This is a genomic window from Nocardioides dilutus (assembly GCF_054779555.1).
This window is the reverse complement of sequence record NZ_BAAGYA010000001.1, coordinates 672,569-727,730: the sequence shown is the minus strand read 5'-3', so window position 1 is coordinate 727,730 and position 55,162 is coordinate 672,569. Positions and strand designations below refer to the sequence as shown.

The following is a 55,162-nucleotide window of genomic DNA, read 5'->3' as shown; positions in this document are numbered from 1 at the left end:
ACCTCGATGCCGTGCGCGCGGCGGTGGTGTCCGGCGATGGCCTCGCGGAGCTCGCGGATCCCGACCGCCGGGGTGTAGCCGAGCGGGTCGCCACTCTGCAGCAGCCGGACCGCCTCGGCGTTGACCGGTGCGGGAGCGCCGGTCATCGGCTGGCCCGCGAGCAGGTTGACCAGGTCGCCGTGGGTGCGTTGCCGTTCGGCCGAGGCCGCCAGCAGGTCCATGACGTGGAACGGCGGCACGTTGGCGCGGGAGGCCACGTGCCAGCGGTTGTTCACGATCTCGAGGCTAGAGCAGCGTGCCTTCCGGATCTGCGCCCGAAGAACGAGCCCTCGCCGAGCTGGGTGCCCGAGCAGTAGCCGGCGCCGTCCTGGGCGAGGTTGCTGGCGCACGCCCCGGCGGCATACAGCCCGCGGATGACCGAGCCGTCGGGCCGCTGCGCCTGGCCGTCGACGGTGACCCGGATGCCGCCGAGGGTGAAGCCGGCGTAGAGCGCCTTGCCGAGCGTGAGGTCGTAGGCGCCCCAGGGACCGGTGTCCTGCGGCGCCAGCCAGTCCGGGTGCTTGTGGAAGTCCGGGTCCTCACCCTTCGCGGCGTACTCGTTGTAGCGGTCCAGGGTCTTGGCCAGCGAGCCGGTGGGCAGGCCGAGGCCCTCCTCCATCTCGGCGACCGTCTCCCAGCCGTCGATGAACGGGCACAGCGGCATCGTCGGGTGCTCGATGTGCTCGCTGTCGACGATGAGGTAGGCGGCCTGGTCGGGCTGCTTCATCGTGTAGTAGGACGTCCGCGCGTGATAGCTGTCCTCGGCCACGAACCGCTCGCCGAGCTTGTTGACCACGATGCCCTTGACCAGCACGGAGGGCGGGTAGAACGGCGCGGTGATGAACGGTTCGTCCATGTGCTTGAGCTCGGCGCCGACGGAGGCACCGAGCCGGATGCCCAGCCCGTCGTCGTACGTCGAGCCCAGCGTGAAGAGCTTGGAACCCAGGGCCGGGGTGTGGGCGGCGACCATGTCGGGGTTCATGACGAACCCGCCCGCCGCCAGCACCACCGCGCCTGCGCGGAGGTAGCCGGTCTCCTCGAACGAGCGCCAGGCCACCCCCACCACTGCGCCGGAATCGTCGACCACCAGGTGTGAGGCGCCGGTCTCGTAGCGGACCTCGACGCCGGCCTCCTCGACCTTGCCCCGCAGCAGGTCCATGACCACCCGGGTGCCCTCGGTGTCGCCGGGCACCGGCACCTTGTGGCCGCGCGGCGCCGGCACCGCTTGGTCGCGGTAGGGCCAGACCTTCTCGTTGCCGGTGAACATCAGCCCCTGGGTGCCGGGCTGGATGACGGCCTTCTCCGGGTAGTAGGACCGCTCGAACTCGAAGCCGAGGTCCTCGAGCCAGTCCAGGTGCTCGGCGGCACCCTCGCAGTAGGCCCGGATCTTGTCCGGCTCCGGCTCCTTGGCGGTCGCGGTGAGGTACTTGACCATCTCCTCGACGTCGTCGTCGTGGCCGGTCGCCTTCTGCACGGCGGTCCCACCGCCGAGGTAGAAGTGGCCGCCGGACATGCTCGAGGTGCCGCCGTGCACCGCGGCGCGCTCCAGCAGAAGCACCCGGGCCCCGCTGCGCGCCGCCTCCAGCGCCGCACAGCCACCGGCGATGCCGAAGCCGACCACCACCACGTCGTACGCCGGCGCGTCGGCCGGCAGGTCCGCGGCGGATCGGACGTCGGGAAGGTCGGTGCCTGAGGCCATGTCGGCAAATCTAGAACACGTTCCACTTCTGGGCGATCCCCTGGACCACCCGGTCCAGCCATTCCGTTCGGGGGCGCACGTGAATACGGTGCCGCCATGGCGACTCCGAGCATGAGCATGAACAAGGTCATCCACTGCGCCGTGCGCCGTGACCTCAAGCGGTTCCGGGCGGCTCTGGACTCCTTCCAGGACGGCGACCGGGCCAGGGCGGGCGCGCTCCACCGGGCCTGGGAGAACTTCGACCAGCAGCTGACCCACCACCACGAGGGCGAGCACGAGATCGCCTGGCCGGCCCTGCTGGCCGTCGGGATCACGCAGGAGGCCATCGACCAGTTCGACGACGAGCACGACGCGATGGCCGCGGCGCTGGCCGAGAGCCGCGACAAGATGGGCCGGCTCGCCTCGTCCGCCTCCCGGGCCGACGCCGACGCCGCCGCGTCCTCGATGGCCAAGCTCGAGGAGGTGACGGTCGCCCACCTCGACGCCGAGGAGCGGGTCAGCGAGCCGCTCTACGCCGACCACCACGACCACCCGGCGATCAAGGAGATGGGCAAGAAGTTCAGCAAGCAGCCGATCGGCGTCGCCGGCACCTTCTTCGCCTGGGTCCAGGACGGCGCCGGACCCGAGGAGATGACGGCGCTCAGGGCCGAGGTGCCCGCGCCCGTGGCCGCGCTGCTCCCGCTGCTGTTCGGACGCCGCTACCGCAAGGAGGTCGCGCCCGTCTGGGCGACATCCGGCTCCCATTGACCCGCGACGGCGGCCGCCGGCCTCGCGCTCGGTAGGGTGAGATCCCGCCACCCGCACGAGCTGAGGTGACAGTGAACCTCGACGTCCACCAGCTCGACCAGTTCGTGCTGTGGGGGTCAGCGGTCACCCTGCTTGCCATTCTCGCGGTGCGCATCAGCTCGCGTGCCGGGCTTCCGAGCCTGCTGCTCTACCTCCTCATCGGTGTCGCCCTCGGTGAGGATGGGCTCGGCATCAGGTTCGACGACGCCCAGGTCGCGCACGCCCTGGGTTTCGCGGCGCTCATCGTCATCCTCTCCGAAGGCGGTCTCACGACGTCGTGGCACGAGGTCAGACCGTCGATGCGACTCGGGGCCGCCTTGGCCACGCTCGGTATCGCCGTCTCGGTCGGCGTCATGACGCTGGCCGGCCACTACCTCCTCGGAATGTCCTGGGAGCTCGCCGTCCTGCTCGGCGCAGTCACCTCGCCCACGGATGCGGCCGCCGTGTTCTCGGTGCTCCGCGTCGTCCCGCTACCGAAGCGGCTCCAGGGTGCCCTCGAGGCCGAGTCAGGGCTCAACGACGCGCCCACCGTGGTGCTGGTGACGCTGGTGTCCACGGGCGCGTTCACCGACCACGGCCCGCTGGGTGCCTCGGCACTGATCGCCTATGAGCTCGTCGCCGGTGTCGCGATCGGTCTGGCCGTCGGCTTCGGCGGCGCCTGGGTGATGCGCCGGGCGGCCCTCCCCGCGTCCGGTCTCTACCCGCTGTCCGTGCTCACGTTGTGCTTCCTCGCCTACGGCGGCGCGGCGGGCCTGCACGCCTCCGGCTTCGCCGCGGTCTACGTCGCAGCGCTGACGTTGGGCAACCAGGAGCTCCCGCACCGGGCAGCGACCCGGTCGTTCGCCGAGGGCTCCGCCTGGCTCGCGCAGATCGGTCTGTTCGTGATGCTCGGGCTGTTGCTGTCCCCGGGCAGGATCACCCTCGCCCACGTCGGCTCGGCCGTCCTCGCGGGGCTGGTGCTCACGTTCGTGGCCCGACCGCTGTGCGTGTTGGCCAGCTCAGTGGTGGACCGGATGTCGTGGCGCGAGCTCTCCTTCCTCTCGTGGGCCGGGCTGCGCGGGGCGGTGCCCATCGTCTTCGCCACGATCCCCTTGAGTGAGGGCGTGGACGGCTCGAGGCGGCTCTTCGACATCGTCTTCGTCCTGGTGGTGGTCTACACCCTGCTGACCGGGCCGACGCTGCCCACCGTCGCCAAGGTGCTCAAGGTGACCCGGCGCTCGGAGCCGCGGGGTCTCGACATCGAGGCCGCGCCCCTGGAGCGGGTCGCGGCCGACCTCCTGCAGATCAGCATCAGCCCGGTCTCGAAGATGCACGGCGTCGAGGTCGGCGAGCTGCGGCTGCCGCCGGGATCCTCCGTGACCATGGTGATCCGGCAGGGACAGACACTGGTGCCGGAGCGACGCACGGTTCTCAAGAGCGGCGACGACCTGCTCGTGGTGACGCCACGCCGGCTGAGGGAGGCCACCGAGGAGCGGCTGCGCCAGGTCAGCGCACACGGCCGCCTCGCGCAGTGGCTGGGCGACCCCCGGGCCAAGGGTGGGTCCTGACGACGGCTACAGCGCCGGGCCGCAGACCACGATGTCGACGTCGGTGACGATCGAGGGCCGGCCCTCGAAGGTCTCCTCGAACTCGTCGCCCACGACCACGACGATGCCCGCCGCGCCCGGGTCGGCCTTCTCCAGGACCTCGGCCTGCCCCAGCCGCGAGCGCACCAGCAGGACGGCCGGGTTGTCCGCATCGGTCGTCCAGATCTCCACCCGGGCGACCCGGGTCTTGTCGGGGGCGTTGCGGGTCTGTCCCTCGGCGAACCCGTCGGAGACGAGCTCGGCCATCGTGCGGCCCGCCAGCCCTTCGCGCTTGCTCGCGTTGAGCACACTGACCGTGACGTCCTGCGGATAGATCCGCTCGCCGGCCGGGAAGCTCGTGTCCACGCAGATCGGCGCATCGACCTTGCCCGGGAACGGCTTGGTCACCTGTGCGAACCCCCAGCTCACGCCGAGGACGAGCAGCAGCGCCAGCACGACCAGGGTCAGCGCCGACTTCATGCTCGGGACCAGGTTCATGGAGACCTACGCGACCTTGTGGACCCGGGCGTGCAGGACGTTGCGCTGCTGGAGCGCGGCGCGCAGGGCCCGGTGCAGGCCGTCCTCGAGGTAGTACTCGCCGCGCCATTCGACGACGTGCGCGAACAGGTCGCCGTAGAAGGTGGAGTCCTCGTCCAGCAACGCCACGAGCTGCAGGGTGTCCTTTGTCGTGACGAGCTCGTCGAGGCGCACCTGACGCGGTGCGACTGCGGCCCATCCCGTGGCGGTGAGTCCGTGCTCCGGGTAGGGACGGCCCTCCCCCACGCGCTTGAAGATCACGCCCGCGAGCATAACTGCGGCCCGCATAGGCTCCGGCCATGACGGAGACCGCCGAGCCAGCTGCTCACGCCGACCACCCCATCGTCGCGGCCGTCGCACCCGGCTACGCCTTCACGGAGACCTCGCTGGAGCTCGGTGGACTGATGCTCGACGCCGAGACCCTGAGCGACACCCGCATCCGGATCCCGTTGGCGATGCTCAACCGCCACGGGCTGGTCGCCGGCGCGACGGGCACCGGCAAGACGAAGACGCTGCAGCTGCTGGCCGAGCAGCTGAGCGCCAACGGCGTCCCCGTCTTCGCCGCCGACGTCAAGGGCGACCTGTCCGGGCTCGCCACGCCCGGCGAGCCCAGCGACAAGATCACCCAACGCACCCGGTCCGTGGGCCAGACGTGGACGGCCACCGGTTTCCCGGTCGAGTTCTACGCCCTCGGCGGCCAGGGGGTCGGCATCCCGCTGCGGGTCACCATGTCGTCGTTCGGCCCGATCCTGCTGTCGAAGGTCCTCGGCCTCAACGCGACCCAGGAGTCGAGCCTGGGCCTGGTGTTCCACTACGCCGACCAGGCCGGCCTCCCCCTGCTCGACCTGGCCGACCTGCGCGCCGTGGTCAGCCACCTCACCAGCGACGAGGGCAAGCCGGAGCTCAAGGCGCTCGGTGGCCTGTCGGCGGCCACGGCGGGCGTGATCCTGCGCGAGCTGGTCAACTTCTCCGACCAGGGCGCCGACGCCTTCTTCGGCGAGCCCGAGTTCGGGTCCGCCGACCTGCTCCAGACCACGCCGGAGGGCAAGGGCCTCATCTCCCTGGTCGAGCTGCCCGACCTCGCCGACCGGCCGGCCGTGTTCTCGACGTTCCTGATGTGGCTGCTGGCCGACCTGTTCAACGACCTGCCCGAGGTCGGCGACATCGACCGGCCCAAGCTCGTCTTCTTCTTCGACGAGGCCCACCTGCTGTTCCGCGACGCGTCCAAGGACTTCCTCGAGCAGATCGCCCAGACGGTGCGCCTGATCCGGTCCAAGGGCGTCGGCGTCTTCTTCGTGACCCAGAGCCCGACCGACGTGCCCGACGAGGTGCTCGCCCAGCTCGGATCCCGGGTCCAGCACGCGCTGCGCGCGCACACCCCGAACGACGCGAAGGCGCTCAAGGCGACCGTCAACACCTATCCCAACGCGGCCTACGAGGACCTCGGCGAGGTCATCACGACCCTGGGCATCGGCGAGGCGGTCATCACCGTGATGGGCGAGCGGGGCGCGCCCACACCGGTCGCCTGGACTCGGCTCCGCGCACCGGAGTCGCTGATGGCGCCGACCGCCGCGGAGGCCATGCAGGCCACCGTCGCCGCCAGTCCACGATTAGCGAAGTACGCCGCGGTGGTCGACCGCGAGTCCGCGCGCGAGCTGCTGGCCAAGAAGCTCGAGGAGGGCGCGGCCAAGGCGGCCGCGGAGAAGCAGGCCGCCGCGGAGGCCGCGGAGCGTGCCAAGACGGACTCGAAGTCCTCGAGCAAGCCGCCGGCAGGCTCGACCGGCTCGTCGCGCCGACGCACCAAGCAGGAGGACGGCGTCGTCGAGCAGGTCGTGAAGTCCGGCGCGTTCAAGCAGTTCATGCGGACCGCGGCCGCCGAGATCGCCCGCGGCATGTTCGGCACCGGCCGCCGCTGACCGGCCGCCCGAGCGGCACGCGTCAGCGGTGGGTCACGTCGACCGGGTCACGTGGACCGGGTCAGGCGGACCAGCGGAGGGACTCCGCGATCTGGTCGGCCAGCGGGTGCACCCCGTGCAGGTCCTCGCGCTCGCTCATCAGCTCGTGCAGGGCGAGCGAGTGGCGTGACCGGATGTTGTTGCGCAGCGTGCGCAGCCGCTCCTGCTCGAGGTCGATCTCGACCTCCAGGCTCTGCTGCTCCGCGTCGAGCGAGGTGGGATCGGCCATCTCGTCCTCCATGGGTTCGGGCCGGCGTCCCGGGTGGGGAACGCCCGCGTGTGGTGGGTGGTTGAATCCTGGACCGGCAACTTCGCCGCGAGGTTGACGCGGGGTTACGACCAGGTTCCGCTTACTCCACAACATATACACAGGTTGTGGACTATCGAGGCTCCTTGGGGAGCGGCCGGAGATCAGACCGTCGGCTCGGACCAGGCCATCTGGACGACCTCGACGCCCCGGTCCCGGGTGACGAGCCGGCCGCGGCCGGGAGGGGCGAGGCTGGGTCGCTGGTTGCCGAGCAGCGGGCCCTCGTCGGGGTTGCCCGACAGCATCAGGCCGGGCATCGCCAGGTCCCGCAGCGACTGCATGACCGGCTCGTAGAGCGCGCGGGACGCGCCACCGGACCGGCGCGCCACGACGAGGTGCAGGCCGACGTCGCGGGCCTGCGCCAGCAGCGGCTGCAGAGCCGCGACGGGTGAGCTCTGCTGGGTGGCGACCAGGTCGTAGTCGTCGACGAGGACGAACAGCTCGGCACCGGACCACCAGGACCGCTCGCGCAGCTGCTCGGGCGTGACGGTCGGTCCAGGGATGCGGCCCTCGAGGTAGGTCGCGATCTCGCGCAAGGCCGGGGTGGCCTGGGCGGCGGACGTGACGTAGTTGAGGAGGTAGTCCTCGGGCACCTCGCCAAGCAGAGCGCGACGGTAGTCGACCAGCAGGATCTGGGCCTGCGCCGGGGTTCGCGTGCGCATGATCTCCTGCGCCAGCGTGCGCAGGATCCCGCTCTTGCCGGAGCCGCTGTCGCCCAGCACGAGGAGGTGCGGCTCGTGGGCCGGGTCAAGCATGACGGGGGCGAGGTCCTTCTCGTCGATGCCGACGACGAACCGGTCGGCTGGCGGTCCGGCCTGCTCGCGGACCTCGGCCAGGTCGACGCGCGCCGGCAACAGCCGCAGCTTGGGCCCGGCCGGCCCGGTCCACGCCGCCCGCACCCTCGCGACCAGGTCGTCGACGCCGTCGCCGAGGCCCCCCGCGTCCGCGACGCCGTCGATCCGCGGCAGGGCGCCCAGGAAGTGCAGCTTGCTGCCCACCAGGCCCCGGCCCGGCCGGCCGGCGGGCACCTGAGCGGCTATCCGCCGGTCGATCTCGGAGTCGACCGGGTCGCCGAGCCGCAGCTCCAGCCGGGTGCCGAACATGTCGCGCATCGCGGCCCGGAAGTCCGACCAGCGCGAGGCCGCCGCCACGATGTGCAGGCCGAAGGTGAGCCCACGCGTGGACAGCTGCTGGATGGCGATCTCGAGGTCGTCGAAGTCCGACCTCAGGGTGCCCCAGCCGTCGATCACCAGGAACACGTCGCCGTAGCCGTCATCGGCGCGGCCCTGGTCCTCGGCCCGCGCCCGGCGCAGCCGGTAGGTCTCGATGGAGTCGATGCCCATCCGCCGGAAGTAGGCCTCGCGCCGGTCGACGATGCCCTGCACCTCAGCCACGATCCGGCTGACGACGTCCCGCTCCGACCTGGTCGCGACGCCGGAGACGTGCGGGAGCCCGGCCAGGGGCGCGAACGTCCCGCCCCCGAAGTCGAGCACGTAGAACTGCGTCTCCTGCGGTGTGGAGGTCAGGGCCATGCTCGTGACGACCGAGCGCAGCAGCGTGCTCTTGCCGCTGCGCGGACCACCCACGACCGCGACGTGGCCGGCCGACCCGGACAGGTCGACGCTGAGGGTGTCGCGCCGCTGCTCGCGCGGCCTGTCGACGGTGCCCAGCGGCACGGTGAGCGCGCCCAGGCGTCGCCACTCCTGCGATACCAGTCCGAGCCGCGGGTCCACGGCGAGGTCGGGCATGAGCCGGTCGAGGGTGTCGGGCGCATCGAGCGGCGGGAGCCACACCTGGTGGGCGGCCGGGCCCTTGCCGACCATCCTCGCGACCGCGATGTCGAGCAGGGAGTCCTGCTCGCCGGGATCGACCGGCGGCGGGGACGGCTCGTCCTCGGCCACCTCGACTTCGAGCTTGAGCACCTCCGAGATCGTGAAGGGGAGGATGCCCTGCAGCTTGCCGCCCTCGTCGCGGCGTACCCGCACCCGGCCCGTCGGTGGCCCGGAGACGTACGCCGCCTTGAAGCGCACCAGCGTCGTCGGGTCCGGCTTCAGGTAGCCCAGCCCCGGCACCGCGGGGAGCTCGTAGGCATCAGGGACGCCGAGCACGGTGCGGGACTCCTGCGCGCTGAAGGTGCGCAGGCCGACCCGGTAGGACAGGTGCGACTCCAGCCCGCGCAGCCGTCCCTCCTCGAGCCGCTGGGAGGCGAGAAGCAGGTGAAGGCCCAGCGACCGGCCCAGCCGGCCGATGGCGACGAAGAGGTCGATGAACTCCGGCTTGGCCGAGAGCATCTCGGAGAACTCGTCGACCACGATGAACAGCGACGGCAGCGGCTCGAGCTCCCGCCCGTCGACCACACCGGCCACCCGGGCCTTCTCGTAGTCGCGGACCGAGGCGAAGTTGCCGGCCTCGCGGAGCAGCTCCTGGCGCCGCACCATCTCACCGGACAGCGCGTCCTGCATCCGGTCGACCAGCGTGAGCTCCTGGGCCAGGTTGGTGATCACCGCCGAGACATGAGGGAGACCCGACATGCCCGCGAACGTGGCGCCGCCCTTGAAGTCGACCAGCACCAGGTTGAGCTGCTCGGGCGAGTGCGTCATCGCCAGGCCGAGGACCAGGGTGCGCAGGAACTCCGACTTGCCGGAGCCCGTCGCCCCGATGACCAGGCCGTGCGGGCCCATGCCCTGCTGGGCGGACTCCTTGATGTCGAGGTTGACCACGGCACCGGCGTCGGAGGTGCCGATCGGGACGCGCAGCCGGTCGCGCGAGGGTCGTGACCTCCAGGCCTCGTCGGCGTCGAAACCGTGGACGTCGCCCAGCCCCAGCAGCTCCATGAAGTCGACGTCGCCCAGAGCCTCCGGTGTGCTCTCGAGCGGCCCACCGGCGGCGACCGCGCGCAGGGGCGTGAGCCGGCGCGCGAACGCCTCTGCCAGCGGCAGCGGGCACTGGTCGACCTTGGCCCGCACGGTCTCCTCGCGGAGCCGAAGCGCGCGTACGCCGTATCGGCCGTCGGCGAGCGGCTCGCCCTCGAGCTGCAGCCGGAGCCGGGTGGAGTCCTGGAGCTCGTCCCACCGCACGGGCAGGTCGAGGACGGTCACGCCGTGGACGCCGTCGTTGGGGACGACGTGGTTGCCCGGAGGCAGCTCCACGCCGTCCAGAACCAGGAGGATGTGCGGGGCAGCGGGGCGCTCGTCGGCGCCGAAGCGGGGGCGCTCGCCCAGGTCGGCCGGCAGCAGGGTGGCGAGCTCGTCCAGCGAGGTCGAGACCATGCGCATCGGGCCGACGGCGTCGGAGCGCCGGGTGCTCTGCCCGTGTGGCAGCCACTTGAGCCAGTCCCAGTGAGCGAGATGCTGGTCGGCGGCGAGGACAGCGACGACGAGCTGCTCCGGCGACTGGAACGCGGCCGCCGAGCAGATCATCGCGCGGGCGAGCGCGCGGGCGGGCTCCTCCGGCCCGCAGACCTCGATCCGGTCGAAGGCCCGCAGGTCGACCGAGGCGGGCAGGTCGGGCTGGAGCCGGTGGACGACCAGGAGCCGGTGCAGCGCCGAGGCGGCAGCCGGGTCGACCTGGTCCACGGGTGCGCTCTCTGGCGGCACCAGCTCCAGGGCGAGGGGCTGGTGGCACAGGCCGTAGCGGACGTGCAGGAAGCTCGGGTCGGCGCTGCCGTGCTCCCACAGCCGCGAGCCCTCCTCGGCCAGCGCGGGCAGCGCGGCCGGGTCGGGATGGTGCCAGGTCAGCGCCTTGCGCTGCTGGTCGGCCGCCTCGCGGGCCACCTGGCGGACGTTGCCGAGATAGCGGAGGTACTCGGTCCGCGTGCCGGTCACCTGCTGCACGCGCTGCTTCCGCTGCCGGTCGAGCTGGACGACGATGAAGCCGAGCGTCGCGAACAGGAACATGCCGGCGGCGATGTAGTGACGTCCGCCGGTGTTGGTGCCGGCCATCGTCGCCACCAGCACGATGGAGCCGAGGCTGCCGAGCATGGGGATGGCGTTCATCAGCACGCCACTGGCGCCCTCGGCCTGCTCGATCCGCGGCGGCGGCTGCAGCTCGAGCCGGCCGACCGGCAGCTCGGGCTCGTCGAGGCGCCCTCCGCGCAAGGTGGTCGGCGCTGTCTGCGCCGCCGAGACCTGTGTCACCGCGTCGGACGTGACCGTCACTGGCGCCTCCTGCCTCCCGAGCCGGCTGTGCGTTGACAGGGTAATGACGTACCCCCGGCGCGGACTATCGTGCGTCAACACCGCTCTCCACCCCTTCTCGGGAGGCACCGTGGTCGACGCCGTCGGGAGGCGACGCTCCGTCGCCGTCTCGGGCACGCTCGCGATCACCGTCCACGGTCAGGGCGGGGTCGTCGACCTGCTGGTGCCCACCGGCGCCTCGGCCGACGACGTCGCACGGGAGTACGCCGCCCAGTGCCGGCTGACGTTCGTCCCCGCCCTCCACACCCGCGACGGGCGCGGGCTCGCGCCCGAGGCGTCGTTGGCGGAGGCCGGCCTGCCCAGCGGGGCGGTGCTGGTCGCCGCCGGCCACCCGCGTGCCGGGCGCGCGCCTGGGGAGCACGACCCGGATCGCGGCCGCTGGTGGCGGACCGACGTGCCCGGCCGGTTCTCCCTCACCTGGTGCACCGTCGCCGTCGGGGCGGCCGCCCTGGCCGGCTGGTTCGCTGCTCACACCGAGGGCCGCGAGCACGACGTGGCGGTGCTCCTGCTGGCCGGCACCGCCGTGCTCGGCGTCCTCCCGGTCGGGGTCCACGGCCCACACCGGGTGGCGGCCGCGCCGGCGTTCGGGGCCGCGGCGGCGTTCGCGACCATGTGGTCACCCGAGCCGGAGAAGCTGCCGGCGATCGTCGGTGTCTCGGCCCTGGTCGCTGCGGTGACGGCCGGCTTCGCAAGGGCGCTCGACCGCCGGTCCGAGGAGGTGCTGCGGGTCTGGGTCGTCGCCGGCGTCGCGCTCTTCGTGCTGACGGGCGCTGGCGTGCTGGTGGGTGTCGCCCCCGAGGTGGTGTGGGGCGCGCTGCTGGTCCTGGCGATGCTCGCGGCGCGGTTCGTGCCGGGTCTGGCCGTCGACGTACCGGACCAGTTCCTCATCGACATCGAGCGGCTCGCCGTCACCGCCTGGTCGGCGCGGGACCGGCCGCGTGGTCGCCGGGGTCGCACGGTCGTCCGGCCCGAGGACGTCGCGGTCGTGGCGGCCCGTGCCTCCCGCACCGTGACCGCCGCGGCCTGCGCCATCTGGGCCGTCGCGGCGATCTCCGCACCGCTGCTGCTGGTGACCGCCAGCCTCCCGGTCGACCGGGTCGGCGCGCGGGTGCTGGTGGGTCTGGCCGGTGCGGCGCTGCTGCTGACCGCGCGCAGCTATCGCCACCGCGGGGCGCGAGCGATGCTGCGCGCGGCCGGCCTCACCTGCTGGGCGGCCCTGCTCGCCGTGCTGCTCGGCCTGATGGGCGACGAGCGCCGCTTCACGCTGGCGGTGACCGCGATCGTCCTGGCGGCGTTGCTCGTCGTGGTCTCGGTGGCCAACGGCCGCGGCTGGCGCTCGGCCTGGTGGTCGCGCCGCGCCGAGGTGGCCGAGGGTCTCGCCGGGGCCGGCGCGATCGCCGCCCTGGTCGTCGCGTCCGGACTGTTCCGGACCCTGTGGGAAATCAAGTTCCGGGTTTAGCAGCAGTGGCCAGGGGTAGGTCCGGGTTGTCCGGCGACCAGCCGGCTTCGGTTCACTCGGGTGGCTCGTGCCGCCGCAGAGAAAGGAACGGCAGATGAGCTCCTCACCCCACCAGACCAGCGCCGCTGACCAGGCTCTCACCCGCGCCGCCGCCATGGTGGCCACCGCCAAGGTCGACTTCGACCGGCGGGCCGCCGCCCTCAACGACCAGATCGCCGGCATGGCCGCCCGCTGGCAGGGCTCGGGCGGTCTGGCCTTCCAGAACCTCCAGCGGGCCTGGCAGGAGAAGCAGGCCACGATCACCCGCGCGCTCAACGACTTCGAGCAGTCCCTGGTCGTCACCGACCGCGACTTCACCTCCACCGACGACACGCAGGCCCAGGTCTCCACCAACAACCTCGGCCGCCTCGACGGCGTCCCCACGTCCCTCTGATCCACCTCAACCAAGCCTCAGACACTCAAGAGCAGGAGACAGACCATGGCAGGATTCGACGGACTCCTCGTGGACCACGCGGCGCTCGACCAGGCGGCCCAGGACCTCTCCAACGCGGTGCGCGACATCGACGCGCGGATGAACCAGCTCGAGGACGAGCTGCGTCCGCTGCAGAGCGACTGGACCGGTCGGGCCAAGGACCAGTACGGCATCTCCAAGCAGCGCTGGAACACCGCGATCTACGAGATGCTGACCGTGCTCGGCCAGACCAGCACCAGCGTCACCCAGTCCAACGCGGACTACATCTCGGCGGACCAGCGCGGTGCGCAGTCCTTCACGTACTGACAGCTCGGGGTGAAGGGGCCGGCGCAGGTGCGCCGGTCCCTTCCCGCGTCCCGGCGCGGCGCTTCTAGCGTTAGCATCCCGAGGCGGACTCGGACACCACTCGGGAGGCACGATGACGCAGACGCCATTGGGCCCGTCGGTCGGCGCGTCCGGTCTGGTGCGCGTCTCGGTGTCGTCCGGAGCCCGTCGCGTCGACCTGGTCCTCCCCGGCTCGGTGCCCGTCGCCGAGCTGGTGCCCGAGCTGGCTCGCAGCGTCGGCCTGCTCAACGCCGCCACCGTCCACGGCGGCTACCGGGTGGTCACGGCCTCGGGACGCGAGCTCTCCGGTGAGAGCGGCCTGATCGTCCAGGGCGTCGAGGACGGCGGCCTCCTCACCGTGACGGCGGGCGTCGACCAGCCGCCACCACGGATCTACGACGACATCGTCGAGGCGATGACCGACGTCGTCGAGCGCGACCTCGAGCCGTGGTCGCCGGCCTCCGGGCGGCGTACGGCGTTGAGCGCGGCCGGGCTGCTGATGGCTCTCGGTGGTGTGGCTCTGTTCATCCAGCACGACTCGCTGCTCGCCGGCATCGCCGCCGGCGTGGTCGCGGTGGTCCTCGTCGCGGGCGCCGTCGTCCTCTCCCGCGCCCAGGGTGAGCCGGAGGCCGCGGTCGCCGTCGCCTGGATGGGGGCCGGCTACGCCGCCCTCGGCCCGCTCATGCTCGCGCTTCGCGACGACCAGCCCTTCTTCGGCGCGGCCCTCGGGTCCGCCGGCGCGGGCGCCCTCGTCGCGGGCCTCGTGTGCGTGGTCGGGCTGGGTGAGGGCCGCGTGCTCACGATCCCCCCTGCCGTGGTCGGCGCGACCGCCCTGGCCGCCGGGCTCGTCCTGCGCGGTCTCGACGTCGACGCCGCGGTGCTGCTGACCACCACCCTGGTCCTGGTGGTGCTGGCCGGCAGCGTCTTCCCCTGGCTCGCGCTCGGCGTCACCGGGACCAACGTCGACCAGCTCTTCACCCAGGCCGACATCACCGCCGACCCCGGCGAGATCGACCCGGCCCGGGTCGGCACCGACGCCCGGATCGCCCACCAGATCCTGGTCGCCACCTCGGCCACGGTGGGGATCCTGCTGGTCCTGGTCGCCCCGCTCGCGGTCAGCCTCGGGCTCTCCGGGACGCTCCTGGCCGTCGACGCGTGCCTGGTCGTGATGCTGCGGACCAGGCAGTACCGCACCGGCACCGAGGTCCTGGTCGGGCTGGCCTCGGGCATCCTCGGCCTGGCGTCCGTCGCCGTCTCCCTGCTGTGGCTGCACCCCGACTGGCGGCCGACCGCGGCCGTCGCACTCGCGGCCACGGGCGCCGTGCTGCTCGCCGTCACGCTGCTCCCCGGCGTCCCCTCGTTGCGCCGGGGCCGGCTCGGGGACCTCGCCGAGACCGCCTGCCTGCTGGGGCTGCTGCCGCTGCTGGTGCTGGCGACCGGCGTCTACTCCTCCATCCGGTCCTAGGCCCAGTTGCCGATGGCCACCAAGAAGGACCTCGTCGAGGCCCACGCGTTCAGCCGGCGCCGCCTGGTGACCGCGTTCCTCTCCGGCGCTCCCGGGGGCCGCGAGGTGGAGCCCGCGCGTCCGGGCCGCACGATCGTCGGCGGGCTCGCGCTGGCCGTGCTCCTGGTCGCCGCGGCCGCCATCGCCTCGGTGCTCGCGTCGAAGACCGAGGAGGACTGGAACAAGGTCGGCCTGGTCGTGAGCCGCGAGGAGGCGGCGCCCTACGTCATCCTCGAGGACGAGGACGACCCCGAGCTGATCCCCATCCTCAACATCACCTCGGCCCAGCTCATCCTCGGCGCCGACGTCGAGCCCACCTACGTCGAGCAGGACGTCATCGAGCAGCAGACGCCGGGCGAGACGATCGGGATCTTCGGGGCACCGCAGACTCTGCCCCGCCCGGACCGCTTCATCGAGAACGGCTGGACGGCGTGCACGGGCGACGGGCGCGGGATCATGCTCGGGCTCCGGACGGCACCCGACGTCGACGCCGTCGACCGGGGCGGCCTGGTCGTGACCAACCAGGGCCGCGACTACGTCGTCGCCCGGGCCGGTGACCTCGCGGACGTCCAGCGGGCGATGCTCTACCCGCTGCCGGCCGCCGGCACCGGGACCGACTCCGTGGACGCGATGCTCAACGAGCTCGGGCTGCGCGAGCGCGCCGAGGCGGTGGAGGTGCCCGAGGACTGGCTGCAGCTGTTCCCGGCCGGCGGCGAGCTCACCTGGGCGTCGTTCCAGATCACCGGGGCCGGCAAGCCACCGCTCGACCCGGCCCCCTACCCGCCCGGGGCGGAGGTGGGTGACTACTGGGTGGACGGCGACGAGGGGCTCGTCCTCACCGAGACCGGGCCGATGCGGCTGTCCGCGTTCGCGCTGCAGGTCTACCGCTACAGCCCCGTCCCGGCCTCGGAGCCGGGCCGGCCCGGCCGGCTCCCGCGGCTGCTCGAGGGGGAGCCGCCGCTGCTCAGCGAGGAGACCCGCACCTACCTGGAGGCGAGCTGGCCCGACGAGCCGCTCGAGCAGCTGACCGGCAACCCGTGCGCGCTGCTGGTCACCGACCCCGACGGCGTTCCCGGCGTCGAGCTGGTGCACAACCCCGGCGACGAGCTGTCGGCCGCGGGCCTCGACGACCCGCTCCTGATCGACTACTCCATCGAGGACGGCCGCGGCGCCTACGTGCAGTCGGGCGACTGGGACGACACCAGCGGTCTGCGGTCCTACGTCGTCGACCCGCGCGGCACGGCCTACTCGCTGCTCGACGCGCAGACGGTGGAGAAGCTGGGCTACGACCAGGTCCCGGTGCCGCTGGTGCCCGACAGCTGGGTCGAGCTGTTCGGCACGGGCGTCGACCTGTCGACCGCCGAGGCCCTGTGCCCACCGTCCCCGGAGGCCGCTGCTGACCGCGAGTGCCGGGAGCTCACCGGTTGATCCGCCCCCGCGCCTTCCTGGCCGCAGCGCTCGTGGCTGGCGGCCTGGTCGTGACGACCTCGGCTGCGCACGCCGTCGAGGACGCGGAGTGCGAGCAGGGGACCCTCGAGGACACGTTCTCGACCGGCCGGGAGAGCGCAGCCCTCGCCGAGCTGGACGTCGACCGTGCCCACGAGTGGCTCAGCCGCCGCGGTGAGGGACTCGGCGAGGGCGTGGTCGTCGCAGTGGTCGACTCCGGCGTCGGGGCCTCCCCCGGCGTCGAGGTGGCCGAACGCCCCGTCGTTGTGCCCGGCCTGCAGCCGGACCACTACCACGGGTCCGCGGTGGCCGGCCTGGTCGCCGGAGCCGGCCGCAGCGAGGAGGCCGGCGGTGCGGTGGGGATCGCGCCGGACGCAGAGATCCTCGACCTGCAGGTCTACGACGACCCCACCGGCGACAACGGCACCCCGATCCTCACGACCAACGTGGTGCGCGCCCTCGATGTCGTGCTCGCCCGGCGCGCGGCCGGCATGAACGTCCGGGTCGTCAACATCTCCCTCAACGTCGCGCCCGACGAGGCACTGGCCGAGCGGGTCCAGCAGCTCTGGGACGCCGGAGTGGTGACGGTGGCCCCGACCGGCAACCGGCCTCGCAACGACCCCGGCGACAGCGGCGCCGCCCTCGTGCCCGAGGAGCAGTTCGCCGAGTTCCGGCCCGGCGAGAACGCGCGTGACGTCGTGCACCCCGCGGCGTACGACCTGGTCCTCGGCGTCAACGCCTCGATGGCCGGCACCGGCGGCGCCGACCCGCACGAGTTCGTCCTCGAGAACTCCGCCACCGACCTCGCCGCCCCGACCGCCGGCGCAGTGTCCTACACCGTCAACGGGGGCACCTGCCTGCTGAGCACCCCGGCCACCTCCTGGGCCGCCGCCGAGGTGAGCGGCGTGCTGGCCCTGTTGTTCGCGCACTTCCCCGAAGACACGCCGGCGATGGCGGTCAACCGGCTGCTGCTCACCGCGGACGGGCGCCCGGACATCCCCGACTGGCTCGCCGGCGCCGGCGACGTCCAGGTTTACGACACACTCACCCGCCCGCTGGCCATGGACGAGCAGGGAATCGCCCAGCAGACCTCACCGGAGCCCGACACCCAGGTCTACGCGGCCCCCCAGCCCGAGCCGGACGTCCTCGCCTCGGCCCGGCGAGAAGCGGTCTGGTGGGGGCTGCTCGGCGGCGGTGCCTTGCTGCTCGCGCTGGTGCTGCGGCCGGTGCTCGCGCGGCGGCGTACGCGCTGACCGATCGCCGGTCGGGTCCTGAGGTCGTTCACTGCGGCTTGCGGGCAACGACGCTGGCATAGGCGATGTGCCCGAAGAACGATCCCGCCGCCGCTCGCCGACGTGCCTCGGCGCGCAGCGCTGCGCCCAGCTCCTCACCGATGTCCTCCGCAGCCAGCATCAAGGCGACCCCTCGATCGATCACCGAGGTCATGTAGCCGTCCCCAGCGATGTCCACGAACCCATGGCTTCGGAACGACTCGATCTCGAACCCGTGATCGCTCAACATTGCTGGGAGCCGCCTCACGAGCCAGCGATCGGTCACCGAGCTGGCCATCATCGCGTCCGCACACCGCTGCAGCGGATCGTCGTCGCTCAGCGCGACGGTGGTTGTCGCGTAGTCGCCCTCGAACGCGGCGCAGACACCCGTCGGCCGGAGGACCCGGGACACCTCGGCCACGGCGCGCTCGGGGCCCGGCACGTGAACGAGCACGGAGTCCATCACGACCACGTCGAACGACTGGTCCTCGAACGGCAGGTCCCTGGCGTCGGCCACCCGGAAGGAGAGGTGCTCGAGGTCACCAGCCGCATCTGAAGCACGGGCGACGAGCGAGGGCGCCAGATCGGTGCCGATGACACTTGCCACGCCCTCGCGTCGTGCCAGCACTCGGGTCAACACTCCCGTCCCGCAGCCGACCTCCAGCACCCGGGCATCAGGCGGGAAGGGGATGTCTGCCAGGAACTCGGCGCGCATCGAGCGCTGCTGCTCATCGGCACCCCGGGTCTCGAGAACCTCGGCGAGACTCCCCTGAGTCGCCTCGTCGAGCTCGGCGACCCGCGCCCACACGTCTGCCATCGGCACGTCCTTCCGCCCTGCGCCACTCCAGACGATGGCAGCACGGCGGCCCCGCCTCCACAACCCGTCAGTTGCTTACGCAGTTGTGACGTCGTCGGGCATCGACGCAGGCTGGTGCGTGGCCGGCAAGTCTTTGCGTCACCGAAGCGGAACGGAACTGGCGGAGGATAGGGGATTCGAACCCCTGAGGGCTGTTAACCCAACCCGCTTTCCAAGCGAGCGCCATAGGCCACTAGGCGAATCCTCCGCGGAGGAGGTTACCGGCCACCCGAGCGCTCGTCCCAATCGCCTAGAGTTGGCCGCAACCCCCCGCGTGGCGGCACCTCGCCCAATCCCCCAGGGTCGGAAGACAGCAAGGGTCAGTGAGCTCTGCCGGGTGCGCGGGGGGCCTCTTCTTGCTGGGACTGCGCCGGGACGCCCCTGTGCCGTGTCGGCACCGACAACTAGGGTTGCCGGGACATGGACGCCCCGCTCGCGCTCTACCGCCGCTACCGGCCCGAGACCTTCGCCGAGGTCATCGGGCAGGAGCATGTCACCGAGCCCCTGCGCGCCGCCCTGGCCAACAACCGGGTCAACCACGCCTATCTGTTCTCGGGGCCACGCGGGTGCGGCAAGACCACGAGCGCCCGGATCCTGGCGCGGGCGCTCAACTGCGAGAAGGCCCCGGTCGCCGACCCGTGTGGTGAGTGTGAGAGCTGCGTCGACCTCGGCCGCGGCGGCCGCGGCTCGATCGACGTGATCGAGATCGACGCCGCCTCCCACGGTGGTGTCGATGACGCCCGTGACCTGCGGGAGAAGGCGTTCTTCGCGCCGGTCCGCAGCAAATACAAGGTCTACATCATCGACGAGGCCCACATGGTCTCCACCCAGGGCTTCAACGCCCTGCTCAAGCTGGTCGAGGAGCCGCCGGAGCACCTCCGCTTCATCTTCGCCACCACCGAGCCCGAGAAGGTCATCCCGACGATCCGCTCGCGCACCCACCACTACCCGTTCCGGCTCATCCCGCCCCGCCTGCTGTCGTCCTACCTGACCGACCTCTGCCAGCAGGAGGGCGTCCAGATCGAGCAGGCCGCCCTGCCGCTCGTGGTCCGCGCCGGGGCCGGCTCGGCCCGCGACACGCTCTCGGTGCTCGACCAGCTGATGGGCGGTGCCGGCGAGGCCGGGGTCACTCACGACCTCGCGGCCGACCTGCTCGGCTACACACCGGACACGCTGCTGGACGAGGTGATCGACGCGTTCGCGGCTGCCGACGGCGCCGCGGTCTTCGGGGTCGTCGACAAGGTCATCGAGACCGGGCAGGACCCGCGGAGGTTCACCGAGGACCTGCTCCGCCGGCTGCGTGACCTGGTGATCGTCGACGCCGTCCCCGAGGCCACCGCGACCGGCCTCATCGACGTCTCCGAGGACCAGGGCGAGCGCCTGGTGGCCCAGGCCGCCCGGTTCGGCAGCACCGACCTGAGCCGGGCCGCCGACATCCTGGCGACCGGGCTCACCGAGATGCGCGGGGCCACCGCGCCCCGGCTGCTCCTCGAGCTCATCTGCGCGCGGGTGCTGCTGCCCGGCGCCGACCACACGACGATGGGCCTCGGTGCCCGGCTCGACCGGCTGGAACGCCGCCTGGACATCAGCGGCCCACCGCCCGCCGCGCCCGCCCCGCCCGCCCCGGCTCCGCTGCCCGCCCAGGACCGCCCGGCGGCCCAGCCCGCCCTCGGCAACCCGGTGCAGACCGACGCCGAGCCGTCCGCCACCGAGGAGGTGGCGGTGTCTCCGACGATGCCGCCGACCGCCGACCCCCGGCCCGAGGACACCGCGCCGCCCCCTCCGGCACCCGCGCCCACGCCGGTCGCCGAGGCACCGCCCGCGGCCGAGGCCCCCGCCCCGTCGGGCTCGCTCAGCCTGGTCGACGTACGCCGTCTCTGGCCCGACATCGTCGAGGCGACGAAGGTCCGGCGGCGGATGGCCTGGATCCACCTCAGCCAGAACTGCCAGGTGGTCGGCCTCGACGGCACGACCCTCACGCTCGGCTTCACCAACGCCGGCGCCCGCGACAGCTTCGTCAGCAGCGGCTGTCCCGACGTGGTCCGCGAGGCCGCCATCGACGTCGTCGGAGCCGACTGGCAGATCGACACGATCGTCGACCCGGGTGCCCAGCCCGGTGCCGTCGCAGACGCCCCGGTCACCGTGCGCGGGGCCGTGCAGCCCGAGCCCGACCCGGCGCCGGAACCCGACCCCGCTCCCCAGCGGCCGCCCGCCAGCTCAGCGGCCCGCAACGCCGCCCGGGACGCGATCCAAGACACCCGTGCCGCCGGCGCGGAGGTGCCCAAGTCCGACGACCTCCGAGCGGCGGACGCCGATGCCGACCGGGACGACCTCGTCATCGACGAGGCCACGCTCGGTTCCGAAGACCTGCTGGCCCGCGAGCTCGGGGCCCAGATGATCGAGGAGATCCCCCATCAATGAAGGCACAGCCATGACCAACAACCCCTTCGAGGCGCTCGGCGCCGGTGGCTTCGACATGAACGCCCTGCTCCAGCAGGCCCAGCAGATGCAGGAGCAGCTCGCCTCGGCGCAGGAGCGGCTCGCGGACGCCACGGCCGACGGCACCGTCGCCGGCGGCGCGGTCACCGTGACCGTCAACGGCGTGGGCGAGGTGGTCAAGGTGGCCATCAAGGCCGGGCAGTTCGACGGCGCGGACCCCGACGACCTCTCCGACCTCGGCGACATGATCGTCGCGGCCTACCGCGACGCGAAGGCCCAGGCCGACGCGATGGCCTCCGAGGCCCTCGGCCCGCTGGCCGGCGGACTGGGCGGCCTAGGTGGTGGAGCGGGCGGCGCGGCGGAGCCACCGCCGGGCCAGATCGGGTTTCAGTAGGTCCGATGTATGAGGGCGTGGTCCAGGACCTGATCGACGAGCTCGGCCGGCTGCCGGGCGTGGGGCCCAAGGGGGCCCAGCGGATCGCGTTCCACCTGCTCCAGGCCGACGCCGCCGACGTACGCCGGCTGGCCGAGGTCCTCGTGGAGGTCAAGGCGAAGGCGCGGTTCTGCTCGGTCTGCTTCAACGTGTCCGAGGACGAGCAGTGCCGCATCTGCCGAGACCCGCGCCGCGACCCGGCGCTGCTGTGCGTGGTCGAGGAATACAAGGACGTCGTGGCCATCGAGCGCACCCGCGAGTTCAAGGGCCGCTACCACGTGCTCGGCGGGGCGATCTCGCCGATCGACGGCATCGGTCCCGACCAGCTGCGCATCCGCGAGCTGATGACCCGGCTCGCCGACGGCACCGTGACCGAGGTGATCCTGGCGACCGATCCCAACCTCGAGGGCGAGGCGACGGCCACCTTCATCACCCGTATGTTGAAGGACCTCGACCTGACGGTCAGCCGGCTCGCCAGCGGGCTGCCGGTGGGGGGAGACCTGGAGTACGCCGACGAGGTGACCCTCGGCCGGGCGTTCGCGGGAAGGCGGAGTGCCCGATGAGGGACACGACGAGGGAGACGACGAGGGAGACACAGTGACCGATGACACCTCGGACGTCGAGGGCGACGTCGCGGTGGGGGCCATGCTCGACTCGGCGACCGAGGACTTCGCCCAGCAGATCGCCAACTCCGTCGAGAGCTTCCTGCTGGCGCTGCGCGCCATCGCCCAGGAGAACGACGTCGGCAGCGCGATCCCGCTGCTGCTGCTCGAGATCACCCAGATCTCCCTCGCCGGGGCCCGGATGGGTGTCCAGACCGACTTCACCCCCCGCGAGGAATACCAGCCCGACGTCGGCCCCGAGGCCGACCTCGAGGGCCTGCGGCTCCGGCTGGCCGAGATGCTCGACCCCATCGACACCTACAGCTATGTCTTCGACGCCTACGCTCCGGAGGTCGTCGAGAGCCAGCTGTCCGACGACATCACCGCGATCGCCAGCGACCTGGAGAACGGGCTTCGCCACTACCGCAGCGGTGACGTGGACGAGGCCCTGTGGTGGTGGCAGTTCTCCTACATCGCCTCGTGGGGCAACCTCGCCGGCGTCGCGCTCAACGCGCTGCTCTCCGTGGTCTCCCACAACCGCCTCGACCAGGACTTCAGCCTCGACGCCGACGACGTCGCGGCCGCCGATGAGATGCTCGGGGAGGCCGGCGCACCACCCACCTAGACTTGTGCGACGTGGGAATCGTTGTCCAGAAGTACGGCGGGTCGTCGGTCGCTGACGCCTCCGCGATCAAGCGCGTCGCGCAGAAGATCGTGGAGACCAAGCGCGCCGGCCACGACGTCGTGGTCGCTGTCTCGGCGATGGGCGACAGCACCGACGAGCTCCTCGACCTCGCGGCCCAGGTCTCCCCGCTTCCCCCGGCCCGTGAGCTGGACATGCTGCTCACCGCCGGCGAGCGCATCTCGATGGCCCTGGTCGCGATGGCGATCTCCGACCTCGGCTTCACGGCCCGCTCGTTCACCGGTTCCCAGGCCGGCGTGATCACCGACTCGGTGCACGGCAAGGCCAAGATCATCGACGTCACCCCGGGACGCATCTCGGCGGCCCTCGACGACGGCCACATCGTGATCGTTGCCGGCTTCCAGGGCGTCAGCCAGGACACCAAGGAGATCACCACCCTGGGCCGGGGCGGCACCGACACCACCGCGGTCGCGCTGGCCGCGGCGCTCGAGGCCGACGTCTGCGAGATCTACACCGACGTCGACGGCGTGTTCACCGCCGACCCCCGGATCGTGCCGACCGCCCGCAAGCTCGACCGCGTCACCTACGAGGAGATGCTCGAGATGGCGGCGTCCGGGGCCAAGATCCTCCACCTGCGGTGCGTCGAGTACGCCCGCCGCTACAACATCCCCATCCACGTCCGTTCGTCGTTCAACAAGCTCGAGGGCACGGTCGTGGAAGGCAGCATCAACGACCCCGCTCCAGACCAGGCCGAGGAGGCCACCATGGAAGCAGCGATCATCGCCGGCGTCGCCCACGACCGGAGCGAGGCCAAGATCACCGTGGTCGGCGTACCGGACAAGGTGGGCGTCGCGGCCCGGGTCTTCGAGGCGCTGGCCGCGGCCCAGATCAACCTCGACATGATCGTCCAGAACGTCTCCGCGGCCGCGACCAACCTCACCGACATCTCGTTCACCCTGCCGCGTACCGACGGCCAGAGCGCGATGGCCGCCCTCGCCGGGCTGCAGAGCGAGGTCGGCTACGAGCGGCTGCTCTACGACGACCAGATCGGCAAGGTGTCGCTCATCGGCGCCGGGATGCGCTCCCACCCGGGCGTCACCGCCAAGTTCTTTTCCGCGCTGGCCGAGTCCGGGGTCAACATCGAGATGATCTCGACCTCGGAGATCCGGATCTCCGTGATCGTCGACGAGGCCGACGTCGACACCGCGGTCGCGGCCACGCACACGGCGTTCGACCTCGACTCCCACGAGGTCGAGGCGGTCGTCTACGGAGGCACCGGCCGATGACCCGTCTTCTGAACGTCGGCATCGTCGGCGCGACCGGGCAGGTCGGCGTGGCGATGCGCCAGATCCTCGAGGAGCGCGAGTTCCCGGTCGGTGAGATCCGGTTCTTCGCCTCGCCCCGCTCCGCCGGGACCGTCCTTCCCTACGCCGGTCGCGAGGTGGTCGTCGAGGACGCCGCCACCGCCGACCCGAGCGGGCTCGACGTCGCGCTCTTCTCGGCGGGCGCGACCACCTCACGCGCGCTCGCGCCGGTCTTCGCCGACGCCGGCGTCATCGTGGTGGACAACTCCAGCGCCTTCCGCAAGGACCCCGCGATCCCGCTGGTGGTCTCCGAGGTCAACCCGGACGCCGCGGCCGCGGTGATCGCGGCCGGGCACGGCATCATCGCCAACCCCAACTGCACGACCATGGCCGCCATGCCGGTGCTCAAGCCGCTGCACGACGAGGCCGGCCTGGTGAGGCTCATCGCCTCGACCTACCAGGCCGTGTCCGGCTCGGGCATCGCCGGCGTCGAGGAGCTCGCCGCCCAGGTGGCCGCGGCGGGCGACAAGGCGCCCGAGCTCGCCTACGACGGCGAGGCGGTCGCCTTCCCCGAGCCGCAGAAGTACGCGCGCACCATCGCCTACAACGTGCTGCCGATGGCCGGCTCGATCGTCGACGACGGCCTCGAGGAGACCGACGAGGAGCAGAAGCTGCGCCACGAGTCGCGCAAGATCCTCGGCCTCCCCGACCTCAAGGTCTCCGGCATCTGCGTGCGGGTGCCGGTCTTCACCGGCCACTCGCTGGCCATCAACGCCGAGTTCGAGCGGGCGATCACCCCGGCCAGGGCCCGGGAGATCCTCGCCGGTGCGCCCGGCGTCGAGCTGTCCGACATCCCCACCCCCCTCCAGGCAGCCGGCAAGGACCCGTCGTACGTCGGCCGCATCCGTCAGGACCCGGGCGTCGACGGCGACCGCGGGCTCGCGCTGTTCGTCTCGGGCGACAACCTGCGCAAGGGCGCCGCCCTCAACACGATCCAGATCGCCGAGCTGATCGCGTCGGCCTGAGGAACGAAGGCCGTCGCGGTCAGCTCAATGGTGGTCGAGCAGCCCGCGCGGCTGAGCCTGCGAAGCCGCGACCGGGCGTGTCGAGACCTCCGCAGCGAGAGCTGGGACTGAAGTAGTCGCCCAGCGACTCAGTCCCGGGCCGGCTCCACGAACGTCGCCGTCACCCAGTGGGACAGCAGGAACGTCGCCACCGAGACCAGCGGGATGACGATGATCATCCACCACTCGAAGAGCGCGTCGATGAGGAACAGCAGCGCCACCACGCTGGTCAGCCCCACCGCCAGGAAGCTGGTGCTGCCCGGCTCCGGTACCTCACACAGCCGTAGCACCACCGTGCCGAGCACCACCGCCAGGACCAGGATCGCGAGCAGCAGGAAGATCCCTGGACCGCCGCAGCTGTTGGTGCCCTGGATCCGGCTGCACAGCTCGAACGACGCCGAGGTCAGGCCCACGACGAGCCCGCCCACCAGCAGCCCGGTGAGGGCCGCGGCCAGCCGTCCGGGCAGCAGCGGGCCGGTGCGCGGCCGCTTGGGCGGTCGCGGCGGTCGCGGCGGTGCGGCCGGCGCCGTTGGTGACGTCGGCGCCGCCGATGGCGCGTCGAGACTCACGGTCTGGCTGTCCGGAGCCGCTGGTGACGACCATTCCGTGGGTCTCGACGCCGGGGGCGCGGCCGGGGGCGCGGCCGGGGCGGTCGGGGCAGCAGCGATGCCCGTGTCGGTGCCGGTGTCGTCCAGGATCGTCGTCGGGCTGTCGTCGCCGGGCGGTGCAGTCGGTGGGGTCGGTGGAGTCGGGGCGGGCTTGGCCTTCTTGCGCCGGAAGAGCCTCGGCGGCTCCAAGGAGGGCCCGCTCGGCTCGTGCTCGTCAGCCATGCGCGCAGTGTCTCACTCCGAGACGGGCACCATCGTCCGCTCGTCGCCGGTGAAGATCATCCGGCGCCCTCGCATCGAGCCGACGTGCGCCACCGCCGCCCGCCACTCCTCGCTGGCGAGCGCCGAGTCCAGGGCCTCCCGCGAGTCGAAGCTCAGCACGGACATGCCGTCCCAGCCGGCCGACTTCTCGTCGATGCCGTCGACGAGCTCGGTGTGCAGCCAGCGGCGCAGTCCGGGCAGGGGGTAGGTGACCTCGGCGTGCTCACCGCGCCACCACTCGATGAACTGCTCGTGGGTCCAGTCGCCGGGTCGAGCGGCAAGGACGATCAGGTTGTACACCGCGTCAGCCCAGGGCCCGGAGGCACGCGCCGGTGTACATCTCGCGGACCTCGTCGAGCGTCATCGGCCCACCCGGCCGATACCAACGCCACACGCTGACCACGATCGCGAGCACCAGGACCGCCATGGCGTGGGGGTCCCGCTCCGGGAAGTCACCGGCCGCCATCCCGCGGCGGATCAGCCCGGTCCACTCCTCCTCGATCTCCCGGACGAGCACCCGCGCCTTCTGGCGCTCGACCTCCTCCTTCTCCGAGGGTCGCGGGGTCGCGAGCATGTCCATGTGGCTCTGCAGGATGCGCATCTGGAGGACCTCGCGCGGGCTCACGTCGTAGGCCACGGCGATCGCCGCCTCGAGGGCCTTGTCGGCCCGTTCCACATCGGCGGTCGCCTCGCGGACCGCTTCGAGGGACCTGCGGAGCTCGAGGCTCATGATGGTCAGCAGGCAGTGGGCCTTGGACTCGAAGTAGTGGTAGAGCGCGGTCTGTCCGATCCCCACCTGGTCGGCGATCGTGGCCCACTTGGTGTGCTCGTAGCCGTCCTTGCCGAACTTCTCGATGGCGGCGGTGAGGATGAGTGCGCGCTTCGAGCGCGGGCCCTCGGTCTCCGGCATCATCCGCGCCTTCGCCAACGTGGCCACCCCGTCCGAGTCTGCTCTGCGAGCTCTGGGCACTGACTGCTCCAATCGTCGGTGTGATGCTAGCAAGGTGAGATGAACTCAGGTCATTGCGTGCAGGTCCGCCGCGAGCCGGACCGCGTCCGGCCGGGACAGCTTCCCGACCCGGTTCTGCGGAAGGTCGGGCACGTCGAAGACGAACTCGGGCCACTTGGCCTTGGGGAAGCCCTCGGCCGCGAGATGGTGCGTCACGCCGGCCAGCCCGAGCGGGGCGCCGGCGGACACCACGAGGGCGGCCACCCGCTCGCCGAGCATCTCGTCGGGCACGGGGACGACGCAGACCTGGGCCACGCCGGGGATCCTGGCCACCGCGGCCTCGACCTCGTTGATGTCGATGTTGCGGCCGCCGCGGATGATGATCTGCTTCTGGCGCCCCGACACCGTGATCGTCCCGTCGGCGTTGAGGCGCACCAGGTCGCCGGTCGGCAGGAACCCGTCGGGGGTGAGCTCGGGAGGCTGCGGTCGACCACCGCGGGCGTAGCCGACGAAGAGGCTGGGGCCACGCACCTGCGCGGCGCCCACCTCGCCGGCCGGCAGGGTCCTCCCCTCGTCGTCGACCGCGCGCACCACCGTCCCGGGGAACGGCCGGCCGTCGCAGGCCAGCCTCGTCCCGGGGTCCTCGTCGGGCCGCGTGGTCGTGTGGCCCAGGCACTCGGACATGCCGAACACCCGGATCAGCTTCGTGTCGAGGACCTGCTCGGCGCGACCGAGGGCACCGGCGTCCATGGGACCACCGCCCACGGTCATGGCCTTCAGGCAGGAGAGGCGGCCCTGCGCCTCCGGCCGGACCGAGAGCTGCAGGGCCATCGTCGGCACCAGCATCGTCCAGCGGACGTCGCGGGCAGCCATCGCCGCGAGCGCCTCGTCGGGCCGCCACGACTCGATGCACACCATCGGGGCGCCGAGCATCGCGGGCAGGTACATCCCGAAGCAGAACGCCGCCACCGACGAGAGCGGGACGAAGGCGCCGACGGCGTCGCCGGGCCGGAGGCCGATCGCCTCGATGGTCGAGCGGCCGGCGTACCGCAGTGACTCCTCTGACTGCACCACGGACTTGGCGCGGCCCGTCGAGCCGGAGGTCATCGCGATCGCGACACCGCCGGCCCAGCGTGCGACGTCGCTGACGGGACCGCCGGAGGTGACCAGCGCCCAGCCGTCGAGGGCGGCTCGCTTGTCCGGCATCGCCTCGCTCGAGACGCCCCAGTGCTCGAGTACGTCGTCGGACGCGACCACCGCGTCCGGTGCGATGTCCTCCATCGCCAGCTCGAACTCCGCCGCTACGGCGTGACTGCTGAGCACCGCCACCGTGCCGCCGCGCAGCCCGACGGCGAGCGCCGTCGCCAGGGTCCGCCAGGTGTTGTCCGCCTGGACCAGCACCGTGGGGGATCCACCCAGGGCGTCCTCGAGCGCGGTCGCCAGGTCGGCCGCGTGGCGCATGACCTCGCCGACGGTGTGCTCGCCGAGCGGGTCGACCACCGCCAGGTCACCGGGCGCCGATGCGGCGCGCGCGGCGTACTCCTCGGCCAGCAGACGCATCCGTGCTCCTCCTTCTTGGTCCCAGTGTCTACCGAGCGGTCCAGCCGCCGTCGACGACCAACGTGTGGCCGGTCACATAGCTGGAGGCGTCGGACGCGAGGAAGAGGAGTGCGCCGTCGACCTCGCCCGGCTCACCACCCCGGCCGAGCATCGTGTTGCGGCGCACCCAGCCGGCCGACTTGTCGTTGCTGAACAGGCCGTCGGTCATCTCGGTGTCGAACCAGCCGGGGACGATCGCGTTGACCCGGACGCCCCGGCGTCCCCACTGCCCCGCGAGCTCGCGGGTCAGGCCGATCACCCCGGCCTTCGAGGCGGCATAGCTCGCGCCACCGATGGGGGCCGTCGAGACCATGCCGATCACCGACGAGATGTTCACGATCGACAGCGACCCACCGTCCGAAACAGTGGCCGCGACCGCCGCCGCGAGGTGGAAGCCGGCGGCGAGGTTGAGGTCGAGCAGGGCGGCGAAGCCGGCGACGGTCTCGTCCTCGGCATTCGGCACGCCGGGCATGCCGGCGTTGTTGACCAGGACGTCGACGCGTCCGGAGACCCCGGTGGCGACCTCGACGAGCAGCGCGCGGTCCTCCTCGCAGGTCACGTCGCAGCGGACCGGGACGAGACGCCCTTCCCCTGGTGCGCCGGTGTCGACCTCCTTGGCGAGCACCTCGAGCCGGTCGAGACGGCGGGCCCCGGCGACGACCGTGGCTCCCGCGCCGACCAGGGTGCGCGCGAACCCCTCGCCCAGCCCGGACGAGGCGCCGGTCACGATCGCGACCCTCCCGGTCAGGTCGAACAGCGCGGGCACGCGGCCACCGTTGGTCATGTCCTGCGTCTCCGATCAGTAGACGGCGGTCCGGCCGCCGTCGACGGGGATGACCGCTCCGGTGGTGTAGCCCGCGGAGTCGCCGGCCAGGTGCACGACCAGGCCGACCAGCTCGTCGGGACGTCCCAGGCGGCCGGCCGGCAGCCGGTCGACGACCTTGCCGACGAACTCCTCGTCCCAGCCGTCGGCCATGTCGGTCGCGAACGCGCCCGGCATCACGCAGTTGACCCGGACGTGCGGCGCGTACTCCTGGGCGAACGCCATGGTCAGCGCGTTGAGGCCGCTCTTGGACGCGGCGTACATCGCCTCGGGGGGACTGGGCCGGAGCGCGCCGATGCTGGAGATGTTGACGATCGAGCCGCCACCCGCCGCGGCCATGCGTGCGCCCGCGACGGCCATCAACCGGAACGGGCCCTTGAGGTTGACCTCGATCGTCTTGTCGAAGAGTCCCTCGGTGACGGAGTCCAGCGTCGACGAGAGGGGGGCGATGCCGGCGTTGTTGACCAGGATGTCGAGCCGCCCGTGGTCGGCGTACACCCGGTCGACCGCCGGCGCGATGTCGTCCCACCGCCCGACGTGCAGCGCCAGGGGCACGGCCAGGACTCCGGTCTCCTTCGTGATCGCCTCGGCCGCGGCCTCGCAGGCCTCGGCCTTGCGGCTGGAGACCACGACCGTGGCCCCCTCCTTGGCGAGGCCGAGCGCGATCGCGTAGCCGAGCCCCCGCGTGGCTCCGGTGACCAGAGCGACCCTGCCCTCGAGCGACGTCATGGCCGATATCCCGCGAGCTCGAGCTTGCCGATCGTGCGCAGGTGCACCTCGTTGGGCCCGTCGGCGATCTGCAGGGCTCGCGTGATGGCCCAGAGCCGGGCCAGCACCGTGTCGTCGCTGACGCCCGCAGCGCCGAAGGTCTGTACCGCGCGGTTCACGACGTTGTGCGCGACCTCCATCGCGACGACCTTGATCGCGGCCACCTCGGAGCGCGCGGCGGCGTTGCCCTTGGTGTCCATCAGCCACGAGGCGTACAGCGTGAGCAGCCGGGCCTGGTCGATCTCCACCCGGCTCCGCGCGATCCACTCGCGGACCACGCCCTGGTCGGCGAGCGGGCCACCGAACGCCTCGCGGTCGACCGCACGGCGGCACATCATCGACATGGCCCGCTCGGCGAACCCGATGGCCCGCATCGCGTAGTGCATCCGCCCGGGCCCGAGCCGGCCCTGGGCGATCGCGAAGCCGTCGCCCTCGGCGCCGAGCATGTTGGTGGCCGGCACCCGCACGTCGGTGAACTGGACCTCGCCGTGTCCGAGCCGGTCCTCGTAGCCGAACATCGTCAGGTCGCGCAGCACCTCGACGCCCGGGGCGTCCGCCGGGACCAGGATCATGCTCTGCTGGCGGTAGGTCGGACCGTCCGGGTCGGACTTGCCCATGAAGATGATCAGCCGGCAGTCCGGGTCGAGGACGCCCGAGGTGTACCACTTGCGGCCGTTGAGGACGTAGTCGTCACCCTCGCGGCGGATGGTCGCGGTGATGTTGCGGGCGTCGGAGCTGGCCACCGCCGGCTCGGTCATCGCGAACGCCGAGCGGATCCGGCACTCCAGCAGCGGCCTCAGCCACTGCTCCTGCTGCTCGGGGGTGCCGTACATCGCCAGGATCTCCATGTTCCCGGTGTCCGGTGCCGAGCAGTTGAGCGCCTCGGGACCGATGATCGACCGCCCCGCCAGACCCATCAGTGGCGCGTACTCCAGGTTGGTGAGCCCCGCACCCCACGAGCCGTGGGTCATGAAGAGGTTCCACAGGCCCAGCTCGCGCGCCTTCGCCTGGAGGTCCCGCATCACCTGCGGCTGCTCGTGCCGGTTGTCCGCCGCGGCGACCTGGTCGTCGTAGACGGGCTCGGCGGGGTAGACGTGCTCGTCCATGAACACCTGCAGGCGGTCCTGCAGGTCCCGGGTCCGGGCGGAGGGCTCGAAGTCCACGTCGGTCTCTCGTCTCGTCAGGGGGCTGAGGGCAGCGCGGACAGCCCGGTCTCGATCAGCCGCTGGATGGTGTCGGGCAGGCGTTCCTGGTCGGGGTCGTGATGACGGCCCTCGCGGTGGCGGCGCAGGTTGTGCCCCATGATCGCCGCCATCTTGTAGCGGCCCAGCGCGTCGAACCAGGCGAGGTCGTCGACGCGGCGGCCGTCGCCGGCGTACGCCGCGACGAGCTCGTCGGCGGTGGGCAGCCCGGGCACCTCCCGGCCCACGCCGGGGAAGTTGGCGCCGTCGGCGAAGACCAGGAACCAGCCCAGCTCGACGCGCGGGTCGCCGACGCTCCAGATCTCCCAGTCGATGAGCGCGGCCGGCTCGAAGCCGGAGCAGATCAGGTTGCCGAGGCGGTAGTCGCCGTGGACCAGGGTGGGGGCGATCGCGGCGGGCACCGAGTCTGCGAGCCGCTGCCGGAGCCGCTCGGCGTCCGGCACGAGGTCGGGCGGGACGGCCGCCATGGTGCGGGCCCACCGGTCGAGCTCGTCGTGCGGGCTCAACGGGTCCGCGTCGACCGGGACCTTGTCGAGGGGCACGTCGTGCAGGGCCGGCAACGTCTCGGCCGCGCGCAGCATCCGGGCCGCGGCCAGCTGCGACGGCACGGCGGGGTCGTCGAGCACCGGCTCCAGCGACTCGCCCTGGACCAGCTGCATGGCGAACCAGGCCGGCTCGGTCTCGTCGACCGCGACGACGGCCGGCACGGGCACCGCGGTCGGGGCGAGGGCGTCGATGATGCGGGCCTGGCGCAGCATGTCGTGGCGGCCGATCGCCTTCTGGCCCGGCGGCACGGACTTGACCACCAGCGCGCCCGCGCTGGTCTCGACCCGGTAGGTGAGGCCCGAGTGGCCACCGGGCAGCCGGGCGAAGAGTCCCACCTCCACGTCCGACCACTGTCGGCGCAACACAGCGCCGACGCGTTCGCACAGCCCGCGCTCGTAGACCTCGGTGCTCATCTCGATGGCTCCCGAGGCAGGCCGAGGACGCGCTCGGCGATGATGTTGTGCTGGATCTCGTCGGTGCCGCCCGCGATGCGGTATCCCGGGGCTCCGAGCAGGTGCTCGGTCCACGCCCAGGTGCCCCAGCCGCCGTCGTCGGCCGCCAGCCGTGGTCCCAGCAGCAGCCTCACGACCTCGGAGGTCCGGGCCATGGTGTCGGTTGCCAGGAGCTTGCCCACCGACGCCTCGGGGCCCGGGTCACGGCCGGCGACCACGGCCGCGGCCACCCGCATCCCGGTCAACCGCTGCACGTAGCTCCTGGTCACCAGGTCGGCGACCCGGTCGCGCTCGAGCTCGGTGAGCGGTCGGTCGAGATGATGGGCCAGCTCGACCGCGCGGTCGGCGTTGGCCAGCCCCAGGCTGCCGGAGTCGAGCCGCTCGGCCGCGAGCACGGTGAGTGCGACTCTCCAGCCCTGTCCCACCGGACCCAGCCGGAGATCGTCGGACAGCTCGACCCCGTCGAGGTAGACCTCGTTGAAGGAGCTGCCACCCGTCATCTGACGGATGGGCCGCACCGTGACCCCGGGCGCGTCCATCGGCACCAGGAAGACCGTGAGGCCCGCGTGCTTGGGCGCGTCCGGGTCGGTGCGCGTCACCGCGACACCCAGGTCGGCGACCGGCGCCCCGGAGGTCCACACCTTGTGTCCGTCCAGCACCCAGTGCCCGTCGCGCTCGACGGCCCGCGTGCGGACGGCGGCCAGGTCGGAGCCGGCCTCGGTCTCGGAGAAGAGCTGGCAGGCGATCAGGTCGGTGCGCAGCATGCCGCGCACGTAGCGCTCCTGCTGGTCCGGGGTCCCCCACTGGGCGACGGTCGGGGCGACGAGCTGCTGGGTGACCGAGAACATCTCGGTGCGGCGAGGGACGTCGAAGGCGTCCTCCTCCTGCCGGAACCTCAAGGCGTACGACGTCGGCAGGTCGCGCCCGCCGTACTCCGCGGGCCAGGTGAGGGCGCCCCAGCCGGCGTCGTACTTCGCCTGCTCGTAGGCGCGGATCCGGTCGGTCTCGGCCCGCTCCTCCTCGGGGGTCCAGTTCTCGAAGACCGCGACCGAGTCCGGCCCGACGCCCCACTGGGCGGCGGAGCGAGGCTCGGCCATCGAGGACAGCCAGCGCCGGGCGTCGGCGGCGAAGTCGTCGAGGTCGGGCAGCTGCGTGGTCATCGTCATCCCTCAGACCGCCAGCACCGTGCACGCACTGATGCCCGGAGCCCCGTAGACATGGGTGAAGCCGATCCGAGGAGCAGCGACCTGCCGGGCGCCCGCCTCGCCGCGGAGCTGGGTGACGATCTCGTGCACCTGGCGCAGACCGGAGGCGCCGATCGGCTCGCCGTTGGCGATGCAACCGCCGTCGGTGTTGACCGGCAGCCGGCCGGAGATCTCGGTCTCGCCGCCGGCCACCATCGCCTCCTGCTCGCCGTCCTTGCAGAAGCCGCACTCGGCGAGGTGCATGACCTCGGCGCCGCTCTCCGTGTCCTGCAGCTGAGCCACGTCGACCTCGTCGGGGCCGACACCCGCGGCCGCGAAGGCGGCGGCCGCGGCGTCGGCGCTGACGCTCGAGGGACGGCCGGTCCCCTGGATGGAGGGACTGAAGACCTCGAACGAGCCGAAGCGGCGGGTGCGGCTGACCGCGCTGAGGAGGTGCACCGCACGCCCCATGCGCGCGGCCGCGGAGTCGCTGGCGAGCACGATCGCGGCCCCGCCCTCACCCGGTGAGCAGAACATCAGCCGGGTCAGGGGGTCGTTGACCATGTCGGCAGCGGCGATCTCGTCGGCCGGGATCGGCTCGCGACGCCAGGCGTTCGGGTTGAGCGAGCCGTTGCGGTAGGCCTTCTCGGCCACCAGGGCCAGGATCCGCTCGCTGATGTGGTGCTCGCGCAGGTAGCGCGTGATCTTGATGCCGAAGAACTGGGTGGTCACCATCAGGCCGGCCTCGCCGTACGCCGCCGGCAGCCCCCAGTCCTCGGGCCGCGGGTCGAACGCACCCCGCGGGTGCTTGTCGAAGCCGACGGCCAGGGCGATCTCGGCCGCGCCGGACCGGATGGCGTGCACCGCCGACATCAGCGCGCTGCCGCCGGTGGCACAGCCGTTCTTGACGTTGGTGAACGGGATCCCGGTGAGGCCGAGGTCCGCCACGAGGGTGTCCGCCAGGCCCGACCCGTCACTGCCGCCGAACGCCACCTGGACGTCGGTCCACGCGATCCCGGCGTCGCGGAGCGCGGCCTCGATGGCCTGGAGGCCGAGCTCCCGTCCGCTGAGCCCCGGTTGCCGGCCGAACTTGGACAGCCCGGCGCCGACGATGGACACCCCGGTGCTCATCGGGCCGTCCCCGTGGCGAAGCGGGGCACCGGCTCAGCGGCCACCAGGGTGACCTCCGCGTCGCCCTCGAGCTCGGAGAAGTCGGCGCAGTCGAGGACGGCCTCCACCTTGACCCCTTCCGGCAGCTCGACGTAGCCGACGGCGAACGGGACGAACCCGCCTTCCGGGACGACGTACGGCGGCGACTTCGGTGCGAACCGCTGCACCGTGAAGCCCCAGACCGTGCCCCGTGGGCTCAGCTCCACCTGCTCCGTCGAGTGGCCGCAGCTCTGGCAGCCACGGGCCGGGGGGAAGGCGACCGTTCCGCAGCTCGGGCAGCGGCTCCCCGTCAGCGACCGACCCACTTGGGTTCACGCTTCTCGAGGAACGCGTTGACGCCCTCGCGGGCGTCCTCGGACTGCAGCGCGTTGCCGACGGCCAGGTGCTCCATCACCATCAGCGACTGGATGTCCGCGTCCAGCCCGCGGTCGATCGTCATCTTGGTCAGCCGCATCGCGAACGGGCTCTTGTCGATGATCGGGGCGATGAAGTCCTTGACCAGCTGGTCGAGCTCGTCGGCGGGGGCGGAGGCGTTGATGAGGTCGAAGTCGACGGCCTCCTTGCCCGTCAGGAGCTTGCCGGTGAGCATCAGCTCCTTGGTCTTGCGGATGCCGATCATCCGCGGGAGACGGTAGATCGGGCCGGCGCCGCCGAAGAGCGCGCGCCGGATGTGGAAGTCGCCGATGAGGGCGTCGTCGGCCGACACCGCGAAGTCGCAGGAGATCATCAGCTCGAAGCCGCCGGCGGTGACGTGCCCCTCGAGGACGGCCACCGAGGGGGTGTTCATCGAGTACAGCCGGTCGCACACCTTCGCCGACAGGACGGCGACCTCCATCGCCGTCGTCGTCCCGACGTAGTCGGCGAGCAGCTCGTCGAGGTCGAAGCCGGAGCAGAAGGTGCCGTCACGCCCGCGCAGGATCAGCACGCGCAGGTCGGGGTCGCTGTCGACCTCCTTGATGATCTCGTCGAGCCGGTGCAGCAGCTCGACGGTGACGGCGTTCTTCTTGTGCGGGCGGTTGAGCCACACGCGGGCGATCTCGCCGTCCTTCTCGAGCACGACGTGGTCGGTGACAGGCATGGCCGTTTCCTCTCCTAAGTTGAACTGAATCCACTTCAGTCTGGGCCGCCGGGCCCCCGATGTCAAGGCGTGCGACGAAGTCCCTGGATCTGGCTTCGTCAGGGCCCCGTCGCCCGGCGCAGCACGCGCCTGGCGATCGCCCAGCGGTGCGTCTCGGACGAGCCGTCGTAGATGCGGAACGGACGCACCTCCCGCAGGTAGCGCGAGAGGAGCGTGTCCCCGGAGATGCCGAGCGCTCCGCAGATCTGGACGGACCGGTCGACGACCCGACCCACCGCCTCTGCGACGTACGTCTTCGCGATCGAGCTCGACTGCGCGGCACTGCGCCCCTGGTCGAGCTCGGCGCAGGCCTGCCAGATCAGCAGCCGCGACGCCGCGAGGTCGATCTCGGAGTCGGCGATCATCGCCTGCACCATGCCGAGGTCGCCCAGCCTGGAGCCGAAGAGCTCGCGCTCCGCGGCCCGCCGCACCGCGATCTCCTGGGCATGCCGCGCGAGGCCGAGCCAGCGCATGCAGTGGGTCAGCCTCGCCGGTGCGAGCCGCACCTGGGCGTAGTCGAAGCCCTGGTCGACGGCGCCGAGCACGGAGTCCTCGGTGACGTGGACGTCCTCGAGCTCGAGCTCGCAGTGACCGCCGAAGAACCCCTGGTCGAGGGTGTCGATGTGCCGGGTGATCCGCAGGCCGGGCGTGTCGGCGTCGATGAGGAACATCGTCGCGCCGCCGCGGTCGCCCGGGCTCCCCGACGTACGCGCCATGCAGATCGTGTAGGCCGCCCCGTCCGCGCCGGTGATGAACCACTTGCGCCCGTTGACCAGCCACCCTCCGGCCGTGGGCGTCGCCGTCGTCGAGAGGGCGGCCGGGTCGGAGCCGGCGCCCGGGGCGGGCTCGGTCATCGCGAAGGACGAGCGCACCGCGCCCTGGGCGAGGGGGCGCAGGTAGCGCTCCTTCTGCTCGGGGTTGGCGACGGCCTCGAGGAGGTGCATGTTGCCCTCGTCGGGCGCGGCGATGTTGAGGGCGAGGGGTCCGAACAGCGACCAGCCCGCCTCTTCGAAGACCACGGCCCGGCCGCGCATGTCGAGCCCGTGCCCGCCGTACTCCGGCGCGACGTGTGGTGCGAAGACCCCCGCGTCGCGGGCGGCTTGCTGGAGGTGGGTGCGCAGCTCCTCGCCACCCGCGTCGGCCACGCCGGCGAAGCGCTCCTCCTCGGGAGCGACGACGTCCCGGACGAACGCCGCCGTCCGGGCGGCCAGGTCGGCGACGTGCGGTTCGGGGGTCAGGTCGATGGGCATCAGGTAGCTCTCGTCAGGCGTCGAGGGTCTCGGCGAGCGCCAGGGCACGGTCGGCGATACGCACCGCCTGACGGCCGCGCGCGGTCATGCGTTCGTCGGAGGTCTCTCCACGTAGGTGTCGGACGTAGAGCTGCTGCATGATGACGGCCGTCTTCCAGCAGCCGAACGCCTCGTACCAGACGACGTCGGCACGGGTGAGCCGCTGCCGGGTGCGCGCGGCGTAGCGCTGCACGACCTCGTCGCGGCTCGGCAGGCCGAGGTTCTCCGCGCCCGGGACGCCCTCGGCCGGGGTGGCGCCCTCCGGCCAGTAGTTCAGCAGCGTCCCCAGGTCGGTGAGCGGGTCGCCGAGCGTCGCCATGTCCCAGTCGAAGACCGAGGTCACCCGGTCCGGGTCGCCGGGGGTGAACTGGCAGTTGTCGACCTTGAAGTCGTTGTGGACCAGCGTCGCCCGGCCGGACTCGGGCAGGTGCCGGGCCAGGAGCTCGGCGACCCGGTGCATGGTGCCGCGGCGCCCGGTCGCCACCGCGTCCCAGCGACGGGTCCAGCCCCGCACCTGCCGCTCCAGGTAGCCCTCGGGCCGGCCCAGGTAGCCCAGGTCGCACTCGGCCGGCTCGACGAGGTGCAGGTCTGCCAATGCGTCGACCACGGCGAAGCCGATCCGGCGCCCGGGCTCCGGACCGACCGCCAGCTCCTCCGGCACCCGGTCCCACACCACGACCCCGGGTCGGTACTCGGACACGAGGAAGTGCGTCCCGATGACGCCCGTGTCCGCGCAGTAGTGCACACCGAGCGGCACGCGTGGGTACGCCGCGTGCAGCCGCGACAGCACGGTGTACTCCCGGAGCATGTCGTGAGCACCGGTCGCGATCACGCCGAACGGCGGTCGTCGTACCACCAGGGCGTCCTCGCCGAACCGGACGAGGTAGGTCAGGTTGGCCGAGCCGCCCAGGAACTGCCGCACCGAGAACTCACCCTGAAGGCGAGGCAGCGCCTCCCGCAGGTGTCGCTCGAGAGCCGCCCAGTCGAGCTCCTCGCCCGGACGGACGTCCGCGACCTCGGGTCGCGGCGCGGCGTCGACGGTCGCCTCGGTCGTCAGGTCGGTCATCACAGGCCCAGCAGCCCCGCGACGAGCGACCGGTGGGCGCTGCCCGAGCCGAACGTCGCCTCGTCACCCAGGGCCCGGCGCAGGTAGTAGTGGGCGGGGTGCTCCCAGGTGAAGCCGATGCCGCCGTGCAGCTGGACGGCCTCGTGCGCGACCCGGATGACGGCATCACTGCAGACGGCGGCCGCGACCGCCGAGGGCAGCTCGGCCGAGAACGGGTCCTGGTCGAACAGCACCGCCGCGTAGCGCACCGCCGACCGCGCGCGTTCGAGGTCCACGAGCACGTCGGCGAGCCGGTGCTTGATCACCTGGAACGACGCGAGCGGGCGCCCGAACTGGTGACGCACACCCAGGTGGGCGCGGGTCAGGTCGAGCAGTGCGTCGATCATGCCCACGTGCTCGGCGGCCAGCCCGACCCGCTGGAGGATCGCCAGCTCGGTCCTCAGGGCGTCCGTCTCGTCCGTCGGCGCGATCAGGTGGGTCAGGGCGCCGTCGAGATCGAGGCGGGCCTGGCGGCGGGTGAGGTCCAGGACCTCGAGCTCGGTGCGGGTGGCCACGCCCTCCCCGCGAAGGTCGACCAGGTGGATCGACTCGCGTCCCCGGGGTCCGATGCCGACGACCACGAGGTCGGCCGCGCCGCCGACCGGCACGCGGCCGATGCGGCCGCTGGTCGTGGTGGACCCCGGCGCCTGCGACAGCGTCAGGGCTGCGTCGGCCGCCTCCGCCAGCGCCATGGTGACGACCAGCCGGCCCTGCATCACTCCGGTCACCACCTCGTCGGGCACGGCGCCCGCGGGCGCCGCAAGCACGGCCCGCACACCCAGCACGGAGGAGAGCAGGAGCGGCTCGGGCAGCAGCGCCCGTCCGGCCTCCTCGAGCAGGACGGCCAGCACGGCCACCCCGTAGCCCTGACCGTGGCGCTCCTCCGGGACGGCCAGCGACCCGACGTCCATCTCGTCGTTGAGCAGCGACCACAGCTTGGGCGACCAGCCCTCGGGGAGCTCGGCGGCCCGCCGTACCTCGTCGTGGGGAGCGTGGGTCTCGAGAAGGTCGCGCAGCACGGAGCGCAGCTCCTCGTGCTCGGGCACAGGAGCCAGCAGGGCCGAGTCGGCAACAGGCCACGGCTGGGCAGGCACGACTACCTCCAAACTGAACTGACTTGAGTTCAAGTTAGCCCACGGGCGAGGCCTAGAGCAAGGGGCGTCTCGACAACCACGGCGCATTTGAACTAACTTCAGTTTCATGCCCGAGACCACGCTCTCCCGCTACTACGCCACCCTGGACGAGGGCCGCATCGACGACGCGCTTGCGATGCTCGCCCCGGACGTGCGGTTCGTGATGTTCCTGCCCGCCGGCACCCGCCGGGGCCAGGGGCGCGCGGAGATGGGCGCCTACCTGGGCGGCCGCGGGGTGCCCGACCGGGTCCATGTGGTGATGCGCCAGTCGCGCGACGGCGACGTCGAGTTCGTCTACGGCCGCGTGACCGACGGGGGCTCGACAACCGGGCGGTTCCTGTCCGGCGTCCGCCTGGGCGCCGACGGGCTGATCGCCAGCTACGAGGTCACCTTCGACACCGAGCACGTCCTGGTGGAGGGCTGATGAGCGCGACCCCGTTCCTGGAGGCGTGGTTCGAGATCATGGACTCCGACACGCCCGAGCGCGTCCTCGACCGGATCACCGACGACTTCGTGATGTCGATCCAGTTCTCGAAGGGTGACGGGCAGAGCGCGGAGTTCCTCGGGGACCGCGCCGGCCTGGTGGCCTACCTTGAGCAGCGGGAGAAGAGCGTGCTGGTCCACGAGCTCACCCACGGCGCGCGGGTGGAGGACGTCGAGCTGGTCCTCGGTCGGACCACGCGCGACGGCGCCTTCGAGGCGACGTTCAACGCCTCGGCACTCATCGACCCGGCCACCGACAGGTGCCGGCGCCTGCTCATCGGGCGCACCCCGCAGCTCGAGTTCCCCGACTGAGCCCGTCGGAGCTGCCGGAGCTGCCGAGGGCTCAGAACCCGCGGCGGTAGGCCTGGGCGACCGCGATCCTTTCGTGAGCCATCCGCACCGCCGCAGCCCGAGGCTCGAGCGAATCGGCCTGCATCAGGCGCAGCACCTCGAGCACGTTGTCGCGGATCTTGGTCCGGATCGTCGAGAACGCGACGTCGCGGTCACCCCCGCGGTGCTCGACCGCCGCGCAGATGACCCCACCGGCGTTCGCGATGACGTCGGGCACGGTCAGCACGCCGCGTTCGTGCAGCTCGCGCTCGGCCTCCGCCGTCACCGGGATGTTCGCCCCCTGCAGGACCACCTTGGCCCGCAAGGCATCGACGTTCCGCTTGGTGATGACATCTGGCTGCGCGGCCGGCACGAACACGTCGCAGTCCAGGGCCATGAGCTCGTCCCGAGGGACGTCGGTGCCGCCGGGGAACTCGGCGACCGGGCGCTCGTGCTTGAACAGGACGAGCGCCCCGATGTCGAGGCCGCCGGGGTCGTAGACGGCTCCTCGACTGTCAGACACCCCGACCACCAGTGCGCCGCGTTCGGCGAGCTGCAGTGCCGCGTGGCGGCCGACCGCCCCGAAGCCCTGCACGACGACCCGAGCCCCCCGGACCTCGAGAAGCCCAGCCTCCTGCAAGGTGTCGGCGCACACCGCCAGGCCGTACCCGGTCGCACCCAGCTCGTCCAGCGGGATGCCGCCGAGCACCGTGGGCAGCCCGACAGAACGCCCGATCTCGTCGCTCACCCAGGCCATGTCGGTCTCACCCGTGCCCATGTCCGGTCCGGGGATGTACTCCGTCACGTCCCGGATCGCGACCGCGAAGGCGCGCACCACCCGTTCCCGCGTCGCGGGATCCAGGGCCCGCGGAACGGTGATCCCTGCCTTCGCGCCGCCGTGCGGCAGCCCCGCCGCGGCGTTCTTGATGGTCATCGCGCGCGCCAGCCTGGCGACCTCCGCCGCGTCCACGGACGAGGTCATCCGTACGCCGCCGATCGCGGGCCCGAGCGCCACGTTGTCGATCACGACGGTCGCCTGGCAGCCTTCGGGCAGGCGCGCGAACAGCACCTTCTCCGGCCCCAGGTCGCTGACCGGCCACGAGGCGCTCGCCTCCGTCACGACCGCCGACCCTGCGGTGTTGCCTGCGCTCACTGTCGCCACCTCCTCCGTCGGCGTCGGCCGACGTGCCTCACCCCTCACCATGGGACGAGTCGCGGCTCGGGCCAACGGCCCAAGGGCCCGGAGGGTCGGGCCAGCGGTCCCTTGCTCGGGGCGCTCGTCCACCGTTGCCTCGAGGGGGTGACGCCGGCGGGCGCGTGGGTCAGCGCGCGGTGTAGCCCCCGTCGGCGTAGACCTCCGAGCCGGTCATGAACGTCGAGTCGTCGCTCACGAGGAACGCGACGACCGCGGCGATCTCCTCGCCGGTGCCGAGCCTGCCGATGGGGGTGTTCGCGAGCATCGCCTCGTGACGTGGCGTGCCCTCGTAGCGCTCGAGCAGCTGGGCGGTCCCGATGAAGCCCGGGTGCAGGGAGTTGACCCGCACCCCGGAGGTCGCCCAGTGCAGCGCGGCGTTCTTGGTCAGCGTGCGGACCGCCCCCTTCGCCGCGGCGTACGCCGCGCTGTTGCCGAGCCCGCCCACGGTGCCGAGGATGGAGGAGACGTTGACGATCGAGCCGCCGCCGGACGAGGCGATCAACGGACCCAGGTGCTTCAGGCCCAGCCACACCCCGGTGGACCCGATCGACATCACCTGTTCCCAGTTCTCCACGGTCTCGTCCTCCACCGTCGCGAGGCTGCCGATCGCCGCGTTGTTCACCAGGCCGTCGAGGCGGCCGTACCCGCGCTGGATCAGGTCCGCGACCTCGACCCACTGCGCCTCGTCGGCGACGTCGAGCCGGGCGGTCAGGTGACGGCCGGTCCCCGGTAGGTCGCCGGCCAGCTCCTTGCACGCCGGCTCGTCGAGATCGGTGACGACGAGGTGGGCACCTTCCTCGGCGAGCCGGACGGCGGCCGCCCGGCCCAGACCGCCCGTCGCACCGCTGAGGAAGACCACCTTGTCCTTGAGGCGTCGCTCCACCGTCGTCATGTCGTTCCTGTCGTCGGGTCAGCCGATGCTGACGAGTGTCTTTCCGGTCGTGCGGCCCGCGATCATCGCCGCGAGCGCCTGGGGCGCAGCCTCGAGGCCGGCGAAGACGGTCTCGCGGTGCACGAGCTCGCCGCTGCGCAGCCAGCCGGCCAGGGTGCGCTGCATCTCCGCCCTCAGGTGCAGGTTGCTGCTGCCGCGGAAGCCTCGCAGCGTCAGGTCCTTCGAGACGGCGAGGAACAGGTTGCGTGGCCCCGTGGCCGCGGACTCGTATTCCGAGATCGACCCGCACATGGCGATCCGGCCGTTGCGGTTGAGGACGTCGAGGGCGGCCTCGAGATGGTCGCCGCCGACGGAGTCGAAGTAGACGTCGATCCCGTCGGGAGCCAGGTCGCGCAGCTGCCCGACCAGGTCACCGTCGCGGTAGTTGAAGGCCTCGACGCCGAGCTCGTCGCGAAGCCAGGCGACCTTGTCGCCGGATCCTGCGCTGGCGATCACCCGGTTGCCCTTCAGCTTGGCGATCTGCGCGGCCAGGCTTCCGACCGCACCCGCCGCAGCGGAGACCCAGACGGTCTCGCCGCCCTTCATCGCGTCCACGACGTGCAGGCCGGCGTACGCCGTGAGCCCCATCCCGCCGAGCGGCCCGAGGAACAGCGACGGCTCCACACCGTCGGCGTCGAGGCGCGTGAGGGTGCCGATGCCCCCCAGCTGCACCTCGCCGGGACGGACGGCCGCGAACTCCCGCCAGCCTTGGGCGTGCGAGACGAGGTCTCCGGGAGCGAAGCCCGACGCGCGGGACTCGACCACTTGGCCGACGGCCATCACGCCGTCCATGGCACGGCCGAGGGGGAACGCGACGAAGTAGCCGGCGGGCGCGTCCGGCCGCAGCCGCAGCCGGAGCCCCGGGTCGACCGACGTCCACGTGTTGCGCACCAGGACCTGCCCGGGTGCGGGGTCGGGTACGTCGACCTCGACCACCTCGAAGTCGTCGGGCGTGACCGCGCCGACCGGGTAGCGCAGGACCCGGATCTCGCGCCCGACCCGGGTCACGACACGTAGCCCAGGTTGTGCAGGGCCCGCTCGAGCCCGGCGAGCAGGGAGTCGATGTCGGCCTCCGTGTGCGTGGTGCTCAGGAGGAACGAGCCGAAGCTGAAGTGGTAGAAGCCCTCGTTCATCAGGGCGACGCCGAGGTTCGTGATCTTCTCGCTGTCGTCCTGCATGCGGGTCCGGTAATCGACGACCGGCTCCGGCGCCCAGTGCATGGCGAGGATGTGGCCGAAGCCGGTGGCGTGGAGCGGAAGGCCGTAGCGCACGCCGATCGCGTCGATGCCGAGGCGGGCGCGCTCGCCCAGCGCCTGGACCCGCGCGTGGACCTCCGGGGTGAGCATCTCCAGGCAGGCGATCCCCGCTGCCAGTGCCGCCTGGTTGCCCCCGAATGTCGAGGCCGCGGTCACCGGAGCGCGGCCACCGTTCTTGTCGGGGTCGAGGAGGTCCATCAGCTCGGTGCTGCCACCCAGCGCCGCCAGCGGCAGGCCGCCGCCGATCGCCTTGCTCATCGAGGTCAGGTCGGGGCTGACGCCGAAGTGGGCCTGCGCGCCGCCGTAGGCGATGGGGAACGTCACCACCTCGTCGAAGATGAGCACGATGCCGTGGCGCGCCGTCACCTCGCGCAGGCGCTGGAGGAACTCGCGGGTCGCCGGCACCATGCCGGCCGCGCCCATCACCGGCTCGACGATCACCGCGGCCAGCTCGGAAGCAGAGGCCTCGATGACGGCCTCGGCACCATCGGGGTCGTTGAACGGGAACTCGACGACGTCCTGGGCGACTCCCGGGGTGACGCCGGGTGGGATGCGGTCCTTGATGAAGCTGATCGTCGAGCTGCCGACGACCAGCACGTCGGCGATGCCGTGGTAGCTGCCGGTCGCCTTGGCGAGCTTGGTCCGCCCGGTGTGGGCACGAGCCAGTCGCAGGGCCAGCAGGTTGGTCTCGGTGCCGGACACCATGAAGCGCACGCGGTCGACCGACGGCATCCGGTCGACGAGCAGGGAGGCCATCCGGTAGCTGAGGTCCCACTCGGGCGAGCCGTACTGCGACCCCAGCGGGAGCTGACGGGACACCGCCTGGTTGATCTGCTCGTTGGCGTGCCCGTGGATCAGCACCCAGTCGCCGATCCGGAGGTCGAGGTACTCGTTGCCGTCGACGTCCCAGACTCGCGACCCCTTGCCCTTGTTGAGAAGGACCGGGTAGGGCATCTGGTACCACATCCCGCCGGCGTGCCCGGTCGGGATCAGGTCGCGGGTGCGGTTCAGCAGCTCCCAGGACTTCCGGGTGCGGTCCAGGTAGCGCTGGTGCTCGCCGGCGTGGATGGGCACCCCGTAGGCCATCGGCTGGGCATCGGCAGTGACGGTCATACTGAAGTGATATCAGTTTGAGTTCGGATGTGCAATGCTCATCGAGTTATTCCTCATGAGATTTAGCCTAGCGGGAGCGAACCATGAGCCCAGCGCAGCCGGTGTTCACCGGAGCCGACCACCTCGGTGTCGTCACCCGCGACCTGGACGTGGCCGTTCGCACGTGGGCGGATCACTACGGCGTCGGACCGTGGCGTGTCTACGCCTACGACGAGACGACGATCGAGGCGACGTACTGCGGCGTGACCGGGGCGCTCCCCATGCTGGCCGCTCTGTGCACGCTCAATGACACGTTCCGGCTCGAGATCATCCAGCCTCTGACCGACAGCGGCCCCTACCACGACTCGTTGCTCGCCCATGGCGACGCGGACCACCTGCACCACGTCCGGCTCACCGCTGCTGACACGGCGACGGCGCAGGCTGCGCTGGCCGGTCAGGGCAACGACGTCGTCTACGACGCCGCCTTCGCAGGGGCGGGCGCCACGGGCCCTCGCCTGCATGCCCGCTACTACGACACGGTGCTGGAGCTGGGCTTCCTGCTCGAGGTCGTCGAGCGCCCTGCGTCGTTCGCGATGCCCGAGCCCGTGCGTATCTACCCGCCGGTCAGCGGAGCTCGCTGACGAGCTCCTCGAACACCCCCACGTAGGCGGCCACGTCCTCATCGGTGTGTCCCAGGCCGGCCATCCACTGCAACGGCCGTGCGGGGGTGACGAACAACCCGCGGTTCATGAGGTAGAGCCAGGCGAGCCTGCTGAGCTCCGTCGGGTGGGCACGACCCACTTCCGTGTGGTCGCGGGCCGGCGAGGCGGTCAGCGACACGAAGCCACGGGCTCCGACGAACGCGCCGTGCCCCGCCAGGCCGGCGCGGTCCAGGACCGCCCGGCAGCCGTCGACCATCAGCGCGCCGAGCTCACCGAGCTGCTTGTGTGCCTCCGGGGTCAGGACCCGCTCGAGGTTCTCACGAGCCACGGCCATGGCCAGCGCGTTCCCGTTGAACGTGCCGACCTGATAGACACGTCGCGAAGCGACCAGGTCCATGGTCGTCGCCGAAGCCCCGACGGCCGCGACCGGGAGGCCGCCGCCCAGGGCCTTGCCGAGCGTCACCAGGTCCGGCTCCACGCCGCACTCGCCGGTGAAGCCTGCAGGCCCCACGGCGAACCCGGACTTGACCTCGTCGAAGACCAACAGCGCCCCGTGCCTGCGCGTGACGTCGCGGACCGCAGCGAGGTAGCCCGGCTCGGGCATCAGGACGCCCATCTGGAAGACCGGCTCGACGATCACGCAGGCAGCCGGCCGGCCCTCGGCAGCGAGTCCCCCGAGTCGCGCGTCCAGCGCCTCCGCGTCGTTGAACGGCGCGGCGACGGTCAGGGCCACGACGTCCGCCGGGATCCCCTCCCCTGCGGGGGCTGACGGCAGTGAGACCACGTCGGCGCCGCCGTCGTCGTCACCGACCGAGACCAGCACGGCGTCGTGGTGGCCGTGGTAGGCGCCGAACATCTTCACGACGACGTCGCGACCGGTGGCCGCCCGGGCGATCCGGAGCGCGTCCATCGTGGCCTCCGAGCCGGTCGTCGCGAACCGCCAGCTGTCCAGCTTCCAGCGGTCGCGCAGCGCGGTGGCGACCGCGACCGCGTCCTCTCCCGTGGCACCGACGTGGGTTCCCCTCGCCGCCGCGCGCGCGATGGCGTCGGTGATGGCCGGGTGGGCGTGCCCCTGCAGCATCGCGCCGAAACCGTTGTGGAAGTCGCGCCGGGCGTTCCCGTCGACGTCCCACACGGTCGAGGCCAGGGCACGCTCGAGGTAGACCGGCCACGGGTGCTGCAGCTGGAAGGAGGACACCACGCCGCCGGCGAGCACGTCGCGGGCTTCGCCGTAGGTGGTCCGCGACGCGGCGTTCGCGGTGGCGAACCGTCGCTCCTCCCGGTCGGTCAGGCTCTGGACAGTGGCCGCGCCGACCCGCTGCTCCCCGTCGCAGGTGAAGGCGCAGGTGAAGCGGTCACCGCCAGGCGACCACGTCATCGATCCGCCCGCCGGCCCGGGCCTCGAAGTCGCCCCACAGGTGGAGGATGTGCTCCCGCGCCAGGGTCTCGGCCTTGCGGGCGTGACCGTTGACGATCGCGCGCGCCAGCGCTGCGTGGTCGTGCTCGATCTGCGCTCCGGACTCGGTGAGGTCGATCCGCTCCATCATCAGCTCGGTCAGGATGTGGTTGATCGACTGCAGCAGCAAGACGAGCACCCGGTTGCCGCTCAGCCTGCCGATCTCGGAGTGGAACGCCGCCGCACTGTCGAAGACGGCCCGTGGGTCGTGACCGAGCTCGGTCTTGACGAACGGTCGCATGGCTTCCTCGACCTGCTCCCGGTCCTCCTTGCGCGCCACTCGCGCGACCAGGGTGGGCTCCATGTCGAGCCACGCCTCGAAGACCTCCCGGTAGGTCGCCCCGGCGACGTGGAAGTAGAGCGACGCGGAGCGCGCGAGGTAGGCCGCGTTCACCGGCGCGACCCGAGGACCGCCCCCGGGGCCACGCCGGATGGAGATGAGACCCTGCACCTCGAGGAGGCGCAGCCCCTCGCGGAGAGTCTCGCGGCTCACCTCGTAGACCTTGAGCATGTCCGGCTCGGGTGGGAAGCGGTCGCCCACCCGGTAGCCCTGCTGCACGAGGTCGTCGATGATCCGGCGGGCCACCTCGACCGAGGCCTTCTGCGGGCTGGCGGCCTCGCCGGAGTGCCGGTCGAAGTGCGGCCGGTACTCGATCGGGAGCCCGCCCGAGCCGTTGGTCACTGATGCCCCTTCGGGTTGCACGACGCGACGCCGCCGGCCGGTCGAGACGCAAACGCAGGACCTCGGCGCTCCCGCGGAGCCTAGTCGCTCGGTCGGTCACAGGAAGGACGTCCCGGCCCGGGTCTCACGCCAGCCGATCTCCATCCGCTTCTCCCGGATCAGCCACCGGCCGTCCTGGCGGGACAGCCGGTCGTGGTAGCGCGCGACGATCACCGCCGCCTCGTCGGGGCGGTCCCGAGTGATCTGGTATGACGTGTGGTAGGTCAGCGCCGTGGCCTCGTCACCGTCGACGTCGACGTGGTAGACGCTCAGCAGGTGGTGCTGCCAGCCGACGTCGGCTCCCTTGTCGCGGATGAACGCCACCACTGCGTCGGCGCCCTCCAGCCAGTCGCGGGCGCCGTACTTGGCCCGGGCGTCGTCGGCCAGAAGGGTGCGCAGGCGCTCGTGGTCGCCGGCATCGATCGAGGACGCATAGCGGTAGAGGGTCTCCTCGACCTCCTCCCGATCGCTGCGGGTCCGCGGGGTGTGCGCGGTGGCGGACATCAGGTCTGGTTCTCCGAGCGCCCTACCGCGACGTACGCGCCGATGGTGGCGAGCTCGTGGTCGCCCCGCGCCTCGAGGAGGGACCAGACGAGCGAGCGGAGCTGCTCGTCGCCCGCGTGGGACAGGTCTGCCGCACGCGCGAGCGCCTCGCCGGCCAGGGCGTAGTGGCGCTGGACCTCGGAATAGGTGAGGTCGCCCGGCCGCGAGGACCGCAGGGCGTCGAGCGCGTCCTGGACGGGCGCAGGCAACGCGCCCTTCGTCCCCGCCTCGGCCAGCCCCGTTTCGATCGCGTCGGCCTCCTGGAGCATCCAGGCGATCTCGTGGTCGGCCCGCACCGCCGCCATGTCGAGCATCGAGAGCATCATCTCGACCTCGACGAGCAGGGCCGGGTCGCTGAGCTCGGGAAGGACCTTGGCCCGCAGCTCGGCCGACACCGAGCGCACGAGCTGGGATGTCGACGGGCTGGTGATCATCGTCCCGCCTCCTGCCCGGAGCCCGACATGAGCTCGGCGATCGTGCGCAGCCAGGCGTCGTGCATGAACGGGAGAGCGACGGCGACGTACCCGACGTTGGTCGCCTGCGTGCGCCCGTCGGCGTAGGCACCCAGCTGCTCCATGATGTCCTCGAAGCAACCCAGGGACGCGGCGACCGTGAAGTAGCGCAGGATGTCCGGGTTGAGCTGGCTCTCGGCGAGCCCCGTCTCGGCGCGGTACGTGTCGCACACACGGTCGAGGAACAGGCTGACGAACGGGGCCGGGTTGGAGCGCTCGGTGAACAGCCACCAGCCCAGGTCCTCGCGTGGGTCGCCGATGTGGGTCATCTCCCAGTCCACTGCGTAGAACGTCTCCTGGGCGTCGACCAGCACGTTGTTCGGCTGCATGTCCCCGTGGACCAGCGAGAGGGGCACAGGCTCGGGACGGTTGGCCTCGAGCCAGCCGGCGATGTAGCGCAGCAGCGGCACGGGCTCGGGATATGCCCTCTCCACCGCACGCCATCGGTCCTCGCAGCTCGCCATGTAGTCCGACCAGGAGGACGGCCGCTCCACCGACGGCGGGAGGCTGTCGAGCCGCACCCGGGTGTAGGACGCCAGCAGCTTCGCCAGGCCGACGGCGCGCCGCTCCCAGGCGTCCAGGTCGCGGTCGTCGTCGGAGTCGTCCCGCCACAGCTCCAGGGTGTTGCGGCCCGGGACGCGCTCCATGATGATCGCCGGCCGGCCGAGCTCGTCGCCGTGCTGGTCGAGCCATCGCGGGCCCGGGATCCGGACGCTCCCCTCGACCTGCAAGGAGGTCAGGAAGGCCCACTCCTGCAGCCGATCGGTCACCAGCATCGTGGTCAGCTCGGGCGGGTCCATGCGCAGCACGAACGACTCGGTGGCGTCCGCGCCCGTGACGTCGAAGTACCACATCTCGCGGCTGTAGCCACCGATGAGCCGGCGCACGCCGGACACCCGGGCACCCCCGTCGAGAGCGCCCCGGGCCCCGAGGTATCGGGTCAGGCGCTCGGTCATGGCCCCGACCGGGCCGTCGCCGTCGCCGATCTGGTCGGCGACCTTGGTCACCTGCTGCAGAGTCTCGGTCATCGACATTCCTTCCTCTTCATGGCTGTTCACGACAGGTCACGGCCACCCCGCGCCCGGGACGTCGACCTGCTGGACCTCCACCCGCCCGACCCGCGACTGCGCCGGAGGCGCTCCCAGCGCGAACTCCTCGTTCGCGCCGTCGTGTCGCGACGGTGCGAGCACCAGGAAGAGCGACCGGCCGTCGTCGCCGCCGAGCATGCAGGCGATGCATTCCCAGGGGGCGGTGTCGATCACGTGCGTCACCTGTCCTCCGTCGACCACGCGCACACAGGCCTGCGGCTCCGGCTGCGCCGTCCAGACCCCACCTTCGGCGTCCATGCAGATGCCGTCGGGGTGGTCGAAGGCGGCCGGCAGCGCGGCGAAGACCCGCTCGCTGCCGAGAGAGCCGTCGGCAGCGACGTTGTAGGCGGTCAGCCGCGCGCCGTGGCTCTGCGCGACGACGAGCGTGCCGCCGTCGGGAGACACGACCGCGCCGTTGGGGAACATCAGCGTGCCCGGCTGAGCCTCCGCCCGCCCGTCGGGACGGACCAGGACTAGGGACGTCGCGCGACGCACGTCCACCGGCTGGCCGCGGTAGCGGTAGGGATAGCCCGCGTTGCCGACGTACGCGCGGCCCTGGCCGTCGACGACCATGTCGTTGCAGGCGCCGGGGCACAGGTCGCCGAGGTCCGCGTGCTCGACGAGCCCGCCGTCCTCCAGCCGGAGCAGCTTGCGCTCGAGCATCGAGACGACCAGCAGGCGTCCGTCCGGAAGCCAGCCGAGGCCCGACGGGTGGTCGTCGAGGTCGACGACCACCTCGCTGCTCCCGTCGAGGCCGACGGAGAGAACCCGCTTGGCGAACACGTCGGACAGGTAGAGCCTGCCGTCCCGCCAGCGCGGGCTCTCGCCGAACGCCAGGTCCTCGAACACGAGCTCACGCGTCACGTGTCACCCCTCGGTCCCGGGTCTTCGTCGGCGGGACCGACCAGCAGGCGGTCACGGAGCCGTCCCAGGTCATCCCGGGAGACCCCGGCCGGTCCGGCCAGGTAGTCCTCGGCGCCGCCGAAGCGCTCCCGCAGGTCCGCGAGCAGGCCGTGCATCACGGCCGGCTGCGCGTCGAAGAAGGCCCGGACCCGGTCGAGGTCGGCGCCGAGGTCGGCGAAGCGCACCTGGAGGTCCGCCAGGAGCGGCTCGGAGTAGTGCTCCTGCGACAAGGCGTAGTCCTCGGCCACGGTCGCGTCGTCGACGCCGAGGAAGGACAGGAGGAGCGCGACGGCGACACCCGTGCGGTCCTTGCCGGCGGTGCAGTGGACGACGGTCGCCCCCTCACTGCCCGCGACCAGGCGGGTCACCTCGCCGAACTCGGCCGGGTAGTGGGTGAGCAGCGTGGAGTAGATGCCGATCATGTCGTCGGCGTCGAAGTCGGCGATCTCGCCGGCGAGCATCCGGGTCGCGATCGACTTCAGGTGCGCCACCCGCGTCCCGATGGGCAGCTGGGTCACCGTGATCCCGGACGCCGCCAGCCACGGTGGCGTCACCTCGGCCCGCTCGGGCTCACGGCGCAGGTCGGCCACGGTGTCGACCCCGAGCGACCGCAGCACCGGGACGTCGGCCTCGGTGAGCTGGTCGAGAGACCCCGACCGGTAGACCACGCCCCGGCGTACCCGGCCCCCGTCGGAGGTCGGGTAGCCGCCGATGTCACGGAAGTTGGCGCTGCCCTGCAGAGGGATCCGTCTCTCCCTCGTGTCGCAGTCCCGGGTCATCGGAGCGCCCCGCCGGGAGCAGTCGAGCTCTCCGCCGACTCTTCCTGCCGCGCGGGCGGATCGCCGGCCGGCTCGGCGCCGTCGGGCGGGGCCGGTGGGTCCGACCTGCGGCGTTGGGCGCGGCGCAGCCTGACGAGCCCGGTCCGGCTGGCCAAGGTGACCGCGGCGAGGAGGGCGACACCGTTGAACATCGGCGTGATCCAGTAGACACCGCTGGTGAAGGCCAGCTGGAGACCCTTGACGCCGAAGGCCAGCACGTAGACCGCGACGAGGGTGCCCCAGACGTTGGGTCGGCGGGTGAACTGCGTCGCGCCGAAGAAGACCGCCGCGAACGCGGGGAACAGCAACGGCGGGCCGAAGGAGTTGGAGTAGGTCCCGATCTTCATGCCGTAGACCACTCCGCCCAGCCCGGCGATCAACGCGGACACGACGAGTGAGCCCCAGACGAGCCCCTCGGTCTTGACGCCGGAGAGCCGCGCGGCCTCGGGGTTGGACCCGGTGGCGAACATGTTCCGGCCCAGCGGCGTCGCCTGGAGCACGTACCAGACGACGAGGGCGAGCACGATGAGGTAGGCGAACACGATGGGGACGCCGGCGATGTCGCGGCGCCCGAAGCTCAGGAACTGCTCGGAGAACACGCCCGAGATCTGCCGGTTCTCCGAGAGCCACAGGGACGACGCCGCGAGGATCTGGCTCATGCCGAGGGTGGCGATGAACGAGTTGACCTTGAAGCGGACCACCAGAAGTCCGGAGAGGAAGCCGACCACGCCGCACGCCCCGATCGCGAGGAGCGAGGACACCACGGCGTTCAGCTCTGTGTTCGCCTCGAGCCAGGTCAGCACGATCAGCGAGAAGGCCAGCATCGCGCCGACCGACAGGTCGAACGCACCGACGACCAGCGGGACGAGGATCGCGATGGCCAAGATGGCGATCACGACCTGGTCTGCGGCGACGAGGCGGAACGTGACCGAGGTCAGGAAGGTGTCCGGGATCCACAGCCCGAAGAGCACGATGACGAATGCGAACAGGTAGAGGGCGCTGGCGCGCTCGAGGCTCGGCGGGCGCAGTCGCCTCAGCGCCCGGCTTGGGTTGTCTGAGTTGTGGCTCACGATGAGTCCTCCGGCTGGTCGGTGTCGGGACGTACGGCGGCCCGCTGGCCGGTCGTCAGTTGGTGGTGCTCGATCGCTTCGGAGGTGAGGGCATCCCCGACCAGGGTGCGAGCGACCTTGCCCTGGCTCATGACCACGACCCGGGTGGACAGCCGGGCCAGCTCGGTGGTGTCGGTGGAGCAGAGGACCACGGCGGTGCCGGCGGCTGCGATGCGCTCGATCCAGCCGTGCAGGTCGGCCTTCGACCCGATGTCGACACCCTGGGTCGGCTCCTCGAGGACCAGCACGGTCGGCTCGACCCGAAGCCATCGGCCGACGACGACCTTCTGCTGGTTGCCTCCCGAGAGCTCGGTCATCCGGCGCTCAGGGTCCGTCGGCCGCACCTCGAGGCGGTCGACCCAGGTCCCGACGTGGCGGCGCTCGGCGCGGACGTCGAAGCGGCCCTTCCTCCAGAAGTCCCGCAGGCGGCTCAGGGTGAGGTTCTCCCGCAGGGTGCCGTCGGTGATGACCGCGTGGCCCGCGCGGTCGACGGGCACGGTGCAGAGCCCGGACCGGATCGCCGCGCCCGGGTCGGCGGGTGCGATGGTCCGACCTCGCACGCTGACCGCACCGCCCCGATCGGCCCGCCCCGACAGGAGCCCCGCGATCTCGTCACTCCCCGAGCCGACCAACCCGGCCACGCCCAGCACTTCGCCCGCGCTGACGTGCAGGTCGACACCGTCGACGACCACGCCCGTCAGGTTGCTGACGGTGAGGATCGCCTCGCCGTGGGGCTCGGCAGGCACGTCGTGCTCGACGAGCGCGCGGTTGAGCCGGCGCCCGAGCATCAGCTCGACCAGGTGGTCGTGGTCGAGCGCGTCGATCGGCTCCTGACCGACGAGTGCTCCGTCGCGCAGGACCGAGACCCGGTCGGCGATCTGCAGCACCTCGTCGAGGTGGTGGGAGATGTAGAGGATCGCGGTTCCGCGGTCGGTGACACGGCGCATCGCGTCGAACAGCGTCCGCGCGTCCTCACGCGGCAGCGACGAGGTCGGCTCGTCGAGCACCAGGAGCGGGACGTGGGACATGTCGTCGAGGGCGCGGGCGATCGCGACCGCCGTACGTTCCGGCGCCGTGAGGTCGATGACCTTCGCGCTGGGTGACACTCGCTCGAAACCGATCGCGGCGAGAGCCGCGGCCACCCGGGCGCGTTCCTGTCGCGGTCGGAGCCGCCCCACCCCACGGGTGGCCCCGACCATGAAGTTGTCAGCCACCGACATGTCGTCGACCAGGCCGAGGTTCTGGTGGACGAACCGGAGTCCTGCGGCCCTCGCCGCATCGCTCGAGCCGAGCTCGAAGGGCCGTCCCCCCACCTCCGCCGTCGCTCCCGGATCGGGCTCGAAGAACCCGGACAGGATCTTGACGGTGGTCGACTTGCCGGATCCGTTCTGGCCCATCAGCGCGTGGATCTCGCCGCGGCGGATCTCGAGGTCGAGGTCGCGGAGCACGGTGGCGGTCTCGAACGTCTTCGAGACCCTCGAGAGCCGGACCGCGGGGTGCTCGTCCCCCTGGACCCGCTCATGGCCGAGCACTGCGGCAGCCATCAGCGGACCAGCATTCCGGCGTCGATGGGCAGGGCGACCCCGGTGACGTAGCGCGCCTCGTCCGAGGCCAGCCACAGGACGGCGTTGCTGACGTCGACCGCCTCGATCATCGAGACGTCGAGGGCGTGCCGACCGGCCATCAGCTGCTCCATGTCGGCGAGCGTCGGCTCGGCCACGTCGGGCAGGTAGCGACGGAACGCGGCCTCGTTCATCGTCATCGCGGTCCCGACCATCGTCGGGTGCACCGAGTTGACCCGGATGCCGAGCCCGCCGACTTCGGCCGCGAGGCTCTTCATCAGCCCGACGACACCGTGCTTGGAGGCCGCGTAGTGGGAGATGCCGGGCCCGGCCTTCAGCCCGTTGACGGAGTTGACGAAGATGACGGCGCCGCCACGTCCGGACTCGATCATCACCGGGATGCATGCCTTGGCGGTGTGCCAGCTGCCGGTGAGGTTGACGTCGATGACGTCGCGCCAGGCCTCCTCGGTGAGCTCCCAGGACCGGCCGAACGAGGCGATCGCGGCGTTCGCGCAGACGACGTCCAGCCCTCCGAAGTGGTCCGCGGCCAGGGCCGCGGCGGCCTGGAGCGCGGCCAGGTCCCGTACGTCGGCCTCGACCGTCACCACTGACCCGCCGGCCTTCTCGACCAGGAGCGCGGTCTCGGCGAGGTCGGCGTCGGTCGCCAGCCCCGTGCTGGCGTTGTCGATGTCGCGACAGATGTCGAGCGCGACGATGGCCGCACCTTCCTCGGCCAGCCGGATCGCGTGGCTGCGCCCCATGCCGCGCCCCGCGCCGGTGATCAGGGCGACCTTTCCCTCGAGTCGTCTCATCACAGTCCTTCAGGTTCTCGCCGGCCGTCGGCCACGCAGGTCGTTGGTGGGGTCCCAGCCCCAGGGCAGGTTCAGCTCGGGGCTCGGTTCGCGGAGCACGACCGGGTGGTGGGGCCAGACCGCGACGCTGTCTCCCGACCGGCCTCGGTCCGCGTCCTCGGCGAGCAGCTCGACCAGGACCCGGCCGACGTCCCGCGGGTCGAGCCAGGCCCGGGAGAGCTCCGGAGGCAGGTCGTCGTCGGGGGCGAGACCGACGTGCGCGCGCTGCATCGGCGAGTCGGTGGCCCCCATCGACAGGGCGTTGACCCGGACGCCGTGCGGGCGGAGCGTCATCGCCCAGGTGCGGGTGATCCCCCAGAGCGCCCACTTGGAGGCGTCGTAGAGGTCCATCCCGACCCACCCGGGCCGACGCGGCTGTTCTGCCCACGGGCAGTCCGGCGCCTCGGAGTGGTCGATGGGCACGGGCCACCAGCAGGTGTGCACGTGGTCGGTGACCACGTTGACGATGTGGCCGCCGCCGTCGACGACGAGGTGCGGAACAGCAGCGCGCGCGCAGAGCACGGCACTGAGCAGGTTCGCCTC

The 55,162-nt window shown here is 71.9% G+C and carries 55 protein-coding genes, 1 tRNA gene, 1 other RNA gene and 1 pseudogene (2 of these 58 cut by a window edge); 19 read left to right on the top strand and 39 right to left on the bottom strand.

Going from position 1 to position 55,162, the window contains the following annotated elements; translation table 11 throughout:
- Together ACYVC6_RS03565 and ACYVC6_RS03560 are read right to left on the bottom strand one after the other, a co-directional pair.
- A protein-coding gene (locus ACYVC6_RS03565; protein ID WP_460711032.1) for a pyridoxal phosphate-dependent aminotransferase crosses the window boundary here: on the bottom strand, positions 1-275 show its beginning. It extends 910 nt beyond the left edge of the window; the window shows 275 of its 1,185 coding nt (coding positions 1-275); its start codon is at positions 273-275; the stop codon falls past the left edge of the window.
- A complete protein-coding gene (locus ACYVC6_RS03560) occupies positions 272-1,738 on the bottom strand; it encodes an FAD-binding protein (protein ID WP_460711030.1) in 1,467 nt (488 codons plus the stop codon). Before ACYVC6_RS03560 ends, ACYVC6_RS03565 begins: the two co-directional genes overlap by 4 nt.
- 96 nt (positions 1,739-1,834) lie before the next feature.
- Between ACYVC6_RS03560 and ACYVC6_RS03555 the strand changes: the two genes are divergently transcribed.
- Together ACYVC6_RS03555 and ACYVC6_RS03550 are read left to right on the top strand one after the other, a co-directional pair.
- Complete coding sequence (locus tag ACYVC6_RS03555) at positions 1,835-2,485, top strand: hemerythrin domain-containing protein (protein WP_460711028.1); 651 nt, start codon at positions 1,835-1,837, stop codon at positions 2,483-2,485.
- A gap of 65 nt (positions 2,486-2,550) precedes the next feature.
- Positions 2,551-4,071 carry a potassium/proton antiporter gene (locus ACYVC6_RS03550; RefSeq protein WP_460711026.1) on the top strand — a complete coding sequence of 507 codons (1,521 nt, stop codon included), beginning with the start codon at positions 2,551-2,553 and terminating at the stop codon, positions 4,069-4,071.
- 6 nt (positions 4,072-4,077) lie between these two features.
- On the opposite strand, the gene ACYVC6_RS03545 is transcribed toward ACYVC6_RS03550, so the two are convergent.
- Positions 4,078-4,587, bottom strand: coding sequence for a LytR C-terminal domain-containing protein (locus tag ACYVC6_RS03545; protein ID WP_460711024.1), 510 nt, complete (start codon positions 4,585-4,587; stop codon positions 4,078-4,080).
- A 6-nt stretch (positions 4,588-4,593) separates the two neighbouring features.
- Positions 4,594-4,887 carry a type II toxin-antitoxin system VapB family antitoxin gene (locus ACYVC6_RS03540; protein WP_460711022.1) on the bottom strand — a complete coding sequence of 98 codons (294 nt, stop codon included), beginning with the start codon at positions 4,885-4,887 and terminating at the stop codon, positions 4,594-4,596.
- 38 nt (positions 4,888-4,925) lie between these two features.
- Here ACYVC6_RS03540 and ACYVC6_RS03535 point away from each other — a divergent pair, with 38 nt between their 5' ends.
- A complete protein-coding gene (locus tag ACYVC6_RS03535) occupies positions 4,926-6,542 on the top strand; it encodes a helicase HerA-like domain-containing protein (protein ID WP_460711020.1) in 1,617 nt (538 codons plus the stop codon).
- Between the two features lie 61 nt (positions 6,543-6,603).
- Here ACYVC6_RS03535 and ACYVC6_RS03530 read toward each other — a convergent pair whose 3' ends face one another.
- Both ACYVC6_RS03530 and eccCa read right to left on the bottom strand, forming a co-directional pair.
- Positions 6,604-6,810 (bottom strand): hypothetical protein, encoded by a 207-nt coding sequence (locus tag ACYVC6_RS03530; RefSeq protein ID WP_460711018.1) that lies wholly within the window; start codon positions 6,808-6,810, stop codon positions 6,604-6,606.
- A gap of 182 nt (positions 6,811-6,992) precedes the next feature.
- Complete coding sequence (gene eccCa / locus ACYVC6_RS03525) at positions 6,993-11,045, bottom strand: type VII secretion protein EccCa (protein WP_460711016.1); 4,053 nt, start codon at positions 11,043-11,045, stop codon at positions 6,993-6,995.
- 109 nt (positions 11,046-11,154) lie between these two features.
- Between eccCa and ACYVC6_RS03520 the strand changes: the two genes are divergently transcribed.
- The 6 genes from ACYVC6_RS03520 to ACYVC6_RS03495 all read left to right on the top strand — a co-directional run bounded on the left by ACYVC6_RS03520 (position 11,155) and on the right by ACYVC6_RS03495 (position 17,542).
- Positions 11,155-12,543 (top strand): hypothetical protein, encoded by a 1,389-nt coding sequence (locus ACYVC6_RS03520; RefSeq protein WP_460711013.1) that lies wholly within the window; start codon positions 11,155-11,157, stop codon positions 12,541-12,543.
- Between the two features lie 94 nt (positions 12,544-12,637).
- Positions 12,638-12,976 (top strand): WXG100 family type VII secretion target, encoded by a 339-nt coding sequence (locus ACYVC6_RS03515; RefSeq protein WP_460711011.1) that lies wholly within the window; start codon positions 12,638-12,640, stop codon positions 12,974-12,976.
- 45 nt (positions 12,977-13,021) lie between these two features.
- Positions 13,022-13,321, top strand: a complete 300-nt coding sequence (locus tag ACYVC6_RS03510) for a WXG100 family type VII secretion target (RefSeq protein ID WP_460711009.1) — start codon at positions 13,022-13,024, stop codon at positions 13,319-13,321.
- A gap of 112 nt (positions 13,322-13,433) precedes the next feature.
- The gene (gene eccD, locus ACYVC6_RS03505) at positions 13,434-14,804 is read left to right on the top strand and encodes a type VII secretion integral membrane protein EccD (protein WP_460711007.1); all 1,371 of its coding nucleotides are present in this window, start codon (positions 13,434-13,436) and stop codon (positions 14,802-14,804) included.
- Positions 14,805-14,816: 12 nt separating this feature from the next.
- On the top strand, positions 14,817-16,271 hold the full coding sequence (locus tag ACYVC6_RS03500; protein ID WP_460711005.1) for a type VII secretion protein EccB: 1,455 nt from the start codon (positions 14,817-14,819) through the stop codon (positions 16,269-16,271).
- Positions 16,268-17,542 (top strand): S8 family peptidase, encoded by a 1,275-nt coding sequence (locus ACYVC6_RS03495; RefSeq protein ID WP_460711003.1) that lies wholly within the window; start codon positions 16,268-16,270, stop codon positions 17,540-17,542. The genes ACYVC6_RS03500 and ACYVC6_RS03495 overlap by 4 nt, the downstream gene beginning before the upstream one ends.
- Positions 17,543-17,570: 28 nt before the next feature.
- Here the strand turns inward: ACYVC6_RS03495 and ACYVC6_RS03490 are convergent, their stop codons facing one another.
- The gene (locus ACYVC6_RS03490; RefSeq protein ID WP_460711001.1) at positions 17,571-18,377 is read right to left on the bottom strand and encodes a methyltransferase domain-containing protein; all 807 of its coding nucleotides are present in this window, start codon (positions 18,375-18,377) and stop codon (positions 17,571-17,573) included.
- A 158-nt stretch (positions 18,378-18,535) separates the two neighbouring features.
- Positions 18,536-18,624: transfer RNA gene (locus ACYVC6_RS03485), tRNA-Ser, on the bottom strand.
- Positions 18,625-18,680: 56 nt separating this feature from the next.
- Here ACYVC6_RS03485 and ffs point away from each other — a divergent pair.
- The 7 genes from ffs to ACYVC6_RS03450 all read left to right on the top strand — a co-directional run bounded on the left by ffs (position 18,681) and on the right by ACYVC6_RS03450 (position 24,862).
- Positions 18,681-18,770: signal recognition particle sRNA small type (gene ffs, locus ACYVC6_RS03480), an RNA gene on the top strand.
- Positions 18,771-18,836: 66 nt separating this feature from the next.
- On the top strand, positions 18,837-20,837 hold the full coding sequence (locus ACYVC6_RS03475) for a DNA polymerase III subunit gamma and tau (protein ID WP_460710999.1): 2,001 nt from the start codon (positions 18,837-18,839) through the stop codon (positions 20,835-20,837).
- A 10-nt stretch (positions 20,838-20,847) separates the two neighbouring features.
- Entirely contained in the window at positions 20,848-21,249 is a 402-nt protein-coding gene (locus tag ACYVC6_RS03470) for a YbaB/EbfC family nucleoid-associated protein (protein WP_460710997.1), read from the top strand.
- A 5-nt stretch (positions 21,250-21,254) separates the two neighbouring features.
- Positions 21,255-21,851, top strand: coding sequence for a recombination mediator RecR (gene recR / locus ACYVC6_RS03465; protein ID WP_460710995.1), 597 nt, complete (start codon positions 21,255-21,257; stop codon positions 21,849-21,851).
- 34 nt (positions 21,852-21,885) lie between these two features.
- A complete protein-coding gene (locus ACYVC6_RS03460; protein ID WP_460710993.1) occupies positions 21,886-22,515 on the top strand; it encodes a DUF5063 domain-containing protein in 630 nt (209 codons plus the stop codon).
- Positions 22,516-22,526: 11 nt separating this feature from the next.
- Positions 22,527-23,819, top strand: a complete 1,293-nt coding sequence (locus tag ACYVC6_RS03455) for an aspartate kinase (protein WP_460710991.1) — start codon at positions 22,527-22,529, stop codon at positions 23,817-23,819.
- Positions 23,816-24,862: an aspartate-semialdehyde dehydrogenase gene (locus ACYVC6_RS03450; RefSeq protein ID WP_460710988.1), complete on the top strand. Its 1,047-nt coding sequence runs from the start codon at positions 23,816-23,818 to the stop codon at positions 24,860-24,862. Before ACYVC6_RS03455 ends, ACYVC6_RS03450 begins: the two co-directional genes overlap by 4 nt.
- Before the next feature lie 128 nt (positions 24,863-24,990).
- Here the strand turns inward: ACYVC6_RS03450 and ACYVC6_RS03445 are convergent, their stop codons facing one another.
- The 16 genes and pseudogenes from ACYVC6_RS03445 to ACYVC6_RS03370 form a co-directional block, all read right to left on the bottom strand.
- Positions 24,991-25,731 (bottom strand): hypothetical protein, encoded by a 741-nt coding sequence (locus ACYVC6_RS03445; protein WP_460710986.1) that lies wholly within the window; start codon positions 25,729-25,731, stop codon positions 24,991-24,993.
- A gap of 12 nt (positions 25,732-25,743) precedes the next feature.
- Positions 25,744-26,070 carry an EthD family reductase gene (locus tag ACYVC6_RS03440; RefSeq protein ID WP_460710984.1) on the bottom strand — a complete coding sequence of 109 codons (327 nt, stop codon included), beginning with the start codon at positions 26,068-26,070 and terminating at the stop codon, positions 25,744-25,746.
- A 4-nt stretch (positions 26,071-26,074) separates the two neighbouring features.
- Positions 26,075-26,707 carry a TetR family transcriptional regulator gene (locus ACYVC6_RS03435; protein WP_460710982.1) on the bottom strand — a complete coding sequence of 211 codons (633 nt, stop codon included), beginning with the start codon at positions 26,705-26,707 and terminating at the stop codon, positions 26,075-26,077.
- A gap of 78 nt (positions 26,708-26,785) precedes the next feature.
- On the bottom strand, positions 26,786-28,279 hold the full coding sequence (locus ACYVC6_RS03430; protein ID WP_460710980.1) for a class I adenylate-forming enzyme family protein: 1,494 nt from the start codon (positions 28,277-28,279) through the stop codon (positions 26,786-26,788).
- A gap of 28 nt (positions 28,280-28,307) precedes the next feature.
- The gene (locus ACYVC6_RS03425) at positions 28,308-29,102 is read right to left on the bottom strand and encodes an SDR family NAD(P)-dependent oxidoreductase (protein WP_460710978.1); all 795 of its coding nucleotides are present in this window, start codon (positions 29,100-29,102) and stop codon (positions 28,308-28,310) included.
- A gap of 15 nt (positions 29,103-29,117) precedes the next feature.
- Entirely contained in the window at positions 29,118-29,870 is a 753-nt protein-coding gene (locus ACYVC6_RS03420) for an SDR family NAD(P)-dependent oxidoreductase (RefSeq protein ID WP_460710976.1), read from the bottom strand.
- A complete protein-coding gene (locus tag ACYVC6_RS03415; protein ID WP_460710974.1) occupies positions 29,867-31,072 on the bottom strand; it encodes an acyl-CoA dehydrogenase family protein in 1,206 nt (401 codons plus the stop codon). The genes ACYVC6_RS03420 and ACYVC6_RS03415 overlap by 4 nt, the downstream gene beginning before the upstream one ends.
- A 17-nt stretch (positions 31,073-31,089) precedes the next feature.
- Positions 31,090-32,070, bottom strand: a complete 981-nt coding sequence (locus tag ACYVC6_RS03410; protein ID WP_460710972.1) for a phosphotransferase family protein — start codon at positions 32,068-32,070, stop codon at positions 31,090-31,092.
- Positions 32,067-33,269, bottom strand: coding sequence for an acyl-CoA dehydrogenase family protein (locus tag ACYVC6_RS03405; protein WP_460710970.1), 1,203 nt, complete (start codon positions 33,267-33,269; stop codon positions 32,067-32,069). The genes ACYVC6_RS03410 and ACYVC6_RS03405 overlap by 4 nt, the downstream gene beginning before the upstream one ends.
- A gap of 9 nt (positions 33,270-33,278) precedes the next feature.
- Positions 33,279-34,424 carry a thiolase family protein gene (locus ACYVC6_RS03400; protein ID WP_460710968.1) on the bottom strand — a complete coding sequence of 382 codons (1,146 nt, stop codon included), beginning with the start codon at positions 34,422-34,424 and terminating at the stop codon, positions 33,279-33,281.
- On the bottom strand, positions 34,421-34,669 hold the full coding sequence (locus ACYVC6_RS03395; protein ID WP_460713301.1) for a Zn-ribbon domain-containing OB-fold protein: 249 nt from the start codon (positions 34,667-34,669) through the stop codon (positions 34,421-34,423). Before ACYVC6_RS03395 ends, ACYVC6_RS03400 begins: the two co-directional genes overlap by 4 nt.
- A 42-nt stretch (positions 34,670-34,711) precedes the next feature.
- Positions 34,712-34,768: pseudogene (locus ACYVC6_RS03390) on the bottom strand (hypothetical protein); the annotation flags it as partial.
- The gene (locus ACYVC6_RS03385) at positions 34,753-35,541 is read right to left on the bottom strand and encodes an enoyl-CoA hydratase/isomerase family protein (RefSeq protein ID WP_460710966.1); all 789 of its coding nucleotides are present in this window, start codon (positions 35,539-35,541) and stop codon (positions 34,753-34,755) included. The gene ACYVC6_RS03385 and the pseudogene ACYVC6_RS03390, both read right to left, overlap by 16 nt.
- Before the next feature lie 98 nt (positions 35,542-35,639).
- Positions 35,640-36,830, bottom strand: coding sequence for an acyl-CoA dehydrogenase family protein (locus tag ACYVC6_RS03380; RefSeq protein WP_460710964.1), 1,191 nt, complete (start codon positions 36,828-36,830; stop codon positions 35,640-35,642).
- Between the two features lie 13 nt (positions 36,831-36,843).
- Entirely contained in the window at positions 36,844-37,935 is a 1,092-nt protein-coding gene (locus tag ACYVC6_RS03375) for a phosphotransferase family protein (protein WP_460710962.1), read from the bottom strand.
- Positions 37,935-39,068 carry an acyl-CoA dehydrogenase family protein gene (locus ACYVC6_RS03370; protein ID WP_460710960.1) on the bottom strand — a complete coding sequence of 378 codons (1,134 nt, stop codon included), beginning with the start codon at positions 39,066-39,068 and terminating at the stop codon, positions 37,935-37,937. Before ACYVC6_RS03370 ends, ACYVC6_RS03375 begins: the two co-directional genes overlap by 1 nt.
- Positions 39,069-39,174: 106 nt before the next feature.
- Between ACYVC6_RS03370 and ACYVC6_RS03365 the strand changes: the two genes are divergently transcribed.
- Both ACYVC6_RS03365 and ACYVC6_RS03360 read left to right on the top strand, forming a co-directional pair.
- Complete coding sequence (locus ACYVC6_RS03365; protein ID WP_460710958.1) at positions 39,175-39,531, top strand: nuclear transport factor 2 family protein; 357 nt, start codon at positions 39,175-39,177, stop codon at positions 39,529-39,531.
- Positions 39,531-39,902: a hypothetical protein gene (locus ACYVC6_RS03360; protein WP_460710956.1), complete on the top strand. Its 372-nt coding sequence runs from the start codon at positions 39,531-39,533 to the stop codon at positions 39,900-39,902. The genes ACYVC6_RS03365 and ACYVC6_RS03360 overlap by 1 nt, the downstream gene beginning before the upstream one ends.
- A gap of 31 nt (positions 39,903-39,933) precedes the next feature.
- Here the strand turns inward: ACYVC6_RS03360 and ACYVC6_RS03355 are convergent, their stop codons facing one another.
- The 4 genes from ACYVC6_RS03355 to ACYVC6_RS03340 form a co-directional block, all read right to left on the bottom strand.
- Positions 39,934-41,073 (bottom strand): Glu/Leu/Phe/Val family dehydrogenase, encoded by a 1,140-nt coding sequence (locus tag ACYVC6_RS03355; RefSeq protein WP_460710954.1) that lies wholly within the window; start codon positions 41,071-41,073, stop codon positions 39,934-39,936.
- Between the two features lie 169 nt (positions 41,074-41,242).
- Positions 41,243-42,007 carry an SDR family NAD(P)-dependent oxidoreductase gene (locus tag ACYVC6_RS03350; protein ID WP_460710952.1) on the bottom strand — a complete coding sequence of 255 codons (765 nt, stop codon included), beginning with the start codon at positions 42,005-42,007 and terminating at the stop codon, positions 41,243-41,245.
- Between the two features lie 18 nt (positions 42,008-42,025).
- Positions 42,026-43,054, bottom strand: a complete 1,029-nt coding sequence (locus tag ACYVC6_RS03345; RefSeq protein WP_460710950.1) for an NADP-dependent oxidoreductase — start codon at positions 43,052-43,054, stop codon at positions 42,026-42,028.
- On the bottom strand, positions 43,051-44,415 hold the full coding sequence (locus ACYVC6_RS03340; RefSeq protein WP_460710948.1) for an aspartate aminotransferase family protein: 1,365 nt from the start codon (positions 44,413-44,415) through the stop codon (positions 43,051-43,053). The genes ACYVC6_RS03345 and ACYVC6_RS03340 overlap by 4 nt, the downstream gene beginning before the upstream one ends.
- Positions 44,416-44,498: 83 nt before the next feature.
- Here ACYVC6_RS03340 and ACYVC6_RS03335 point away from each other — a divergent pair, with 83 nt between their 5' ends.
- Positions 44,499-45,035, top strand: coding sequence for a VOC family protein (locus ACYVC6_RS03335; RefSeq protein WP_460710946.1), 537 nt, complete (start codon positions 44,499-44,501; stop codon positions 45,033-45,035).
- On the opposite strand, the gene ACYVC6_RS03330 is transcribed toward ACYVC6_RS03335, so the two are convergent.
- The 11 genes from ACYVC6_RS03330 to ACYVC6_RS03280 all read right to left on the bottom strand — a co-directional run.
- Positions 45,019-46,434 (bottom strand): aspartate aminotransferase family protein, encoded by a 1,416-nt coding sequence (locus ACYVC6_RS03330; RefSeq protein WP_460710944.1) that lies wholly within the window; start codon positions 46,432-46,434, stop codon positions 45,019-45,021. The two genes, ACYVC6_RS03335 and ACYVC6_RS03330, sit on opposite strands and share 17 nt — an antisense overlap.
- Positions 46,412-47,194: a FadR/GntR family transcriptional regulator gene (locus ACYVC6_RS03325; protein ID WP_460710942.1), complete on the bottom strand. Its 783-nt coding sequence runs from the start codon at positions 47,192-47,194 to the stop codon at positions 46,412-46,414. The genes ACYVC6_RS03330 and ACYVC6_RS03325 overlap by 23 nt, the downstream gene beginning before the upstream one ends.
- 96 nt (positions 47,195-47,290) lie before the next feature.
- A complete protein-coding gene (locus ACYVC6_RS03320; RefSeq protein WP_460710940.1) occupies positions 47,291-47,737 on the bottom strand; it encodes a nuclear transport factor 2 family protein in 447 nt (148 codons plus the stop codon).
- A complete protein-coding gene (locus ACYVC6_RS03315) occupies positions 47,737-48,210 on the bottom strand; it encodes a hypothetical protein (protein WP_460710938.1) in 474 nt (157 codons plus the stop codon). The genes ACYVC6_RS03320 and ACYVC6_RS03315 overlap by 1 nt, the downstream gene beginning before the upstream one ends.
- Positions 48,207-49,316 (bottom strand): phosphotransferase family protein, encoded by a 1,110-nt coding sequence (locus tag ACYVC6_RS03310; protein ID WP_460710936.1) that lies wholly within the window; start codon positions 49,314-49,316, stop codon positions 48,207-48,209. The genes ACYVC6_RS03315 and ACYVC6_RS03310 overlap by 4 nt, the downstream gene beginning before the upstream one ends.
- Positions 49,317-49,352: 36 nt before the next feature.
- Positions 49,353-50,240: an SMP-30/gluconolactonase/LRE family protein gene (locus tag ACYVC6_RS03305; RefSeq protein ID WP_460710934.1), complete on the bottom strand. Its 888-nt coding sequence runs from the start codon at positions 50,238-50,240 to the stop codon at positions 49,353-49,355.
- Positions 50,237-51,058 (bottom strand): tyrosine-protein phosphatase, encoded by an 822-nt coding sequence (locus tag ACYVC6_RS03300; RefSeq protein WP_460710932.1) that lies wholly within the window; start codon positions 51,056-51,058, stop codon positions 50,237-50,239. Before ACYVC6_RS03300 ends, ACYVC6_RS03305 begins: the two co-directional genes overlap by 4 nt.
- Positions 51,055-52,167 carry an ABC transporter permease gene (locus ACYVC6_RS03295; protein WP_460710930.1) on the bottom strand — a complete coding sequence of 371 codons (1,113 nt, stop codon included), beginning with the start codon at positions 52,165-52,167 and terminating at the stop codon, positions 51,055-51,057. Before ACYVC6_RS03295 ends, ACYVC6_RS03300 begins: the two co-directional genes overlap by 4 nt.
- The gene (locus ACYVC6_RS03290; RefSeq protein ID WP_460710928.1) at positions 52,164-53,750 is read right to left on the bottom strand and encodes a sugar ABC transporter ATP-binding protein; all 1,587 of its coding nucleotides are present in this window, start codon (positions 53,748-53,750) and stop codon (positions 52,164-52,166) included. The genes ACYVC6_RS03295 and ACYVC6_RS03290 overlap by 4 nt, the downstream gene beginning before the upstream one ends.
- Positions 53,750-54,580 carry a mycofactocin-coupled SDR family oxidoreductase gene (locus tag ACYVC6_RS03285; protein WP_460710926.1) on the bottom strand — a complete coding sequence of 277 codons (831 nt, stop codon included), beginning with the start codon at positions 54,578-54,580 and terminating at the stop codon, positions 53,750-53,752. Before ACYVC6_RS03285 ends, ACYVC6_RS03290 begins: the two co-directional genes overlap by 1 nt.
- A 9-nt stretch (positions 54,581-54,589) precedes the next feature.
- On the bottom strand, positions 54,590-55,162 hold the 3' portion of the coding sequence (locus ACYVC6_RS03280) for an SDR family NAD(P)-dependent oxidoreductase (protein ID WP_460710924.1). 315 nt of this gene lie beyond the right edge of the window; the window shows 573 of its 888 coding nt (coding positions 316-888); its start codon lies beyond the right edge, outside the window; the stop codon is at positions 54,590-54,592.

What these genes read in the sequence shown, in the direction of transcription:
- ACYVC6_RS03470 (WP_460710997.1), top strand. Translation starts at nt 20,848, where the DNA reads ATGACCAACAACCCCTTCGAGGCGCTCGGCGCCGGTGGCTTCGACATG.
- ACYVC6_RS03425 (WP_460710978.1), bottom strand. Translation starts at nt 29,102, where the DNA reads ATGACCAACGGTGGCCGCGTGCCCGCGCTGTTCGACCTGACCGGGAGG.
- ACYVC6_RS03385 (WP_460710966.1), bottom strand. Translation starts at nt 35,541, where the DNA reads ATGCCTGTCACCGACCACGTCGTGCTCGAGAAGGACGGCGAGATCGCC.
- ACYVC6_RS03555 (WP_460711028.1), top strand. Translation starts at nt 1,835, where the DNA reads ATGGCGACTCCGAGCATGAGCATGAACAAGGTCATCCACTGCGCCGTG.
- ACYVC6_RS03330 (WP_460710944.1), bottom strand. Translation starts at nt 46,434, where the DNA reads ATGACGTGGTCGCCTGGCGGTGACCGCTTCACCTGCGCCTTCACCTGC.
- ACYVC6_RS03530 (WP_460711018.1), bottom strand. Translation starts at nt 6,810, where the DNA reads ATGGCCGATCCCACCTCGCTCGACGCGGAGCAGCAGAGCCTGGAGGTC.
- ACYVC6_RS03335 (WP_460710946.1), top strand. Translation starts at nt 44,499, where the DNA reads ATGAGCCCAGCGCAGCCGGTGTTCACCGGAGCCGACCACCTCGGTGTC.
- ACYVC6_RS03400 (WP_460710968.1), bottom strand. Translation starts at nt 34,424, where the DNA reads ATGAGCACCGGGGTGTCCATCGTCGGCGCCGGGCTGTCCAAGTTCGGC.
- ACYVC6_RS03510 (WP_460711009.1), top strand. Translation starts at nt 13,022, where the DNA reads ATGGCAGGATTCGACGGACTCCTCGTGGACCACGCGGCGCTCGACCAG.
- ACYVC6_RS03285 (WP_460710926.1), bottom strand. Translation starts at nt 54,580, where the DNA reads ATGAGACGACTCGAGGGAAAGGTCGCCCTGATCACCGGCGCGGGGCGC.
- ACYVC6_RS03340 (WP_460710948.1), bottom strand. Translation starts at nt 44,415, where the DNA reads ATGACCGTCACTGCCGATGCCCAGCCGATGGCCTACGGGGTGCCCATC.
- ACYVC6_RS03350 (WP_460710952.1), bottom strand. Translation starts at nt 42,007, where the DNA reads ATGACGACGGTGGAGCGACGCCTCAAGGACAAGGTGGTCTTCCTCAGC.
- ACYVC6_RS03420 (WP_460710976.1), bottom strand. Translation starts at nt 29,870, where the DNA reads ATGACGTCGCTCGAGGGCAGGGTCGCTCTGGTCACCGGAGCCACGCGG.
- ACYVC6_RS03450 (WP_460710988.1), top strand. Translation starts at nt 23,816, where the DNA reads ATGACCCGTCTTCTGAACGTCGGCATCGTCGGCGCGACCGGGCAGGTC.
- ACYVC6_RS03430 (WP_460710980.1), bottom strand. Translation starts at nt 28,279, where the DNA reads ATGCGTCTGCTGGCCGAGGAGTACGCCGCGCGCGCCGCATCGGCGCCC.
- ACYVC6_RS03315 (WP_460710938.1), bottom strand. Translation starts at nt 48,210, where the DNA reads ATGATCACCAGCCCGTCGACATCCCAGCTCGTGCGCTCGGTGTCGGCC.
- ACYVC6_RS03445 (WP_460710986.1), bottom strand. Translation starts at nt 25,731, where the DNA reads ATGGCTGACGAGCACGAGCCGAGCGGGCCCTCCTTGGAGCCGCCGAGG.
- ACYVC6_RS03515 (WP_460711011.1), top strand. Translation starts at nt 12,638, where the DNA reads ATGAGCTCCTCACCCCACCAGACCAGCGCCGCTGACCAGGCTCTCACC.
- ACYVC6_RS03320 (WP_460710940.1), bottom strand. Translation starts at nt 47,737, where the DNA reads ATGTCCGCCACCGCGCACACCCCGCGGACCCGCAGCGATCGGGAGGAG.
- ACYVC6_RS03365 (WP_460710958.1), top strand. Translation starts at nt 39,175, where the DNA reads ATGCCCGAGACCACGCTCTCCCGCTACTACGCCACCCTGGACGAGGGC.
- eccD (WP_460711007.1), top strand. Translation starts at nt 13,434, where the DNA reads ATGACGCAGACGCCATTGGGCCCGTCGGTCGGCGCGTCCGGTCTGGTG.
- ACYVC6_RS03535 (WP_460711020.1), top strand. Translation starts at nt 4,926, where the DNA reads ATGACGGAGACCGCCGAGCCAGCTGCTCACGCCGACCACCCCATCGTC.
- ACYVC6_RS03490 (WP_460711001.1), bottom strand. Translation starts at nt 18,377, where the DNA reads ATGGCAGACGTGTGGGCGCGGGTCGCCGAGCTCGACGAGGCGACTCAG.
- ACYVC6_RS03475 (WP_460710999.1), top strand. Translation starts at nt 18,837, where the DNA reads ATGGACGCCCCGCTCGCGCTCTACCGCCGCTACCGGCCCGAGACCTTC.
- ACYVC6_RS03545 (WP_460711024.1), bottom strand. Translation starts at nt 4,587, where the DNA reads ATGAACCTGGTCCCGAGCATGAAGTCGGCGCTGACCCTGGTCGTGCTG.
- recR (WP_460710995.1), top strand. Translation starts at nt 21,255, where the DNA reads ATGTATGAGGGCGTGGTCCAGGACCTGATCGACGAGCTCGGCCGGCTG.
- ACYVC6_RS03560 (WP_460711030.1), bottom strand. Translation starts at nt 1,738, where the DNA reads ATGGCCTCAGGCACCGACCTTCCCGACGTCCGATCCGCCGCGGACCTG.
- ACYVC6_RS03405 (WP_460710970.1), bottom strand. Translation starts at nt 33,269, where the DNA reads ATGACCACGCAGCTGCCCGACCTCGACGACTTCGCCGCCGACGCCCGG.
- ACYVC6_RS03300 (WP_460710932.1), bottom strand. Translation starts at nt 51,058, where the DNA reads ATGACCCGGGACTGCGACACGAGGGAGAGACGGATCCCTCTGCAGGGC.
- ACYVC6_RS03290 (WP_460710928.1), bottom strand. Translation starts at nt 53,750, where the DNA reads ATGGCTGCCGCAGTGCTCGGCCATGAGCGGGTCCAGGGGGACGAGCAC.
- ACYVC6_RS03360 (WP_460710956.1), top strand. Translation starts at nt 39,531, where the DNA reads ATGAGCGCGACCCCGTTCCTGGAGGCGTGGTTCGAGATCATGGACTCC.
- ACYVC6_RS03310 (WP_460710936.1), bottom strand. Translation starts at nt 49,316, where the DNA reads ATGACCGAGACTCTGCAGCAGGTGACCAAGGTCGCCGACCAGATCGGC.
- ACYVC6_RS03500 (WP_460711005.1), top strand. Translation starts at nt 14,817, where the DNA reads ATGGCCACCAAGAAGGACCTCGTCGAGGCCCACGCGTTCAGCCGGCGC.
- ACYVC6_RS03375 (WP_460710962.1), bottom strand. Translation starts at nt 37,935, where the DNA reads ATGACCGACCTGACGACCGAGGCGACCGTCGACGCCGCGCCGCGACCC.
- ACYVC6_RS03410 (WP_460710972.1), bottom strand. Translation starts at nt 32,070, where the DNA reads ATGAGCACCGAGGTCTACGAGCGCGGGCTGTGCGAACGCGTCGGCGCT.
- ACYVC6_RS03380 (WP_460710964.1), bottom strand. Translation starts at nt 36,830, where the DNA reads ATGCCCATCGACCTGACCCCCGAACCGCACGTCGCCGACCTGGCCGCC.